The organism is Rufibacter sediminis (genome assembly GCF_014269285.1).
GTDB lineage: Bacteria > Bacteroidota > Bacteroidia > Cytophagales > Hymenobacteraceae > Nibribacter > Nibribacter sediminis.
Map to the genome: position 1 here is coordinate 120,611 of NZ_JACOAF010000058.1, position 57,671 is coordinate 178,281.

General features: G+C 51.4%; 39 protein-coding genes and 1 pseudogene (2 of these 40 running past the window's edge). 21 read left to right on the plus strand and 19 right to left on the minus strand.

The window, feature by feature from the left end; genetic code table 11:
• The 3 genes in view from H7U12_RS21250 to H7U12_RS21260 are tightly spaced (at most 53 nt apart) and all read left to right on the plus strand, a layout consistent with a single transcriptional unit that may run on beyond the window.
• Positions 1-972, plus strand: partial view of a TonB-dependent receptor gene (locus H7U12_RS21250; RefSeq protein ID WP_186641934.1) — the 3' portion only. The gene continues 1,743 nt to the left of window position 1, outside the view; 972 of the gene's 2,715 nt are visible here — the last part of the coding sequence; its start codon lies off the left edge, out of view; its stop codon occupies positions 970-972.
• Between the two features lie 37 nt (positions 973-1,009).
• Positions 1,010-2,044 (plus strand): hypothetical protein, encoded by a 1,035-nt coding sequence (locus H7U12_RS21255; RefSeq protein ID WP_186641935.1) that lies wholly within the window; start codon positions 1,010-1,012, stop codon positions 2,042-2,044.
• Between the two features lie 53 nt (positions 2,045-2,097).
• Positions 2,098-3,201 carry a phytase gene (locus H7U12_RS21260; RefSeq protein ID WP_186641936.1) on the plus strand — a complete coding sequence of 368 codons (1,104 nt, stop codon included), beginning with the start codon at positions 2,098-2,100 and terminating at the stop codon, positions 3,199-3,201.
• A gap of 277 nt (positions 3,202-3,478) precedes the next feature.
• On the opposite strand, the gene H7U12_RS21265 is transcribed toward H7U12_RS21260, so the two are convergent.
• The 5 genes from H7U12_RS21265 to H7U12_RS21285 form a co-directional block, all read right to left on the minus strand.
• Complete coding sequence (locus tag H7U12_RS21265) at positions 3,479-4,741, minus strand: sialidase family protein (RefSeq protein ID WP_186641937.1); 1,263 nt, start codon at positions 4,739-4,741, stop codon at positions 3,479-3,481.
• Between the two features lie 79 nt (positions 4,742-4,820).
• The gene (locus tag H7U12_RS21270) at positions 4,821-7,112 is read right to left on the minus strand and encodes a TonB-dependent receptor (protein WP_186641938.1); all 2,292 of its coding nucleotides are present in this window, start codon (positions 7,110-7,112) and stop codon (positions 4,821-4,823) included.
• A 101-nt stretch (positions 7,113-7,213) separates the two neighbouring features.
• A complete protein-coding gene (locus H7U12_RS21275) occupies positions 7,214-7,600 on the minus strand; it encodes a hypothetical protein (RefSeq protein WP_186641939.1) in 387 nt (128 codons plus the stop codon).
• A gap of 489 nt (positions 7,601-8,089) precedes the next feature.
• A complete protein-coding gene (locus H7U12_RS21280) occupies positions 8,090-10,672 on the minus strand; it encodes a DUF5695 domain-containing protein (RefSeq protein WP_255897466.1) in 2,583 nt (860 codons plus the stop codon).
• A gap of 396 nt (positions 10,673-11,068) precedes the next feature.
• Positions 11,069-14,134, minus strand: coding sequence for a beta-L-arabinofuranosidase domain-containing protein (locus H7U12_RS21285; protein WP_206683970.1), 3,066 nt, complete (start codon positions 14,132-14,134; stop codon positions 11,069-11,071).
• A 1,398-nt stretch (positions 14,135-15,532) separates the two neighbouring features.
• Here H7U12_RS21285 and H7U12_RS21290 point away from each other — a divergent pair.
• From H7U12_RS21290 to H7U12_RS21330, 10 genes are all read left to right on the plus strand, one after another.
• Positions 15,533-15,703: a hypothetical protein gene (locus tag H7U12_RS21290; protein ID WP_186641942.1), complete on the plus strand. Its 171-nt coding sequence runs from the start codon at positions 15,533-15,535 to the stop codon at positions 15,701-15,703.
• A gap of 12 nt (positions 15,704-15,715) precedes the next feature.
• Positions 15,716-15,850 carry a hypothetical protein gene (locus H7U12_RS22825; protein WP_255897462.1) on the plus strand — a complete coding sequence of 45 codons (135 nt, stop codon included), beginning with the start codon at positions 15,716-15,718 and terminating at the stop codon, positions 15,848-15,850.
• 27 nt (positions 15,851-15,877) lie between these two features.
• Positions 15,878-16,333 (plus strand): hypothetical protein, encoded by a 456-nt coding sequence (locus tag H7U12_RS21295; protein ID WP_186641943.1) that lies wholly within the window; start codon positions 15,878-15,880, stop codon positions 16,331-16,333.
• A gap of 177 nt (positions 16,334-16,510) precedes the next feature.
• Entirely contained in the window at positions 16,511-17,011 is a 501-nt protein-coding gene (locus H7U12_RS21300) for a hypothetical protein (RefSeq protein WP_186641944.1), read from the plus strand.
• A 92-nt stretch (positions 17,012-17,103) separates the two neighbouring features.
• A complete protein-coding gene (locus H7U12_RS21305) occupies positions 17,104-17,694 on the plus strand; it encodes a hypothetical protein (RefSeq protein WP_186641945.1) in 591 nt (196 codons plus the stop codon).
• 92 nt (positions 17,695-17,786) lie between these two features.
• The gene (locus H7U12_RS21310; RefSeq protein ID WP_186641946.1) at positions 17,787-18,293 is read left to right on the plus strand and encodes a hypothetical protein; all 507 of its coding nucleotides are present in this window, start codon (positions 17,787-17,789) and stop codon (positions 18,291-18,293) included.
• An 85-nt stretch (positions 18,294-18,378) separates the two neighbouring features.
• Positions 18,379-19,017: a hypothetical protein gene (locus H7U12_RS21315; protein WP_186641947.1), complete on the plus strand. Its 639-nt coding sequence runs from the start codon at positions 18,379-18,381 to the stop codon at positions 19,015-19,017.
• A 424-nt stretch (positions 19,018-19,441) separates the two neighbouring features.
• Positions 19,442-22,033 (plus strand): glycoside hydrolase family protein, encoded by a 2,592-nt coding sequence (locus H7U12_RS21320; RefSeq protein ID WP_206683971.1) that lies wholly within the window; start codon positions 19,442-19,444, stop codon positions 22,031-22,033.
• 539 nt (positions 22,034-22,572) lie between these two features.
• Positions 22,573-24,228 carry a M1 family metallopeptidase gene (locus H7U12_RS21325; RefSeq protein ID WP_186641949.1) on the plus strand — a complete coding sequence of 552 codons (1,656 nt, stop codon included), beginning with the start codon at positions 22,573-22,575 and terminating at the stop codon, positions 24,226-24,228.
• 228 nt (positions 24,229-24,456) lie between these two features.
• The gene (locus H7U12_RS21330; protein ID WP_241749606.1) at positions 24,457-25,371 is read left to right on the plus strand and encodes an alpha/beta fold hydrolase; all 915 of its coding nucleotides are present in this window, start codon (positions 24,457-24,459) and stop codon (positions 25,369-25,371) included.
• Positions 25,372-25,524: 153 nt separating this feature from the next.
• Here H7U12_RS21330 and H7U12_RS21335 read toward each other — a convergent pair whose 3' ends face one another.
• Together H7U12_RS21335 and H7U12_RS21340 are read right to left on the minus strand one after the other, a co-directional pair.
• On the minus strand, positions 25,525-27,117 hold the full coding sequence (locus tag H7U12_RS21335) for a M20/M25/M40 family metallo-hydrolase (RefSeq protein WP_186641951.1): 1,593 nt from the start codon (positions 27,115-27,117) through the stop codon (positions 25,525-25,527).
• 110 nt (positions 27,118-27,227) lie between these two features.
• On the minus strand, positions 27,228-27,659 hold the full coding sequence (locus tag H7U12_RS21340) for an acyl-CoA thioesterase (protein WP_186641952.1): 432 nt from the start codon (positions 27,657-27,659) through the stop codon (positions 27,228-27,230).
• Positions 27,660-28,038: 379 nt separating this feature from the next.
• Between H7U12_RS21340 and H7U12_RS21345 the strand changes: the two genes are divergently transcribed.
• A complete protein-coding gene (locus H7U12_RS21345; RefSeq protein ID WP_186641953.1) occupies positions 28,039-29,835 on the plus strand; it encodes a glycosyltransferase in 1,797 nt (598 codons plus the stop codon).
• A gap of 565 nt (positions 29,836-30,400) precedes the next feature.
• Positions 30,401-31,753: a glycosyltransferase family 4 protein gene (locus tag H7U12_RS21350; protein ID WP_186641954.1), complete on the plus strand. Its 1,353-nt coding sequence runs from the start codon at positions 30,401-30,403 to the stop codon at positions 31,751-31,753.
• Between the two features lie 305 nt (positions 31,754-32,058).
• On the opposite strand, the gene H7U12_RS21355 is transcribed toward H7U12_RS21350, so the two are convergent.
• On the minus strand, positions 32,059-34,080 hold the full coding sequence (locus tag H7U12_RS21355; RefSeq protein ID WP_186641955.1) for an alpha amylase C-terminal domain-containing protein: 2,022 nt from the start codon (positions 34,078-34,080) through the stop codon (positions 32,059-32,061).
• A gap of 194 nt (positions 34,081-34,274) precedes the next feature.
• Here H7U12_RS21355 and H7U12_RS21360 point away from each other — a divergent pair, with 194 nt between their 5' ends.
• On the plus strand, positions 34,275-37,097 hold the full coding sequence (locus H7U12_RS21360) for a DUF4961 domain-containing protein (protein WP_186641956.1): 2,823 nt from the start codon (positions 34,275-34,277) through the stop codon (positions 37,095-37,097).
• Between the two features lie 460 nt (positions 37,098-37,557).
• A complete protein-coding gene (locus H7U12_RS21365) occupies positions 37,558-38,652 on the plus strand; it encodes a helix-turn-helix domain-containing protein (protein ID WP_186641957.1) in 1,095 nt (364 codons plus the stop codon).
• Here H7U12_RS21365 and H7U12_RS21370 read toward each other — a convergent pair.
• The 4 genes and pseudogenes from H7U12_RS21370 to H7U12_RS21380 all read right to left on the minus strand — a co-directional run bounded on the left by H7U12_RS21370 (position 38,627) and on the right by H7U12_RS21380 (position 44,241).
• Positions 38,627-41,476 (minus strand): choice-of-anchor Q domain-containing protein, encoded by a 2,850-nt coding sequence (locus H7U12_RS21370; RefSeq protein ID WP_186641958.1) that lies wholly within the window; start codon positions 41,474-41,476, stop codon positions 38,627-38,629. The genes H7U12_RS21365 and H7U12_RS21370 overlap by 26 nt on opposite strands.
• A gap of 387 nt (positions 41,477-41,863) precedes the next feature.
• A pseudogene (locus H7U12_RS23045) lies at positions 41,864-41,952 on the minus strand (IS982 family transposase); the annotation flags it as partial.
• Positions 41,953-42,335: 383 nt separating this feature from the next.
• A complete protein-coding gene (locus H7U12_RS21375; protein WP_186641959.1) occupies positions 42,336-43,073 on the minus strand; it encodes a ThuA domain-containing protein in 738 nt (245 codons plus the stop codon).
• Positions 43,074-43,368: 295 nt separating this feature from the next.
• On the minus strand, positions 43,369-44,241 hold the full coding sequence (locus H7U12_RS21380) for an arylamine N-acetyltransferase family protein (protein ID WP_186641960.1): 873 nt from the start codon (positions 44,239-44,241) through the stop codon (positions 43,369-43,371).
• A gap of 668 nt (positions 44,242-44,909) precedes the next feature.
• Between H7U12_RS21380 and H7U12_RS21385 the strand changes: the two genes are divergently transcribed.
• Positions 44,910-45,509 (plus strand): porin family protein, encoded by a 600-nt coding sequence (locus tag H7U12_RS21385; protein ID WP_186641961.1) that lies wholly within the window; start codon positions 44,910-44,912, stop codon positions 45,507-45,509.
• Positions 45,510-45,725: 216 nt separating this feature from the next.
• Here H7U12_RS21385 and H7U12_RS21390 read toward each other — a convergent pair whose 3' ends face one another.
• The 3 genes from H7U12_RS21390 to H7U12_RS21400 all read right to left on the minus strand — a co-directional run bounded on the left by H7U12_RS21390 (position 45,726) and on the right by H7U12_RS21400 (position 47,214).
• The gene (locus tag H7U12_RS21390; RefSeq protein ID WP_186641962.1) at positions 45,726-46,196 is read right to left on the minus strand and encodes a VOC family protein; all 471 of its coding nucleotides are present in this window, start codon (positions 46,194-46,196) and stop codon (positions 45,726-45,728) included.
• A gap of 67 nt (positions 46,197-46,263) precedes the next feature.
• On the minus strand, positions 46,264-46,749 hold the full coding sequence (locus tag H7U12_RS21395) for a hypothetical protein (protein WP_186641963.1): 486 nt from the start codon (positions 46,747-46,749) through the stop codon (positions 46,264-46,266).
• 12 nt (positions 46,750-46,761) lie between these two features.
• Entirely contained in the window at positions 46,762-47,214 is a 453-nt protein-coding gene (locus H7U12_RS21400; RefSeq protein WP_186641964.1) for an SRPBCC family protein, read from the minus strand.
• A gap of 236 nt (positions 47,215-47,450) precedes the next feature.
• Between H7U12_RS21400 and H7U12_RS21405 the strand changes: the two genes are divergently transcribed.
• Positions 47,451-48,437: a GlxA family transcriptional regulator gene (locus H7U12_RS21405; RefSeq protein WP_186641965.1), complete on the plus strand. Its 987-nt coding sequence runs from the start codon at positions 47,451-47,453 to the stop codon at positions 48,435-48,437.
• A 166-nt stretch (positions 48,438-48,603) separates the two neighbouring features.
• Here H7U12_RS21405 and H7U12_RS21410 read toward each other — a convergent pair whose 3' ends face one another.
• Positions 48,604-50,550, minus strand: coding sequence for a sialate O-acetylesterase (locus tag H7U12_RS21410; protein ID WP_186641966.1), 1,947 nt, complete (start codon positions 50,548-50,550; stop codon positions 48,604-48,606).
• A 465-nt stretch (positions 50,551-51,015) separates the two neighbouring features.
• On the opposite strand from H7U12_RS21410, the gene H7U12_RS21415 reads away from it, so the two are divergent.
• Positions 51,016-51,699, plus strand: coding sequence for a response regulator transcription factor (locus H7U12_RS21415; RefSeq protein ID WP_186641967.1), 684 nt, complete (start codon positions 51,016-51,018; stop codon positions 51,697-51,699).
• Entirely contained in the window at positions 51,696-53,063 is a 1,368-nt protein-coding gene (locus H7U12_RS23050; protein WP_186641968.1) for a sensor histidine kinase, read from the plus strand. Before H7U12_RS21415 ends, H7U12_RS23050 begins: the two co-directional genes overlap by 4 nt.
• 71 nt (positions 53,064-53,134) lie before the next feature.
• Here H7U12_RS23050 and H7U12_RS21425 read toward each other — a convergent pair whose 3' ends face one another.
• From H7U12_RS21425 to H7U12_RS21435, 3 genes are all read right to left on the minus strand, one after another.
• Positions 53,135-53,818, minus strand: coding sequence for a hypothetical protein (locus H7U12_RS21425; RefSeq protein ID WP_186641969.1), 684 nt, complete (start codon positions 53,816-53,818; stop codon positions 53,135-53,137).
• 250 nt (positions 53,819-54,068) lie between these two features.
• Positions 54,069-57,209, minus strand: a complete 3,141-nt coding sequence (locus tag H7U12_RS21430) for an efflux RND transporter permease subunit (protein ID WP_186641970.1) — start codon at positions 57,207-57,209, stop codon at positions 54,069-54,071.
• A gap of 109 nt (positions 57,210-57,318) precedes the next feature.
• A protein-coding gene (locus H7U12_RS21435; protein WP_186641971.1) for an efflux RND transporter periplasmic adaptor subunit crosses the window boundary here: on the minus strand, positions 57,319-57,671 show its end. The gene runs 757 nt beyond the window's last position; the window shows 353 of its 1,110 coding nt (coding positions 758-1,110); its start codon lies off the right edge, out of view; the stop codon is at positions 57,319-57,321.

Sequence of the window (57,671 nt, forward strand, 5' to 3'; positions counted from 1 at the left end):
ATGGTTCTGGCGGGTCTGCGGTATGAGAAGACCAACGTAAACTACGCTTCAAAAGATGTCCTCATCAACGCCGCCGGTGATCTGGAGGCCATCCGGCCGATAGAAGGTGAGTCTAGCTATGACTTCTTCTTGCCGCAACTGCACCTGAAATACGAGCTGAACAAATTCACCAACCTGCGGGCCGCCGCCACTTACAGCTACGCTCGCCCTAACTTTAGTGAACTGATTCCCTCGCAGGAAATCAACCGCGAAGATAACCAAGCGACGGTGGGAAACGCCAACCTGAAGCCCGTGAGCGCCTTTAACCTAGACGTACTGGCCGAGCGCTACTTCGGGACCGTAGGGGTGCTGTCTGGTGGGTTCTTCTACAAAAAGTTGGATGACTTCATCTACCGCAAAATGATCTTCGCCAGTCCGTACCCGTTGGTTGGTGAGCCCATCATAGACAGAATAAATATTGCGCAGTCGCAGAACGGGAACCAGGCCAACTTGACCGGTTTTGAGATAGCCTACCAGGGCAACCTTACTTTCCTGCCCGGCTTCCTGCGTAACTTCAGCTTGTACACCAACTACACCTACACCCACTCAGACGCGAAGATTCAGAGCCGCTCGGCCAGTAGCAGCAACCCCAATGCCACAGAAAGCCTGCGTTTGCCGGGTCAGGCTAAGAACGTAGGGAACATCTCCCTGAGCTACGAGGGCCAGAAATTCACCGCCCGTACGTCTATGAACTTCAACGGGGAATACCTGAGCGAGATTGGCGGCGTGGCCGAAGAAGACATTTATGTGAAGAACCGCGCGCAGTTAGACTTCAGCGCCAGCTATGCCGTGAATTCCCGCTTCCGGGTATTCACCGAGTTCATGAACCTCACCAACCAGCCGTTCGAGCGCTACATGGGCCACAAGAACCAGCTCATCCAGCGCGAGTTTTACTCCTGGTGGAGCCGCATAGGCGTGAAGTTCGATCTGTAAACCTAGCGCTGTTTTTTACTTAAAATCCGAAAAACACATGAAAAACATACAATTCTGGGCGCTCGCCGGGGCGTTCCTCTGCACCCTGTCGGGGTGTGATGACAAAGACGATAACGTGGTGACGCCGCTGATGGGCCTGGCGTATCCGCAGGTGATCCTGCTCTCTGATGAGGGCGACGGAGACCTGGAAGACGAAGACAAGTTCAGCTTCAAGATCACCCTGGGCGACCGGGTAGATCCCGCGGGCGAAGAACTGGGCGGCAAGGTAGTACCGCTGGAAAAAGATGTAACCGTCCAATTTCAGGTCACCGATACCAAAGGCTTCAGCAAGCTGTCTGATTACCTCAAAGACTGGACGGCCTTCTACGAGATAGATGACTGTACCACCTCAGAAGACCAGAACATTGACCTCAATCTCACCTTTGACCCCGCCACAGGCGTTGGTTCGGTACGCTTCCCGGCCGGAGTAGAAGAGATTGAATTAGAGTTTGAAACCGATGAGGATCTCTTTGACGATGACGTTTTCAATTCTGAAAGCAGAGGGTTGGTACTAAAGCTCATCGGACTCAATGCCAACGGCGAGAACGTGGCGGTGAATACGACCAATGTGTTTGAATACAAGGTACTGGATGATGAAGGCATTTATGGCGAATGGGAACTTGATGTAGAGGATGCTACCGAGTTCCAGAACTTCAAAAAACTGTTCGGGCTCATCAATGAAGGCATCCAAAATCTGCAAGCCGATGACGTGGATGAAATCACGATCTCCTTTGAGTACGGCGAGTGGAAAGCGGAAGTAAAGCTGAAAGAAACCGAAAGGGTAGAAGAGTGCGGCGAAGTAGAGGAAGAAAACAAGGTGATTGAACTAGAGGCCGAGTTTGAAGAAATGGATGATGATAAGCTGGAAGGTGACCTGGAGTTTGCCGAAAGCATAGAGCAGGCAGACGGTTCTGAGGTTGATTTCACCTATGCCGGTTCCTTCCAGGTGCAAGGCAAGCGCCTCACGCTTACCCTCAAAGGCGCGTATGATGACGCCCAAACCAGTACCATCACCCTGCACCTCAAAAAATGACACTCGGTCCGTTCAGGCTTACCGCCTGCAGACCTCAATTTCAATCTACTAAAATGTTCACATCATCCTATTTGAAAGAGGCTAGCTTAGTTTTCCTCTTAGCTGCCTGCTCCGCGCCCAAAGCAGAAACCATCAGTACGCCACCAGTAGAACAAAACACCACAGCCGGCAAAGTGGTGCAGGCGGCGGTGATCACGGATACAGTCCGGTTTGACTCTGATGATCCTGCCATCTGGGTAAACCCGAAGAATCCAGCAAAGAGCCTCATCATTGGCACTGATAAAGATGCCCAGGGCGGCTTGTATGTCTTTGACCTGGAGGGCAGGATTATCCCGGAAAAAACCGTCAAGAATCTGCAACGCCCCAACAACGTGGATGTGGAATACGGCCTCCTGCTAAACGGAAAACCCACGGATATTGCCGTCGCCACTGAGCGGATGACCCACAAACTGCGCATCTTCTCCGTGCCCGACATGAAGCCCATTGACAAAGGCGGTCTGGAGATGTTTGCGGGAGAAACCGCAGAAGGCTACCGTGACCTGATGGGGGTATCTCTGTACAAGAACAAAGCCGGGAGAGTCTATGCCATTGTAGGCCGCAAAGTTGGTCCGCAGGATGGTACGTATCTTTGGCAGTACCTGCTGGAAGATGACGGGACCGGCCACGTGAAAGCTACTCTGGTACGGAAATTTGGAGAGTACAGTGGCATAAAAGAGATTGAAGCCATTGCGGTAGATGATGCTCTGGGGTACGTCTATTATTCAGACGAAGGAATGGGCGTACGCCAATACTTTGCAGATCCGGAGAAGGGCAACAAACAGCTGTCCTTGTTCGCCACGAAAGACTTTACCCGCGACCACGAAGGAATCTCCATCTACGCGTTAACTGACAGCACTGGCTACATTCTGGTGTCTGACCAGGAGGCCAATCGGTTCATGGTGTTCACCCGCGAAGGCACCTCCTCTAACCCGTATGAACACCGCTTTATTAAAAGCGTGAACGTGTCTGCCATCAACAGTGACGGCTCTGAGACAGTAGCCGTACCGCTAGGAAAGAAGTTCAAGCACGGCTTGTTTGTAGCTATGAGCACAGACAAGACCTTCCATCTCTACCGCTGGGAAGATATTGCTGGTGAGAACTTAAAGATGATTCAATAGTAGCAATCTGAGGATCTTTCTTCGCCAAAAATCTTAATTGATAGACCTATAATCACACCTTAAAAGTGGCTCTTCTCTAATTAAAACTTTGAATAGAGTGATAGGCAGTAAAGGAGATACGCCGGAAGAGGAACTTGTTAAGGCAGGGAATAACGGGGAGGCGCACTGCACCTCCCCGTTATTCCCTGCCTTACGTAGTTTTTTTGAAATCACTCTGTTATTCTTGGGAAGGATAATCAGACCTTAACTTATATCTGTATTTCTCCATCCTGGCAGCTTAAGGCTTTCCAACGTTTTTACCTGCTTTTTCTGTAGACACAAGCTGGTAGTGCACTTCACTTGACTTACCTGTTCTTTGTGTATACGCCACAACTACTTGGGAATTATCAACCGGTAAAATCACCGGGTGCGTGGCACTGATGGTATTAGAAGTTAGGTGGGCATGTGACTGAACAGCGCCATCGGCGTTCCGTACCTGGAAACCGATCCAGGACCTCGGCTCACTGGTATTGTCTGCTCGCTCATCCCATACAATGGCGATCTTTCCGTTGCTGAGAGAGGTCATCTGTGGGTGCTTTGCCATAGGCTGCTGGCTGACGGTCTGGCGTAGCCCGAAAGGTTTGCCCTCCAGTTTCTGGGTATAGTAAACGCCGCTGCCTCCGCCCATGGTAAACCAGGCGAAATGCACGCTACCCTGCCCTGAAGCCATGGTGGGGCCGGTATGAGGGCAACCATTAATCACCCAGTTGTCGGCGCTGATCCGCTCGCGGGGGGAGAAGGACAGGCCGTTGTCAGCGGATACCAGGTGCACCATGTCCCTGATGGTGTCTTGGAGGATGGCTCGGTAGGCGGCGTGCAGACGTCCCTGTGAATCCACGAACAGATCGGTGCGGCAGCATTGGCACAGCTGTCGGTCGATGGCTTTTTCCGTGGTAAAGCCCTGCCGGCCCTGGGTAGTGGAGAAGTAGAGGGAAGATCCCTCTTGGGGCGTGTTTTTCCGGGAGTCCAGCCAAATGGCCGCTACCTCACCATTGGGCAGCAAAGCAATGTCAAAGTACCGTTCGTCAATGCTGTTGATGGTGTCCTGGGCGATTTGCCTGGGTTTGGTCCACTTTTTTCCCTGATCAAAAGACTGCGTGTAGAACACCAACCCGGAATAGCTGTTCTCTGGGTTTGGATTGGGCACCGCAAACATGGCCAGCATGTCTCCGTTCTTCTTGAACAGAAGTTTGGAGAGGTTCTCGTCATGCGGCTGAACTCCCCTTGATGTAGGAACGGCCTGGGCCGCGCCAAAGGTCTGACCACCGTCCTTGGAACGGGCGAACATCAACAGGTGGTTTTCACCGGCGGTGTCCTGCGCCTGAACCCAGCAAAGAACCGGGTTCCCTTTCTCGTCTTTTGTTAAAAACGGGCCGGAAGCGCGCAGACCCGGCGAGGAGACCTGGGATGCGGCTCCTTTTTCAGCTGCCTTCGGCTGGCAACCGTCCAGACAGGCGATTAGTATTAGATAATAGAAAGAAGTATAGATTCGAAGTTTCATCAGATATAGATTAAAGCCGATTGCCTCGGCTGTGATAACTTGTTTTGGGCCTGTTTTCCAGAAAACAGGCCCAAAACATCTATGACCGGGCAGCAAAACGATAGCCTACCCCGAAGTGGAAGGTGCAGGGTGCTCCCTTGCGGAAACTCTTCCCGAAAGCAGACTTCTCCACGGTGGTGGCGTACAGACGATCCGTGGCGTTGAGGGCGTTCACCCAGGCCTCAAACCCTTTTAGCGTATAGCCGACTCTTAGATTTAAGACGTCATAGCCCCGGTAGGTGTCAGTATTAGCTTGATCGGTGTAATAGGTGCCCAGGTGCTGCCATTCCAAGCCAAGCCGTAGGCCGGGCACGAAGGCAGGTTTGAAGGTGACCTCCGCATTTCCGATGAACCCGGGAGCCGTGGCCATCTCTTTGCCCGCAAAATCAACGCCTTTTTCCTGGTAGTCTATGAACCAGTGCTTGGCGTTGGTACCGCCCCAGCGTAGGGTCAAACTGCTCAAGGGAGAATAGGAAATGCTGTACTCTATGCCTCGGTGACGCGTTTGTCCGGCATTCTGGTTTTGGTAGGAGCCATCTGCCAGCCTCACCGAAATAATCTCATCCGTTCCATCCATGTGGTAGGCGCTTACATCCAGATACCCTCTCTGATGAGCGAAACTGAGCCAGCCGCCTACTTCATAGTTCCGGTACACCGATGGCCTGAGGGTAGGGACCTGCACTCCGCGGTAGAGCTCCGTAATCTGGGGCGGAGCAAACCCCACGCTGTAGTTGGCATACGTGCCGGCATTGTTGCTCAAGCCATAGGTCAGGCCCAGCTTAGGCGAGAGGTTGCGAAAGCCATTGTTTTCGTCTGGAGCACCGGTGAAGGCATTAGACGGAAGGTGGTTGTCGAAGCGATAGTCCAGGCGGTCATACCGAAGGGCTGCTACCAACTTGAGTCGTTTTAGCGGTGAAATTTCAAATTGAGTATAAAAGGCGGAATTCAGCAATTGTACATCGTAGTCTATGAGCAACGAATCTGAGGGCGTATACCCGGTGTAGACTCCCGTTTCGTCACGGTCCACGGAGATGAACTTGGCATTGTAGGTGGCAGGGCTGTAATCGGCGCTGAGGCCTATAGTGAGGTGAGCATCCAGGAAGGAGAGCGCAAGCCGCTGTTGGGCGTTAAGGCCGTAGCTGTGGAAAGCATCTTCGTTGATTTCGCCTTTCGCCTTGAGCGGATTACCGGCCACGTTGCTGATGGAATAGAAGGGATTCTGCCCGATGGAGCTGTGCCGGAAGAATCCGGTGAGTGCCGTACTGTTGGTGGAGTCCCACGTGTGTTCCAGGGTGCTGCGCAGGCGAAGGGCATTGACTTTCCGGTAACTGAACGTGTGCAGGCTGGCGTATTGCCTTCCATAGAAGCGCGTGCTGTCCAGGCCGCCGGTCTGGTCTGTCTGGTAATCCACGAGGGTGGCGGAGTTCGTCAGCTTGGTGCGGTCATTCATCCTATAGTCGGCTCTCAGCGTGAGTCCCAACTTATCGAAATCGCTGTGGTCCATGATTCCATCCCGCTGCCGGGCATAATAACCACCCACGTAAACCCCCAACTTCCCGATGGTGTTGGAGGCGCTAAACTCCGTGCGCCGGTAACCCCGGTTACTGGCTTCCACCTGCAGGGCGGCCGTGGGTATCTGAGAAGGGGATTGGGTGAGGAAGTTCACGGCGCCACCAATGGCTTCACTGCCGTACAGCGAGGAAGAGGGGCCCCTGATCACCTCTATGGTTTTTAGGGCGGCCATGTTGATTTCGATCAGCGCGTTGTGGTTAAAATCGCCGGAGGTGCGAATGGGGATGCCGTCTTCCAGATACAGGAACAGACTCCTGTACCCGATGGGCTGCCGGATGGCCATGGTGTGTTGCTCGTTGCCCAGGTTCACCATGTACACGCCGCTTACCTTGTTGAGCAGCTGGTCCAGGGAAACAGCTTTCGTGTCTACCATGACCTGCTTGGATATCGTACTGATAGCCACGGGAGCATCGGCGCGCATCTGCGCCTGTCTGCTGGCGGTTACCACTACTTGGTTGATGGCATTAGCCGCGGGCTGCATCAGAATCGTCATCGGCTGACGAGCCGTTGTCACCGCCAGGGGAACGTACCTCAGGTAAGTGACCGTTACGGAGTCTGCCGTTAAGGGAGGTAGGAAGGAGAAGCTGCCGTCCTGCTGGGTGCTGGTAGTCTGACTATGGCCCAAACGGACCGTAGCGCCAACCAGCGCCTCTTTTGTGATTGCGTCCAGTACTTTTCCCTGCACTTTTATTTGGGCATAGGAAAGCGGACCCGTCAGCATCCCCAAGAGGAGAAGGATACTGGAGTATCTTTTTTTCATCTGAATAAAGTATCGTTTAGAAAATACGCACGCGCCAAATGACCGGCCTACGATGCGGGATCAGCATTGCGGGCCGTACTTGGGGAGCCGGAAGTCTGAATCTAAACGATACGCTGGGGAGGGTGGAAAACAGAGCCTGGAGCTCCTCCGATGTACCTGGTGGGGACAAAGACGCAAAAGTCCTGCACCCCGTTCAGCAGATAAGCTTGGGCCGAGAACAGAGGTTGATAAAACAGGGGACTTTCTAACTTGTGTTTCTGGGTTTGGTTTCCAGAAGAGGGAACTTGGCCCTCAGCTGATTCCGCCAGCTTCATCTTTTTCACCAGGTAGCACCGGCCATTACATTTCAGCTCAGGCTTTGCCTTGTTCACGCACAGGAACTCCGCAATATAATTTCGGTTAGCCTGGAAATTAACGACAATGAAGAAACGGCTGAGCGACTGCGCTAGCATCACAATAAGAAGCGCTATGGTAAAGGCTCGTTTCAAAGGCGGTGATTTGACGCAAAGATAGACGAGGATGTTTTCTTTTAACAGTGAATGTTGCTTTGCTTCTACAGATTAGCATGTGTTTTCAAAAAAGAGCCTCAAAAAGCAGGGGAGATGGTTCATCTCTTCATTAGGCGAAGCTGACTAAATGAGGAAATTGTCTTCTCTTATTAAAATCGACTGGCTACGTTCTACTGTTACATTACTATAGATAGGTGTTGAAAAACCTTTACAAGGCTATGACTTAATTAGATTTTCGTTTATAGCCTGTTTTCCGGAAACTGCCCGATTTTGAGTATGAGCTTCAATCTGTGCCGTTGATCTTTACAGAAATTCTTGGAATGACTAACAAAGACAACTCCCGCCTAAGCAATAACAGGTCTTATTGCTTAGGCGGGAGTTGTCTTTGTTGGCCGCAGAATGAAACTGACTTGCCTGGTGCCAGTATTTCCGTTCTGCGGCGTGTTTACTTTCTTCTTAGTGGTTTCTTTACTTTTTCTGACGGTCGATAATCACTTCTGTTTCTTTGTTGGAAAGGTTGACTTCGTAACCACCTCGCTGCTTCGTTGCTTTTGTTTTTAAACTATAGGTAGCTCCTCCTTTTGCTTGGCTCGGTTGCTCAGTGGTGAGAAAAGCTGTCGGGGTAAAGGTGTCGGCTGCATCCAGGGTTATTTTCACCTGACCAGAAGCTGGATGGTAGGCTATCTTTTTCATCTTTCCGGCTTGTAAGGAAACCAACAATCCGGCAGGGGCAATAAACGCTGCTGATCTGCCAGCCGTCGTAGGCTGCACTTCCACCCATTTGTTTTTCTCGCTTACATTGCCGCCAAAAGTCACCCAACCGAAGTCAGGGTGTTGGGTTAAGTAAGTAGCTGAGTTAACCGCATAACCGAAGAAGCCTGGGCCGTAATCTCCGGAATAACTGTCATTGTGTAGGCTGGCTGGGTAGCTGTGGAAGGCGGCGGGGGCAAAACCCTCTTCGGTGATGTTAGACAGTGTTCCTAAAACGCCACCGTAGCCAACGCGTAGTAAATAGAAATTGTCCGGCTGCCGGCGGTACTCGGTCAGCACCGGGATGGCATTCAGGCCGGAGCCATAGTGGTGAATCATCCGCTCCACCCGCGGCAAACCTCCCGCATACAAGAAATCCCAGTAGCGTCTGGCGTTGCCGTTATACGCCCAGTGAGGCACGGTAGGCATGTAGGCCAGAATGGCGTTCAGGGTCACATCGGCTTTCTCCTCGTACCCGAAAAAGAGCGACCAGATATATACTTCCTCCTGACCGGTGGAGTCCCAGGGCATTTCGCTCCCGAAAGGGTAGGGAAGGGAAGCCCAGTGAATGGCCCGCTTTTTCATTTCGGCCTCCAGCAGACCGGCCATTTCACTCTTGCCCTCGGCTTTCAAATCCTTCAGGATCATGTAAAAAATGGTGCCTTCCATTTGCCCGAACTCCGCGTAATGCGGGGCCAGGCGAACCATGGCCATGGCTGTTTCATACGCGTTGCTGAGGTACCAGTTCCAGGATTGCGAAGTGACCAGTCCTTTGTGATGGCGGGCCAACCGGTACAGCACCCAATGCGCCGCTGCTACGTGAGGGTAGTTGTAGGATCGACCTAAGGAATAGGCTTCTTTCTTGGGCCACAAAGACCAGACCTTCAGATTGGCAGGAATCGTATAGGTCCCCGCGGGCAAAGAGTCAGGCGCGTAATAAAACAGGCTTTTGCGAACCCCGAATTTATTTGGACCTTCTGCCACCTGTATGCGGCCCCAAAGCGTTTCCTCCACAAACCGCTGGAGCTTGTCTATTTCTGACTTCTTAGGCAGTACAGATTGCTTCATGATGGCCCCCAACCAACTGCCGGCTCCGGCTTCATCGCTTAGACCAGCTATCCAGACCCTGTTATCCTCCAGCACCTGCTGCTTTTTCTCATTGTCGTAGCTTATGACAGAAGGGCTGCGGCCAAACCGATCGCCTTCTTTTTCAAACCATTGCTTCGTGGTCAGGAAGTTGCCAAAATCCGAAACAGTTTCTTGTTCGGGCTTGATCATCTTGTAATGTACTGTTTGTACTAAGCCATCTTCGTACTGAATGGTGACCCTAGCTCTTCCCCATTTCTGACCTTTAACGGCATAGGCTTTCCAGCCGCTTTTAGTAGAGGGAGCAGCGTTGATGACCAAGGCACCTTCCGGTTCCGTTTTGATGCTCCTGACCTTGCTTTTATAGTTGATAAACAGCTTGCCGTTCACGTCCTGGGGCAAAACATAGCCTGGGATGCCAACGGCAACAGGGCGATTGTTCTGCAGTAATTTCTTTTCAAGGTTCTGCGGAGTGCCTCCCAGCACAAAGCGAACGCCATAGCTTTTTGCTTCTCCCGGTTTCAGGGTAACAGACGTAGGCTGATTCCAGGGTTCTGCTTTCTGCCATTCATTTTCTGCATAGGCTTTGCTGTGCACCATCCATTCATGAAAACCTTCAAAGGCAATTCCTCTTGGCGTAGGATCATCATTCAAGGGATTATATGCCTCAAAAGGAGAATTCCCGTAGGGGAGAACCAGTAAGGAAGAATCTTTTCCGTGCAGACGGGTAACCTGTAAGTAGCCGGCATCCTGACCAATGTAGGGATCATACAAAACGCTCTGCGCATGGGCTTTTACCAGATCTTTCCCTTCCAGAATATTGTTGAAAATCATAGGGATGCCCAGGGCTCCTATTTCCACGGGTGTTGTGGTCCGGTTGGTCAGTTCAAACCGAAGCACCAGTTGCCCTTGCTCTACCTGCCAAAACCGTTTAATCGTGAGGGGTAGGTCAGCAGGCAAGGTATTGGCCAAATCAGCGGCGGCCAGAATAGTACCTTGTGCAGCTAAGGGTTGGACCGGCTTTCGCTGCGAAGCCGTTGAAAAGGACTTCCACGGACCTGATTGCCCCTGCCGGATTCGCAGGTTCAAATCTCCCAGGTGATACATGCCATTGCTGCCGCGCACTTTCAACCGATCGCCTGGGGTATAATCAAACGCTGGTTCAGATTTGGGATGCAACCCCGCTACGGTTTGGGAAGCTTTTACCAATTCCACCTGAAAAGAAGGCGTTTGAAAGGAAATGGTTCCCTGTTCAACATTCAACGTGGAGGGACGTTGGGCAAGGTCTTTCCACGATTGAGCCAAAAGTGGGAGTGGCAAGGAGAGAAGCAGACACCCAAGCATTGTAAGAATGCACAGTCTTTGGGGAGCAGTAATCTTTTTAGAAGCAGACGTCATGATGGAGGATAACTTTGAATTTAGTGAGGAGGTGTCAGGAATGAGTTACACGCGGTACAAACTCGAATGGGTACTTCTCTTTGTGTAAAGAAAAGGTTTAAGCTGATTTGCACACAAAAGTGTCGCAAGTACAATCCGGCAAGAGTTATAGACTGCTGGCGAGACCGCCGCTTCATGTGAAGCGACCGTCTCGCCAGCAGTTGGGTTTTCGGCCTATTTTAGCGAAACATCCAAGTAAACAGAATGACGGCCGTAGGTTTCGTAGAAGGGCTTGAACACGACCCCATCAATCGTGAACTGTAACTGCTGGGGATCTCCTTTGATGGACTTGCTCAGGTCTTCAGCATCCAGGGTTACTTTACGCCATTCTTTTCTGGCTTCGGGTTCCTGAGCGGCAAGTAAAATTGGTCCGTAGAACATACTGGCGATGTTTGGCTGATCCATCACAGGGTCTAAATGGAACTGGAAAGGCATTCTCATTTCAATGACATCGCCATTTTTCCATTTCCGGTTTAGTTTCAGGTAACTACCCGGTTTGGCATCTACCTTTTGTTCTTTGCCGTTGATCTTCACAAAGAACCCTTTGGTGGCCCAGCCGGGCACCCGCACGTTGACATCAAATTTACCCTTTCCCTTGATGGTGAGACGGGTGTTGTCTTCGTTGGGGAAATTGGTGGTCTGCTCCACCTTTACATTGCGCTCCGTCCAATCAAGGGTGGAGGGGACGAACAGATTGACATAGAGCGCCTGGTTGTCTTTGCTCTTGAAGTAAATGGAATTCTGCAGCTTGGTGCTGCTCTCTATGGCGGTACCGTTGCAACACGTGAAGCCGGTCATATTGGGGTTGCCGAATTGTTTTGTAGACCCTGGTCTGAGCGGTACGTGATAGGTATTGGCCGGGCTGTTTTCAGCCACAGAAGCCAGAATATGGTTGTACAGCGCACGCTCGTAGTAGTCCATTAACTCACCACGTTGATCGAAGAGGAACAGGTCACTGGTTAGCTTGAGCATGTTGTAGGTGGCGCAGGTTTCGTTCTGGCCACCGGCAGCGAAGCCGTTTTCATACAGGGTACCCGGCTGAGCAACGAAACATTCGGCGTTGTTTGGGTTACGGGCCCCGGCCACTCCTCCAATGCTGTACATATAGTCATTGACCATCTTGTACCAGAAGTTATCTGCGATCTTGTAATATTCCGGATTGTTGGAGACCCGGTACATTTCCATACTTCCCACAATTTGAGGGATATGCTGGTTGGCATGCAGACCCCGGAAAAGATCTACGTTCTTGGCCAGCCCATGCGAATGGGCTGTATCGCCGTAGAATACTCTGATGTTATCGAATAACTGGGCGGTTTGCAGGTGATTCGGTTTACTGGTAAGCCGGTACAGATGCGCCATGGACTCGTTCATGCCGCCAAACTCCCCGGCGATGTACGTGTTCCACATCTTTATCAGCGTATCAGTGGGCAATTTTGTTAAGCGGGCGTGTACCCAGTCGCCCATGCCAGAAGCTACGGTCAATGCTTTTTTATTGCCGCTCACTTCATACACATCCATTAAGCCGGCCAGTATTTTGTGCAGGGTGTAATACGGGGCCCACACCTGGTTTTTCTGCCCGCCGTACTTGGCGCCGTTTTCCAGCATGATGAACTGATCTGGAGGATAAGCGCTGATGTATCCCACGCCCCAGTTCCAGTAATCGGTCCGGATGCCTTCATCGCTTAGGTCAGAATCGAACGTTGATTCGCCGGGACCGGGCGGCACCGCTGCCGGGTCCGCCACGTGTTTGCCTCCTGTCTGGTTCGGCTTTCCGGAGAGTTGCGATAACTCATACAGGGTATTGACCATGTCTTCCATTTTGCTGGAGAAATTGGCCTGCAGGGCCTTATCATAACCTGTACCCGCATAGGCTTGGGCAATGGCCGTGAGGTAATGCCCAGTGGCATGGCCTCTCAATTTCGTATCCTGACTGTCCCAGACTCCCAGCGGTTTGGCTCCTTCGGGTTGTTTCTGGCCAAAAGCATGGCGGAACATATAGAGAAAGGAGTTGGGGTCGGTTTTCGCTAGGGTGTTTATAAACTTGTCACGGTTTTCGGTAAACTGCGTTTCCTGGCCACGCGCATTGGATTTAAGAGAAACCTGAGCCAAATTGAAGGGCTGCAGCTTGGAGCTTGGTGTTGCCGCTTTCGAGGATTCTTTGACGGTAACAACTGCCTTGGGTTGGAAATTTGTGCCGGCCACCCGCCCGGTAATGGTATAGCGGCCGGGCTTAAGAACAGCACTATTGTCCGTGGCAGCCGGCCACACCACCCGCACTTGCGGAGCCTTGCCTTTCATCTCATTCTTGTACGTGCCGGGTACGTAACTTGGGAGCCGGGGCAGATTGCCCACTTCGGTTTCTACTTCCACATCAGACACCTGAACTAGATACGTATTATAGAGTTTTGCCTCAGTAGGAGAAAAACGGGGAAGATCATCCTCCACCCGCTTACCGGTGGTATTAACCGATCCTTCATTAAGGCCTCGGCCTGTCTGGGCATTGGTATAGATGACGGCCACCTGTCTGGCGCTCAAGGGAACCCGGTAAATACGGAAATCATGGAGCAAGGCATTCAGGTTGGGATCTCCCGTGGTTAGCGATTTCCCGATATACAGCTTGGATTGCTGACCGAAAACCTCACTTAACTCTTGCGGAATATCTTTCGATTGTCCTACAAGTTTACCATTAGCATAGGTACTCATTGATTTAGCAGGAACATCAATCACAATGGCCAGGTGAGTCCATTTATTCGCTTCAATGGCCGGAGAAACCGCTCCTTTTTTGCCAGCTTTATCAGTGGTGATCAACGCCTGAAAGCCTTCCTGCGCGTTTGTGCCTACCGGAGCCGCAAAGAAATGTTTGGTGGCCTCCTTCCCGAAATCAAAAAAGCGCTGGCCGGGCTGCTTTGAACGCAAGTTTACCCAGCCTGAGATACTGATGGATTCTAAATCGGTTAGCGCTTCTCCGGGGATGGTGACAAACGCATTGTTTTCTCCTGAAAGCGACAAGACTTTGCCAAACTGATTGTCACTGACAAAGGTGGCTCCGGTACCTTGTGTTTTGGCGTGCAACGTATTGCGTGACCAATCTTTGAGATCTCCATTCAGCACATAGCGGGCAATCATTCCCGTTTCACCAATTCCATCTAATATCTGGTCTCCATTCTGTGCCTGAGCGGTGTTAACCCCCTGGGCCAGAACTGCAATGAACAGGAGGGCACGCAAGAATACGTTGTACATTTTCATATTGATAAGCTATATTTTAACTGAATACTGTGCTAAGCGGAGATGAATTTGATAGGCATTGGTTTATACCTTTTGCTTCAAAGACTCATCTTAAGAGGTAGTCATTTTGTGGTTGACAGAATTGGCGATAGTTCGCCGAAAATGGCCTGAAAACCCAAAGATTGTGCTTCTGAAAACCGACTTATCCAAAACCAGTTTTCCTGGTTTGATAAGCCAGTATAAAACTATCAAGCCTCTGGATGTATCTATAATCTTATTTTAGCTAATGATCATATAATATTAACATGTGCCCAATCCCGTCAGCGTCGTTAGGCGTGTTGCCTTTCTCCTATGGATTTAAGGTGTTCAAACGCATCATGCAAGCAGTCAGTGTTTTATCTTTATAAAAGTCGTAATTCTAAGGAGCAAGCTGAATGAATTTCAAGTTTTCAGTTAGGTCAAAGGTGTCGTCAGCTTTATAGTTGATTTGCTGGAAAGTGTAGGAATGACCGTACCTCCGTTGTCCTTGAAGAGGCAAATGGAGAGCTTAAGGCCTACAACGGAGTGTACCTTTCGAGGATGTGGATCTAAGGAGGGAGCGGATAAAACGCCATTTATAGCGTCCGCAATGTGCTAATGTAAGGTGGTGGATGTCTCTTTACGTCCTGCCTGCGCCATACACCTACTTGAATGAGTATGACCCTCCGCTACATTCAAGCGCTGTTAGATTACCAATGTAAAAAGATTGCCGACAAACTGAGGAGGAGCATAAGGCTTCTTGAATATTTTTGAAAAACACCTATATTGGAAGTAGACTGTATAAGGGGGGATAATGGGTGAAAGGGTTTGAAATTTTTTAGTAACCTCTATTCAAAGTGCCAATAACCGGATGTACTCTTTATATATAGTAGTTAGCACTCATTTTATAAATTTTTAAATCATAATGATGAAATTACATATAAATTTTAAGCTTGTTTTACTATACATACTAATAGCTTTAGCGCTTTTCCCAATGTTGAGATACTTAATAGTATTTCAACTTTTTGACCTACATTATTTAAAGGATAGATTTATCGTGCCTAGAATTATCTTTAGCGGGCCAGTACTAATAATATCCGGAATCATATTGTTTTCAAATTATAAATCAAGGATAAACAAAAGCCTAGGACTGTTTTCTATATCAACTGGAACTGTTTGGCTAACTTTAATTTTTGAAGCTATCTCTGAAGAAGTTGGATAATCAAAAAAAATAACAAACATATAAAAAACTGTGTGCTAACATTGTGCATAAGCCATGCTACAGCCGACGGCCTTGCACGCCTCATGCACGAGACCGTTGTGCTTAATTAAAAATATTGAAATTTATAAAAATCGTTTAAAGATCGAATCGGAAACTATATTATATAAAATCAGATGATAAAGATTGAAGGTTCATATATACAATATGCAACGGGATATGACAAAGTCGACATTACTAATGCTGACATCGATAAAGCAATAAAGGATTTATCGACAATGGATGATGAACATGGTGGATTCTGGGTCAGTGTTTACGGAGCCGAGACCGATGAATTTGTAATTTAACTTCATAAAAGTTTGACGCTTTTCGGAAATTTTGATGATGAAGAAGATTATAAACTAAAGCTGCCTAGTCTAGAATCATCAAAAGAATATTTTGACTTGCTTCTCGGAGGGATGACTGAAGAATTAAAAGAAAAATTAAAAAAATAACTAAGTACGTTGTGCCAAATTAGAATTATGAATCTAGAATTAATTAGAAGTGATAGAACTGATGAACTAGAGCAGTTCTTGGCAAACATAGTTATAAAGCTAAAAAGCTTCTCTCAAGATTTACACAAACTCAACCCAACTGACTTTCTTCCCAGATACAACAAAGCAAGAATAGAAATTAAGAACAATACTGAAACAACTATTGAGTACCTATTGCTGAGGGTTTTCAGGACAGGCTCTTCAATCGGGAATGACAACTTTGACACTCTGCCGATACGGACTTATAATTTAAAGCCTAAAGAGAAAGCAGAATATGAGCTGATGATATTTGATCCGTTCAACGTAGCATTCACGGAAATGGAAATATCAGTAGCAACTGAAAAGGATTGGAAAGAAAGGCAAAAGGTTGAGAATTGGCTGTCCAAAGCAGGAGAGTTTAGCTATAGAGTGAAAAAAAGCTGGATAAGAAGCCTAATAAAATAACCTACGCCTAATATTGTGTAAAAATCATGCTCGGCCGACCGCCTTGCGCGTCGTTTATACTAGACGTTAGTGGAAATTACTAAAATAGCAGTGCAACACTGACAGGAATTTACGGGTCTCACAGAAGATAGAGTCTTGTAAAAGACTCAACAGGTCTGACAATTAAAACCAATCCATATGAAGATCCTATACCTTGCATTGATATTGACTATATCCACATTGGTTGGCTGTGACGAAAGAGATGACTGCAACCCCGAGACATTGACTACCACCTTCACCCACGGCAAGAATATTGAAAAGAAGTTTAATACAGCCAGTCGCTCCAACTACTATACGGTTGAAGACGGAAGCAACACTGTGTTTAAATATGCGCACTCTAGGGCTGAGTGTGACAATGCTATTGATGATGAACTGGTTACAATATTCACTTTTGAGGTAAATACCGAAGCCTCCCAGTTCCGTTTCTCAGGAAAAGAGGTCAATACAACCAACTGTTATTTCAATGAGGTCGGCGGCTGGGGCAGGGGAATGTATGACATAGAGAGCGGGGTAATAGAGGGCACCAAAACATCGGACGGTAAATGGAGGGTCAAGGTATCTGTTCTGACGATACCTAATCCTAATAGGATAGGGGAGCAGCCTGAAAAAATTGAATTTGACGAAGTATTCACTGAATAACATTACTGCCACAAACCACACCTATACGGCAGAGTAGCTACCGCATTGCCTAGTACATTGTGTCACTTAAAAAAGTATTTTCAATTTGAACGATGAAGAAGCTATACATAATCTTTCTATTTATCTCATTTAACGCACTTGCGCAAGTAGACGAAGCTCGGATTAGTAAAATACGTGGCAACACCAAAATAGACAATCAAGACAAGGCTGTGTTGAATTTAATGGAGGAGTTTTACACCCAAATGCTGCAATCAGATGCAGGAAAGTTAAGCCCAAACACTCCAGAAAAGCTCGATAACTTACTTAGAAACGGAAGAACCAGAAACAGACATTTATTGGTAATGTTCATGGTCTACCAACAACACATAAGTCAAACTGCGGCTTCTGGTAAAAGACCAGATACGAAATTTCAAGTGGAGTTGATGACTGACCTAGCCTTTGAGTTTAAAAATATATACAATGAAGTACCCGCTATAATTTATGTCTATCAATCTGAGGCTCTAAACTCAAGCGGTCAAAATCAAGAGGCCTTAAAAATTATCGAAGAAGGGCTAACAGTATATCCAAATTCTGTTCCTTTGAAGGTCTACAAATATTTAGGCACAAAAGACGATGCGTTAAAGATTGATTTGATTGGCAATCACTCTAATCACTGGATGGTCAAGCAGTTTGCAATAAAATAAAGGCACACGACAATCTATAAACGTCACCCTTCGGCTGCCGACCCCGGCTGTCGTTTATACTAGATGCGGTAGGATAATTCACTAATACTAGAATGACTAAATACCTGTTTTCAATGCTGGCATTCCTATTTGCTTCCACAACAGATGGGTATTGCCAAGATGGTTTTATTGAATGGGATAAACATTACAAGGAGGTTAATCTCAGCGGAGTGCTTCAAAATGAAAAGAAGTACGCGGACAGTATTGAAACGACATTGGGTGTAAACTCATATTACACCCGGACGGATAAATATCGATTCAATGCTACATTCCTGGGGGAGAAAAGAAAAATGAATCCCCAAGTTTTGGGCTCGATGAAAAACGTCTTTAAACTTTTCTCCGGCAGTTCCACACAACTCGATGGACTCGTAGAGAACGAATTCTTATTTCAAACCGGAGATGTCCAGTTTTGGGCACCTGTTCAGAAACAGTTGGAAAAGCCTTTGAACAAAGAGATTAAGAAGGGCCAAGAAGTCTACTTATACTGTTTATTCTTAAATGAACATTCAAGTAAAGGATTGTTCAACACTCTTCTCGTTTCAGAATTCAAGAAAGAATAACTTACCTTAAACTTGTGTAAACAGCAAGATTCGTCTGACGGCCTAGCACGCTGTTAACATGGAGACGGTGGCACAAATGAATAATATGAAAAACGCTGTACTGGTAATCTATGTCTTCACAATCTTGGCCTCATGTAACAGGACAGATGCAGCAAAGGAAGCAGATAACGGCCAGCAAAGTTTCCATCTCTCCGATCTAAGAAGTAAGTTCAAATATGCTAACCTGAAGACATTTGATATAGATACTCTTGATTGGGAAACCAGACCAGCACACTACAACATGCTCGACAGTGCGTTTTTCAATAAAGTTTGGCAGGATAAGAAACGTAAATTCTCTGAACAGGATTTCATGGCAGAATACTTTCACTCATGGCAAGAGAGAGCCCCCGGGCTTATAGAGTTTACCATGTTGACAGAGGATGAAGGCAGCAACTGCGCGCTACTTAATTACTGTATTTATGATAAGCAGGGGAAAATGGTAGATAAGTTCATCGTTGCCGCAGATTGTGGTGACGGAGGCTGGGGCTTACATTCTATTGGAAGATTGATTTCCAAGAATACTTTTGAAGTAGCTACTGTAGAGACAGAAAGTGAGATTATCTCTGACGGTAAAATCAATGAAATTATTACAGGAGACTCTTCTGTGACTCATTTTATTATCGGTAATAACGGGAAAGTGGCCAAGAAAGAAATCTTCAAACTCCAGATAAGGAAAGAACTATAAAAACACTTGTACAAACATTGTACTTAATCCCTGTCTAGGCAAGCGGCCCTCCCCGTTGAGACCATAGTCTGTTTCTGGACTATTTTCTTGAAAACAGGCCGAAAACAAAATCAAATGGAAGGCGCGTAGCCACAGCTAATTAACAACGCCCTACAGCATCCAAACTTCAGCTGATGTTCTTGCCCGCAGCTTAGAAAGGCCTTCGGGCACCAACTTCTTGAAAAGCTTTCTCTCAATTCTCTTCCTGCAAATGGAGTACATGTGCTCGTCAGTACAGGAAACCACACGCCAAATCACAACTTTTCTAATGCCAGTTGAAGGATTTAACCTATTTCGTCTGCCGCTTAGCGGTAATGAACGGACCCATCTGTAATTTTGTGGCTGGCAACCAAGAGTAGATTGCGTTGCGTTTTTAAGCCGTTATATGAAAATCAGATCCAAAACCCCAGGCCTTCTTCTGCTTTTACTTCTTTGGTGGGCTCCGTCTAGCAGGGTTTCCGCCCAGACTTCTCAGGCAAAAGAAGCGGATTTGGTCTATGTAGATCAGAAGGGAATCCTGCGCTGGGAGAAGAACAAGCAAGAGGCGACTTTTTTCGGGGTGAATTATACCGTCCCATTTGCGTATGGGTACCGCTCGGTCAAGGCCAGAAAAATAGACCCCGAGAAAGCCATTGACCAGGATGTGTACCATCTGGCCCGTTTGGGGTTAGACGCGTTCCGGGTGCACATTTGGGACACCGAGATCTCCGATTCGCTGGGCAACCTGCTGGAGAACGAGCACCTTCGGCTGTTTGATTATCTGGTGTATAAACTGAAGCAGCGCAACATTAGAGTTATGCTGACGCCTATTGCCTTCTGGGGAAACGGCTACCCGGAGAAAGACGAGGCAACCCCCGGATTTTCCCGGCGCTACGGCAAACAGAAAGCCTTGGTGGACGAGACAGCTTTCAAGGCGCAGGAAAACTATATCAAACAGTTGCTTCGGCACGTGAACCCCTATACCAAACTTACCTACGGCGATGATGCCAACATCATAGGGGCCGAGGTGAACAACGAGCCGCAGCATTCGGGCCCTAAAGCCAGAACCACCGAGTATGTGAACCGCATGGCCGCCGCGATCCGGGCCACGGGCTGGACCAAACCCATCTTCTACAACATCAGCGAGTCGCCCACGTACGCAGACGCCGTGGCCAAAGCCCAGGTAGATGGATTCAGCTTTCAGTGGTACCCCACCGGGTTGGTCGCCAACCACACGCTGCAAGGCAATTACCTACCCCATGTAGACCGCTACCACATTCCGTTCGATACCATTCCTGAGTTCAGGAACAAAGCCCTGATGGTGTATGAGTTCGATGCCGGCGACGTGCTGGGTTCTTACATGTACCCGGCCATGGCCCGGAGTTTCCGGGGAGCCGGGTTTCAGTGGGCCACGCAGTTCGCCTATGATCCGCTGGCCACCGCCTACGGCAACACCGAGTACCAGACGCACTACCTCAATCTGGCGTACACGCCATCCAAAGCCATCAGCCTCATGATCGCGGCCCAGGTTTTCCACCAGGTTCCGCTCCGCAAAAGCTACGGCACCTATCCGGCAGACAGTGTTTTTGAAAACTTCAGGGTCAGCTACAAAGCCTCCTTGAGTGAGATGAACGCTCCGCAGAGATTCCTGTACTCCAATACCACCACCACTAAACCGGTGAATGCCGCCAAACTGACTCAGGTGGCAGGCGTGGGAAGCTCGCCGGTGGCCAGGTACACCGGTTCCGGGGCTTATTTCCTGGACAAGCTGGAAAAAGGTGTCTGGCGACTGGAGGTCATGCCCGATGCCTTCCACATCCGGGACCCGTTCGCGAAAGCCTCGCCGGACAAAGAAGTGACCCGCCTCCAGTGGCAGACCCAGGCGATGCAACTCCTGCTCGCGGATCTGGGCGAGACCTTTACCATCACCGCCGTCAATGAAGGAAACACGTACCGCGCCACCGCCCAAGCCGGTAGTTTCCAGATTCAGCCCGGCACCTATTTATTGGCCAAAAATGGAAAAAGAGGCTTTAAACCGGATGCTTCGTTCGGCTTCCTGCAGGTGAACGAATTTGCCGCTCCCCAGCCCTTTGACACCAAGCCTTACGTGAACCATCAGCCCCTGCGGGAAGTCTCGGCCGGTAAATCTTTCCCGCTGACGGCGCAGGTGGTGGGCGTTTCCGCCTCGGCGAAGGTTTCAGTGCAGGCCAACAACCAGGCAGGCGTGTATAAAACCATCGGCATGCAGCCGATGGGGAACAACCAGTACCGGGCCGAGGTACCCGCTGAACTCACCTCGCCCGGGCAGATTTCCTACCGGATCATGGTGCAGGACGGAGACCGGCACGTGACCTATCCGGGTGGCTACGAGGGCGATCCCTGGGCCTGGGACTATTACCATTCCGATACCTGGCAAACTTTTGTGGCCGCTGAAAAAGGCAATCTGTCGCTGTTCAACCCCACCACTGATCGGAGCCTGTATGTCTTCCCCAACCTCTGGAAAAGCGATGAACGGCAGCTGGTTTCCTCAGAGAACACCGGGCAGTTGATTCTGAAGCTGACCGCCAAAGAGCTGGCGACGGGCCAGACCATGGGCTTTCAGCAGTACATCGGGGATAAGCTACAGGGCAGAGCGCCCGAACTGGCGAGCTTTGACAAACTGGTGGTCAGAATGAAGGCCACTACAGCCTCGGCTTTGCCGGTGAACGTGCGCCTGATCAGTGGCAACGCGGCGGCCTTCGCGGCTACCGTGAACGTGGGCGCTACCTTCCAGGTACTGGAGATTCCACTGAGTGCCTTGAAACCTGCGCCTTTCCTGTTGTTGCCGCGCCCGTACCCGGGCTTTCATCCGCTTTGGTTTTCATCAAATAAACCGGGTGCTTTCCAGTTGCCGCAGATAGAGAAACTGGAGATATCTGTCACCCAGGACCAGAACGCAAGCAAGCCGGGGCAGCCAATCGGGGTCGAGATAGAGGGAGTCTGGCTCAAAAAGAACTAGCAGCGTACCCGTTCCTGGAAAACCGTTTCGGGAGTGTTTTCACCAAAACACCCCGAAACGGTTTTTTTGTGTCCCATTGTTTCCCTTGTGATGGGACGTTGATATTACCTGAGCCAAGTGGTGACTTTTGGACTGAGCGTGTTAAATGAGAAAGAATCCCGTATCGCTGCAATGAAGGAACTTGCCACTACTTCAGAACTCCATTTCTGGGAATTAGGGCCGTTTAGTTCTATTTCAATGGTTTGATTCAGTTGAGAAGGCATTGTACTTACTGCGTAATTTGAGCCTTACGGCTCACTGAAGTTACAAACTTCGGCTCATTTTAGGTCCAAGTTATAAACTTGAACCAGTTATAGTTTAATAAAGCTTCCGGCCTTGCCTACTCCTCCAAGTAGGCAAGGCCGGAAGCTTTGATAGACTAGTCATAAGTTAAACGCCTGAAATCAGCTTTTGTAAACTCAGGTACAAATTTTGAAATTGCTGCACCTAAGTTTAGAACAGTTCGGCTTTTGTACTACTTTTCAGAAAACAGCTACTAAATGCGACATCGGCTAAAATTATTCATCGGTCTCCTCAGCTTTTTAGGCGTAGGAACGTCTCTTTCTTCGCAGGCCCAGACCACGCCCACGTTCACCCGGCAAGACACCCTGCGAGGTTCCATCACCCCGGAGCGGGCCTGGTGGGATCTGGTGCATTATGACCTAAGTATAAAAGTGAATCCGGCGGACAGCACCATGCGCGGCGTGAACCTGATCCGCTACAAAGTTCTCAAGCCGCAGCAGACCTTACAGATAGATTTGCAGCCGCCCATGCGCATTGAGCAGGTGGTGCAGAACGGCCAGAAGCTTTCAGTGAAACAAGACGGCAACGCGTGGTTTGTTCAACTGGCCGCCAAACAGGTGCCCGGCACCCTGCAGACCGTGGAAGTGACCTACGGAGGCAAGCCGCAGGTGAGTACCAACCCGCCATGGAGTGGGGGAGTGACCTGGAAGAAAGACTCCAACGGCAATCCGTTCATCGCTACCTCGGTGCAGGGAGACGGGGCCAGTCTGTTCTGGCCCTGCAAAGACCACATGTATGATGAACCCGACAGCATGATGATCCGGGTGACGGTGCCCCAGAACCTCACGGATGTCTCCAACGGACGCCTTCGGAAAGTGGAGCAGCACCAGGACGGCACCAAGACATTCCACTGGGCGGTGGTGAACCCCATCAACAACTACGGCGTGAATGTGAACATCGGCGACTACGTGAACTTCTCTGAGACCTATGCCGGCGAGAAAGGCAAACTGGACTGCAACTACTATGTGCTGCGCGAGAACCTGGCCAAAGCCAAAGAGCAGTTCAAGCAAGTCCCTCAGATGCTGAAAGCCTTTGAGCACTGGTTCGGGCCGTACCCGTTCTATGAAGACAGCTACAAACTGGTGGAGGTGCCGTACCTGGGAATGGAGCACCAAAGCTCGGTGACCTACGGAAACAAATACCAGAACGGCTACCTGGGCCGCGACCTGAGCGGTACCGGCTGGGGCCTGAAGTTCGATTTCATCATCATCCATGAATCCGGGCACGAGTGGTTCGCCAACAACATCACCTACAAAGACGTGGCCGATATGTGGATCCACGAAAGCTTCACCAATTACTCTGAAAACCTGTTTGTGGAATACTACCACGGCAAGAAAGCCGGCAGTGAGTACGTGATCGGGACTCGCCGAGGCATCCGGAACGACAAGCCCATCATCGGGAAATATGACGTGAACAACAGCGGCTCCGGCGACATGTACCCCAAAGGCGGCAACATGCTGCACACCCTGCGGCAGGTAGTGAACGATGACGAGAAATGGCGGAAGATTCTGCGCGGCCTCAACAAGGATTTTTACCACCAGACCGTAACCACGCAGCAGATTGAAAATTACCTGAGCAAGCAAACCGGCCATGACCTGAAAGCCTTCTTCAACCAGTACCTGCGCGACGTGCGCATCCCCGAATTGGAGTACAAGCTGGAAGGAAACACCCTGTCGTATCGGTGGGCGAACAGCGTAACCGGCTTCAACCTGCCGGTGAAGGTGCTGGTGAACGGAAAAGAAACCTGGCTGCAGCCGGTCGCTTCCACCTGGAAAAAAACGAAGCTTGCCGCCGGAACCCAGGACATTCAGGTGGATCCCAATTTCTACGTAACCCAGAAGAAGGTGCAGTAAGCCCTTCGCCTCAACTGCGAGTTGAAGAAATTCCAAGAGCGAACAATCACTCCCGGACCCTCCGTTTTGAAGCCGATTTCTCAAAAAAGGCCCCAAAACGGAGGCTCTTCCCTTGGGTAGAGAAAAGAAACGGTTAAGGCCATGAGAAGTCTGAACCAGTACACTTGTAACCCGTACCTCTAAGCAGCCCCATGCCGGTATGGAGCTCTAACCTGATTTCTGATGGACATGCATTTCATCCGCCGCGGCGAAGGAAAACCTTTGCTCCTCATCCATGGCATCGGCGGAAGTTCCCGCTCCTGGGAGTTGATGATAGACGGTCTGGCCGAAGCGGGTCGGCAGGTGGTGGCGGTAGATTTGCCGGGCCACGGGAACACGCCTCCGCTGCCGGGCGAGGTCTCCATCAGCACCTTAGCCGATGCTGTTACCTCATTTCTGGAAAACCACAATTTATTAGGAATAGATGCCGTGGGTAGTTCCATGGGTGCTCGCCTGGTGCTGGAACTGGCGAGGCGCGGCGGAGTGCTTGGCGCGGTAGTAGCCCTGAACCCCGGTGGTTTTTGGAAAGGCTGGGAAAAACCGTTTTTCTATTACTCGGTGGCATCGTCTAAGCGGCTGCTGCAACTGCTGGAACCGGTGTTGCCCGCCCTGACAGAAAGCCCCGTAGGCCGGAGCCTGCTGTTGTCCCAGTTTTCGGCGCATCCCTGGAATTTGTCCTCAAAACTCGTTCTGGAAGAACTGCGCAGCATGGCAACCTCGCCTTCCTTTGATGAACTGCTGTTCAATTTAGCCTACGGCGAGGAACAGAAAGGAACGCCGCGCGGAACGCTCTCGGCGCCGCTGGTGATCGGGTGGGGAAAGCAAGACCGGGTGTGTTTCCCGCCGCAAGCCTCCCGGGCGCAGGCCCTCTTCCCGGATGCCAGCCTGCATTGGTTTGCCCGCTGTGGTCACTTCCCGCAGTGGGACTCGCCGGAGGAAGCCGTTCAGTTGGTGCTCACCGTCACCAGTGGCATCAACTATGAACCGCTGCTTTCCGCGGAAATGAACAAACCCGTCACCACCAGAAACTGGGCCGCTCTCCTGGGCATTGGCTTGGCGGCGGCAGTAGGCGGCTATTTGCTGGTCCGCCCGAAGGTTGGATAGGCTTTTCTGCGTCGGCATTCTGTAAAAAGGAACCAAAAAAGTCCGCTGAAAATGACAGGCAATTACCTGCACCTTCAGCGGACTTTTGTATGCTGCATTACCTACACTTTTTACAAGGATAGGAGATGCCTTAGTTGTATCTCAAATAGAAGATTACTCCACGCCACCTTTACGGGTAGGTTTGTTTTGCGGAGGCCATACGCCCGGTTGGCCGGTTCTCTGGTTCACGGGCAGCACGCTGCGGTCGCGGGAGGTGGTGGTAGGGTCTTCGCTGGCCATGTAGGCTAAGATAGCGGTGAGAATGGCGTTGCTGCGCAGATCGTCAAACACGATTTTGTCATAAGTGTCGCGGTTGGTGTGCCAGGTGTACGTGCCGTACGACCAGCTCAACGAACTCAATGAGAACGCGGGCGCGCCTGCGGCTACAAACGACGAGTGGTCAGAGCCGCCGCCGGCCGGGGAGCCCGGGAACGAGGTCTGGATGTGGGTTCTGATCTCCTCCGGAACCGGAGCCAGCCAGCGGTTCAAGTACGCATACGAATGCAGAAATCCGGAGCCCGACAGGTTGGCCACGCGGCCGGTGCCGTTGTCCTGGTTGAAGACCGCCTGTACTTTGCTTACAATCTCGGGATGGTCCTCCACGAAAGCGCGCGAACCGTTCAGGCCTTGCTCTTCACTGCCCCAGTGGCCTACCAGAATGGTTCTTTTCGGGTTCGGGTAGATTTTCTTCAGGATGCGCATGGCTTCCATCATTACCAGTGTGCCGGTTCCGTTGTCGGTGGCGCCGGTACCGCCATCCCAAGAGTCAAAGTGCGCCGAGAGGATCACGTATTCATCCGGTTTCTCGGAGCCTTTCATCTCCGCGATGGTGTTGAACGTGGGCACCATGCCTTTTTCCTTTGATTCGGCCTGTACATGGAGCTTCGGTTTCTGGCCCGAGGCCGTGAGGCGGTACAGCATGCCGTAATCTTCCAGCGCGATGTCTACGGTAGGGATTTTCTTGGTGTACGCGCTGAAAATCTTGTTCACGCCAAAGCCGCTGGACCAGTTAGACATCACAATACCTGCGGCACCGGCTTTCTCCAGGGCCACCGGCAAGGTGCGGGCGGTATAGCCCATCTTGGTCATTTTGGCGCGCCAGGCGTCGGTCTGAGCGGTGCGCGCGGCCTTCATTTTCTCGAAGGATTCTTTGGTGGCAAATTCCTGCCAGTTGTAATCTGGCCGACCGGTGGGCTGCGGCATGGAGATCAAGACAAACTTGCCTTTCACGCTGGGCAGCCATTTCTGGAACGCCAGGGAATCTGAGACAGTCTCGGGCAGGGTGATGGTTTCGGCGGTTACGCCCTTGCCTTTGGTGGCGGGGCTCCAGGCCAGTTGCATGCCTTCCAGGGATTTTACCCACGGCGCTACCATGTCAATGTGCGAGATGCCTCTTTGCCAGCCGCGCCACTCGCCCCACTTTTCGTTTCGCGCCGAGATGCCCCAGCCTTTGTACTTGGCAACGGCCCAGTCATTGGCCTGCTGCATCTGGGGCGAACCCACCAGGCGGGGGCCAATCACGTCCATCAGTTCATGGGCGAGGGTTTCCAGTTGGGAGTTCTGGGTGGCTTCCTGCACAATGCTTTGCACCACGGGGTTCTTGGTCTGAGCCAGGCCCACCTGTCCGGTAAACAGCAGGGAGAGCAGGAGCAGCTTGGGAGTACTTCGTTTGAAGCCCAAGCGGGGAGGGGTAAAGAGTTGTATCATGCCCCAAATTTAACCAGGCAGACAAGAACTGAAAGCGGTTTCCTGAAATTTGCGCCAGGTTCTCTACTTTGGGGCCGTTTTCCGGAAAACAGCCCCAAAGTAGAGCGGCCCTATTCCAGCACGAAATCCGGGGCCTGGGGCAGGCTCATGAACTTCTGCGAGAGATCATCTGGGAGGGGGGCCAGCTTGCGTTTGGCCAGGTCCATCCAGGCACCTTCCACCAGAATGATGGCCGCTTTCACGCCATCGCCCCGGTACAGTTCATGCCGGATCGACCACCGGGAGCCGTCGGCGCGGGCCCTTGTCAGCACCGATTCTATCTTGATGGTGTCGTTGATGCCCACTTCGCGCAGGTACTGCAGTTCTTCCCGGAACAGGATGGGACCTAACTTGAGGTGCTGGAAAACTTTGAAGTTCAAACCCAGGCTGTCCAGCATGGAGATACGGGCCTGCGCGGCAAAATCGGCGTACGCCGAGTGGCGAAGGTGCATGTTGGCGTCTACCTGCGCCCAGATCACGTGCCCTTCATATACAATGCTCATAGTGTCTTATTTAAGGTGTCAGCAAAGAAACTAGGTACGGCGCACAAAGCAAGCGGTTGGCACAACACCTGAAAGGGGAGGGCCATCTCATTCTCTGGGTGCACCCTTCAGCGAAATGCCGTTTAGATTTTTTCATTTTTCGTTTTCAAACAACCCGCTTCTGTAAAATCCTGCGGCGTTGGGGTGGCCGAAAGTATGAATTCCTTAAAATTGTTTTAGCTTTGGATTACCCGGATTTTACTTCTGTGTTGAGCCAGAAGGACTTACCGGGAATGGCTTTGCGGCACGGCCGGCCGCTTTCCCATAAATGTAAATTTATTGCGTATTCTATATCCCTTTTGGCCTAATTTGAGTAAAATAGCTCTAAAATGACCCTTCCATGCAACATATGTCTTCTGCGTCTCCGCATCTTCTGGAAATAGCCTGGGAAGCGTGTAACCAAGTAGGTGGAATCTACACGGTGATCCGTTCCAAAGTACCCGCCATGATTGAATACTGGGGTGACCAGTATTGCCTGATCGGGCCTTATTTCCCGCAACAGGCCGCCCACGAGTTTGAGCCCACCGATGACTATTCCGATGTGTTTGGGCAGGCCGTGCTGGAGCTGCGGGCGCAGGGCGTGGAGTGTTACTATGGAACCTGGCTGGTGACCGGCCGGCCGCGCATTGTTCTCATCAACCCGTACAGTGCATTCGGGCAACTAAGTGAGATCAAGTATTTCCTGTGGGAAAACCACCGGATACCTACCTCCAACGAAGACCTGCTGCACCAGGTGCTGGCCTTCGGGCAACTGGCCAAGCAGTTCATTACCTTATTGTCTTCCAAGACGCAGGTGGTGGCGCATTTCCACGAGTGGATGGTGGGTTCTGCCATTCCGGACCTGCGGCGTGATCAGGTGCCGGTGAAGATCGTGTTCACCACGCACGCCACGTTGCTGGGCCGCTACCTGGCCATGAACGACCCTAACTTCTATGACCAGCTCACCTCCGTTGACTGGCAGAAAGAGGCGCAGCATTTCAACATTGAACCCGCCGTTTCCATTGAGCGGGCGGCCGCGCACGGCTCGCACGTGTTCACGACGGTGAGCGAGGTGACGGTGCGCGAGTGTATTTACCTCCTGGACCGTATTCCGGACACGGTGTTGCCCAACGGCCTCAACATCCGGCGGTTCACCGCCATGCACGAGTTCCAGAACCTGCACCTGACCTATAAGAAACGAATCCACCGGTTTGTGATGGGGCACTTTTTCCAGAGTTTCCCCTTTGACCTAGACAAGACCATTTACCTGTTCACCTCGGGCCGGTTTGAGTACCGCAACAAAGGCTTCGACCTCACGCTGGAGGCATTGGCCCGCCTGAACCACCGCATGAAGCAAGCCAAAAGCGACATGACCGTGGTGATGTTCTTCGTGACCAAGCAGCCGTTCTACTCTATCAACCCGGGGGTGCTGCACTCCAAGGCGCTGATGGAGGAAATCCAGGAAACCTGCGAGGCCATCAAAGACCAGATTGGCGAACGTCTTTTCTACGATGCCGCCGCCAGCTCAGAGCACAAGCTGCCCGAGTTGAACAACTACGTAGATGATTACTGGAAACTGCGCTACCGCCGCACCATCCAGTCCTGGAAAACGCACCAGTTGCCGCCGGTGGTCACCCACAACCTGGTGAACGACCAGTCAGACGAGATCCTGCATTTCCTCAGGACCTCCAACCTGGTGAACAACGCCGATGACCGCGTGAAGATCGTCTACCACCCAGATTTCATCTCGCCCACCAACCCGCTGTTCGGGATGGAGTACGGCCAGTTTGTGCGCGGTTGCCACCTGGGGGTTTTCCCGAGTTACTACGAGCCGTGGGGCTACACGCCGCTCGAGTGCGTGGCCAGCGGCATTCCGGCTGTGACCAGTGACCTGTCGGGTTTCGGGGATTACGTGAAGAAGAACGTGAAGAAGCACACCGACAAAGGCATCTACGTGATTGACCGCCACGAGCGCAGCTTTGACGAGTCAGCGGAGCAGCTCACCGAGCACCTCTTTGAATACGTGGAGATGAACCGCCGCGAGCGCATTACCCAGCGGAACAAGGTGGAAGGCCTGTCTGAAATGTTTGACTGGAAAAAGCTGCTCGTGCATTATGAGCGCGCCTACCAGCTTGCCTTGAGTACCAATCCAGAATAGAGGCTGATCTTATAAAAGGAGAAGGTCTGTTTTGGGGGTGTTTTCATAAAAACGCCCCCAAAACAGACCTTCTCCTTTTACAGGAATTGAGTTCTCCGTTTCGATCATTACCTTCCGCCGGAGGTTTGCGTCTAGTCTTTTCTGGGGAGGAAGAAAAGTCTCGGGAATAATCCTGGCCTGTCGTATATTTGGATTTTAAGATATGATAGGAGAGTACCTCTATTTCAGGAGAACCGGTTATCTCTTAGAAAAAACACACGTAAGGGTCTTTTGACTCACCTTTCGGGCAGGGTTTCGCGGTGAATTCTTCGGGATTTCCCCGGGGCGGGCGAGCCGAAAATAGGAGTCTTTACTTGTACTATCCGTGAGAAATGGAAAGAGAAATTTTAAAAATTTATCCGTATTTATTCCTGAATTGTAAGGCATAATTACGGATTATTTTGAAGTTTTCATTTATATTGAATAATCCCACTCAAAAAAGTGTTCCGGAGTTCTTGTGCATGAGGGTTCAGTACCTATCTTTACAGGAGACCTCCGCATACTTATCAAGAAGTAAGAAGTTATAATGAAAAAATTGCGTGTACTAATGCTGGGCTGGGAAGATCAGCCTATTTTGAATGGGGGGGTAGGCAAAGCCTGTTTTCATTTAGCCGAGGCTTTGGCCAATCAAGCAGAACTCACCATGATTGTGCCGCAGGCAGATCATCTGGCCCTGGATCAACATGCCGAGATTGTTGGTTTGGATGCCTTGGATTTAGCCGAGGTGAAACAAGCGCCCGTGACCAAGACGTTTGAACGTTTTGCGACCACCCACCGGGTGCCCGCCGCGCTGTTCCCTTATGAAGTGCCCGGTTCCCCCAATGAAGATGTTTTGGAAACCGAAGCGCAGGAAAGTGACCCTTCCTCAGTTTCGGCGGCTACCGTAACAGAAGTGCCTGCGGCGGCGGAAGCCCCCCAGCGCAGTGTCACCGTGGGACAACCCCAGATCAACGTAACCCAGGGCCCAAAAGGAACCCTGAACTTTGAAGTGATTCAGTTTGCCCGCTATGCGGCCCGCCTGGCTTCCCATAAAGAATTTGACGTAGTGTATGCCCACGACTGGATGACGTTTCTGGCGGGCATGGAAATCAAGACCCAACGTAAGGTGCCTCTGATCGTGCACGTGCACAGTCTTTCTTTTGACCGCCAGGTGGGAGAGCCCCTCGGCTGGATCTACGAGTTGGAGACCAAAGCCATGAATGAGGCCGACCTGATCCTGACCGTGAGCCAGAGAACAGCCCGCATGATCACCAAACGCTATGGCATTTCGGCTAAAAAGGTGCAGGTGGTGTACAACGGTGCTGATAAAGCAACGCCATCGCCGGTGACGCCGGTGCAGCGCAAGCAGGTGACGTTCCTGGGAAGATTAGTGGCCCAGAAAGGTCCTCTGCAGTTCCTGAAGGTAGCGAGCCAGGTCTTGAAGAAAGATCCTGAGGTGAACTTTGTGGTGGCTGGCCACGGCCCCCAACTGGAGGAAGCGAAACAGATGGTGCGCCGGCTGGGCATTGAACAATCCGTGACGTTCACCGGATTCTTACCCCCAGCCCAAGCCGAGGCATTGCTGAAGAACTCCAGCGTTTTCTGTCTGCCCGCTCTTTCTGAGCCGTTCGGTCTGGCTGCCATTGAGGCCACGCTCGCCGGACTGCCGGTAGTGATCACCCACCAGACTGGCGCCGCCGAAGTCTTGCCGCAAGCCAGCGTCGCAGACTGCAATGACACCGCCGGACTGGCAAAACTGGTGTTGCAATTGCTGCAGGATACCGAGTTGCGCAAAGAGCAAGTGGAAGCGAACCAGAAGGCGGTGAAGCGTCTTACCTGGACCGGCACCGCCGATCAAGTGCTGGAAAGCCTGCAAACCGTATTGCAGTTGCAGGACTAAGTCAACTGGCTCATTCTGTTTTTAAGCTGTTTTCAGAATTATGCCCCCAAAGCTGATCAAGTAATAAAATTTCTTCCCCATGAAAAAGCCGCTGTGGATTCCCGTAGCGGCTTTTTCATGGGGAAGAAACAAAGGCCGTTTGCTTCTTCCCGAACTTTCCGTTTTACCGCTCTTTTCAGGAAAGAAGCCGCAAAACGAGATCAGCCTGTACTCAAGAGGCTGTAAAAACCAGGAGTGGTTTAGGGGGTGTTTTTTGAAAACGCCCCCTAAACCACTCCTGGTTTTTTATAAGGTATTCCTAAAGATCAGTCTTCCCGGCGGAGAACTAACGCAGTGCGGTTGGGAAGGTAGATGCTCAGCCTTGGGCCGTAGGTAGTAGGGATGGTGAAATACCGGATAGAGGTATCCACGCGGTCATGTCCGCCGGTTTGCGGCGCGTCAGAAGACAGGATGAGGCTGTAGCTGCCCGCCTCCAACACCGGAAACCGGTAATCTGGGATGGAATTCTGGGTATGGAAATTGAACAGGAACACCAATCCCGCCCGCTGAAAGACGAGCACGTTGTTGTGGTTATCCTGGTGCAGTTTCTGCGCCGGACCGTGTTGCAGGAGCCCGTGTTCTTGCGCCATGGCCAGCATCTCCTTCTCAAATTGCCACAGGTGCCGGTACCGAAGGTCTGGGTTGTCTACCAAGGACCATTGCCTACGGGCGTACTGATAGCTCCAGTTATTACCTAGCCGGGGGAAATCGACCCACTCCGGGTGCCCGAACTCATTTCCGATAAAGGTCAGAAAAGCCTCGCCGCCTAAAGACATAGTGAGCAACCGGATCATTTTATGCAGCGCGATGCCTCTGTCTACCACCGGGCTCTGGTCGGTGGTGCGCATGTGGAAATACATGTCTTTGTCCATGAGCCAGAAAGCCAGCGTTTTGTCACCTACCAAAGACTGGTCATGGGACTCGGCGTACGCCACGGTTTTTTCGCCCACGCGCCGGTTGGTGAGCTCGTGCCAGATCTCATCCAGGTTCCATTCTTCGTCGCGTTTGTGTTTGAGGGTCTTGATCCAGTAATCGGGGATGCCCATGCCCAGGCGGTAATCAAAGCCTACGCCGCCTTCATAAACCGGGCGGCACAGACCGGGCATCCCGCTCATGTCCTCGGCAATGAGTAAAGCGCCGGGGGTGAACGCATGGGTCAGTTCTGAGGCGAGTTGCAGGTACAGAATGGCGTCTTCGTCAACGCTTTTGTCAAAGTAGCGGTCATAATGGCCAAAGGTCACGCCTTCGCCGTGGTGGTGGTACAGCATGGAGGTCACCCCATCGTACCGGAACCCGTCAATGTGGAACTCCTCCAGCCAGTACCGGACATTGGACAGCAAGAATCTCCTTACTTCCGGCACGCCGTAGTTGAAGAGTTTAGAGTCCCAGCCAGGGTGATGTCCGCGAGGCCCCTGGTGGAAATACTGGCCGCCAGAACCGTCAAAATCAGCTAACCCTTCGGCCACGTTTTTCACGGCGTGGGCATGAATCAGATCCATGACCACCGCAATGCCCAGCCGGTGGGCTTCATTGATCAGGTACTTCAAATCCTCCGGAGTTCCGAAACGGGAGGTAGGAGCGAAGAAATTGGAGACGTGGTACCCAAATGAGCCATAGTACGGATGTTCCATCAAGGCCATCAGCTGCAGGCAATTGTACCCGGTCTCGGCCACGCGCGGCAGAATCAGATCCGCGAACTCGCGGTACGTGCCCACCCCGTGCTTTTCTTGGGCCATACCTACGTGGCACTCATAAATGAGCGGTTGGGTGAGTTGGGTGGTCTCAAAATCTTCATCCGTCCAGGTGAAGGTTTCAGCCGGAGCCCAGTACTGCCCCGAGAAATCATAGGTCTCTGGGTCCTGCACCGCCCGGAAGGTAAAAGGGGAGATGCGGTCCCGCCCTTCGCCGGTAGCGCCTACCACGTGCACTTTGTAGCGGTGGCCGTGTTGAATCTGCACCTGATCCTCGGGCAGGAAAACCTCCCAGAGGCCGTTCTCTATTTTTTGCAGTGGGTGGGCGCCTCGGTCCCAGAAGTTGAAATCTCCCACCAGGTAAAGTGCCTGCGCAGCAGGAGCCCACTCGCGGTAGCGCCAGCCTTTGTTCTGGGGTTCATAGTGCAAGCCCATCTGGTGGTGCCAGGCGGCGTACTCGGCCAAAGAACCGGCTTCCTGCACCACCGACTGGAGGTTCTCTTCAAAACGGGCCAGTCGCTGCAGGAGCTGCGGGGCGTAAGGTGTCAGCCAGCTGTCAGACTGGAGCAATGGGAGGGTAGGTGTTACCTTAGGCATAGGAGCTGTTTTGGGAATGGGTTAAGTTACACTTCCATACGGAAAGGTGCAACCGGGAGACTAGGTTTGCTAGGTGCTGTGGAAACTTGATAAAACGTTTCGGGTTTTCTAAGTTATTTTTGATAAATTGGCAAGGAAATCGATTTCGTAAACGAGAAAGGTTCACCTTCACTTAAACTAAATCTGCCTATTGCATGAAAACTACGTTCCGTTTGCTTGGCTTGTTACTGCTGGTGCTGCTGGTACAGGTAGCCCAGGCGCAGGTGGTGACCTGGTCACCCGCCTTTCCGGTCCATAATGAGCCGGTCACTATCATCTTTGACGCCTCTAAAGGTACGGGAGGCCTGGCCAACGTGTCTGAGCCGGTGTACGCCCATACGGGCGTATTGACCAACCTGAGCGGCAGCGACTCTGACTGGAAGTACGTGAAAGCGGACTGGACTTCCAATACACCGGCGGCTCTCATGACTTCACTGGGAAACAACCGCTACCAGATCACCCTCACCCCCCGCACGTACTACAATGTACCGGCCACGGAGCAGATTACAGCCCTGATGTTTGTTTTCAGAAACGGGAACGGAACGAAAGAAGGCAAAGACACCGGCGGCAAAGACATCAAAGTACCCATTTACGCCGCCGGCTCCATCAATGTATCGTTTACGCAGCCAACCGTGGGCCTGAACGGATTGTTTGTGAACCAGGGAGCCTCCATCCCGGTGACGGCCACTTCTTCGGCTAACGCCACCCTGCAGCTGTTTGTGAACGGCGAGAAAGTCAAAGAAGTGACCTCGGCTACTACGCTGGAGCACCAGCTGACTGCCTCCACGCCAGGGGCCAACAAAGTGAAACTGATGGCGCAGAGTGGAACGGTGACGGCAGTAGACTCCTTCACCTACGTGGTGCGGGAAACCGTACAAGCGCAGGCGCTGCCCGCCAATGCCAAAGACGGCGTGACCTACCTGAGCGCCACCAGCGTGTTGCTGAACCTGTATGCGCCTAATAAGCAAAACGTGTACGTGGTTGGCGATTTCAACAACTGGCAAGTGGGCGCTACGCCTATGAAGCGCACGCCGGATGGAACGCGGTACTGGGTTCAGATCGATAACCTGACGGCGGGCCGGGAGTACGCCTATCAGTACCTGGTGGATGAGAACCTGCGGGTAGGGGACCCTTACACTCAGAAAACCCTGGACCCAAACGAAGACCAGTACATTTCGGCAGAAACGTACCCCAACCTGAAAGCCTATCCACAGGGAAAAGCCACGGGCATGGTGTCAGTGTTCCAGACAAACCAGACGGCATATACCTGGACCACCACCAACTTCGTGAAACCCAAGAAAACCGATCTGGTGATCTATGAACTCCTGGTGCGGGACTTCATCGCCAAGCATGATTACAAAACCTTAACGGATACCCTCAATTACCTCCAGCGCCTGGGCGTGAACGCCATTCAGCTGATGCCCATCCATGAGTTTGAAGGGAATATGAGCTGGGGCTATAACTCAGTCTATTACTTTGCGCCAGACAAGTACTATGGTTCCAAAGACCAGCTCAAGCGGTTCATTGACGCGGCGCACTCCCGTGGAATGGCCGTGATCCTGGACATCGCGCTGAACCACTCGTTTGGGCAGTCGCCCATGGTGCAGCTGTACTACAACAGTGCCACCGGAAAAACCACCTCCGAAAGTCCCTGGTTTAACCCCGATCCGACGCATGATTTCAATGTGGGCCATGACTTCAACCACGAGAGTCCCGCCACCAAATACTTTGTGGACCGCGTAACCGAGTTCTGGTTGCAGGAATACAAAATAGACGGGTACCGGTTCGATTTATCCAAGGGCTTCACCCAGAAGCAGACGGCGGGCAGCGTGAGTGCCTGGGGCCGATTTGACCAAACGCGCATCGATCTGCTCAAGCGGATGGCCGATCATCTCTGGACCGTGGACAACAGCGCCTATGTGATTTTGGAGCACTTTGCCGATAATGATGAGGAAACGGTTCTGGCGAACCACGGCATGATGCTGTGGGGCAACCTGCACGGCAACTACAAACAGGCCATTCTGGGCTATGCTGATAATTCGAATTTCAACTGGATTTCCTACAAACAACGCGGCTGGACCAGCCCTCATGTGGTAGGCTACATGGAAAGCCACGATGAGGAGCGGCAGATGTACGAGGCTCTGCAGTATGGCAACAGCTCCGGGACTTACAGCGTGAAGAACCCCACCACGGCCTTGCAGCGCATGCAGTTAGCGGCCGCCTTCTTCTTTACCGTGCCGGGTCCTAAAATGGTGTGGCAATTCGGGGAACTGGGTTATGACATCTCCATCAACCAGGAAGGCCGGACTGGCAACAAACCCATCCTCTGGAATTACTACCAAGAAGCCGAGCGGAAGAAACTTTACAACGTCTATGCGGCGCTCATTAAACTGAAGATCAAGGAACCCGCTTTTGAGTCTGGGAATTACACCCTGAATCTGGAAAACGCCCTTAAAACCATCCATATTCAGGACCCAGATATGAACGTGGCGGTGCTGGGTAACTTCGGCGTAACGGCCGCGGCCATTGATCCTAAGTTTCAGAATGCCGGTACCTGGTATGACTATGTCACGGGAGCAGCCTTGACTGTTACCAATGTGAACCAGACCATTTTACTGCAACCCGGAGAGTACCGCGTGTACACCACCAAACGTCTTTCGTCTTCCAGCATTTTGTTAGCCTCTAAGGAAGAAGAGAAATCGTTGGTGAAGAATGTGGTGCTGTACCCTAACCCTACAGGAACCGGAGAGGTGCAGGTGCGGTACCAATTGGTAGCTCCTTCTGAGGTAACTTTGCAGCTCTATGACCAACTGGGGCGTCTGGTTTCCAGCCGTTCGCTGGGCAGACAAACGGCAGGCAGCCATACCATTACCCAAAGTCTTACCACCCAAGGCAATAAACGTTTGTCTGCGGGGATCTACTACTGCAAACTGCTAACAGGCAACACCGCTAAAACCTTGCAGATAATGGTTCAGTAGGAAGAGGCTTTCGCCTGCGGATTGTTGACGATCTTACATGGTTTAAAGCAACTAGTCAGGCTAAGTAAAAGGACCCCACTGAGTAAATATTTTGCTGATCTGCTGCTCGCCCCTTGTTGCAAAGTATAGCAACAGGCGGCGAGCAGTTGCTTTTACCGCGTATGATTTTGTAAAGCGGCATAACTTTAGAACTTTGAAAAGGCACGGTTGTACAGAGGTAAGTAATTGCTAGAAGTGTAAAGTCTTTCTTGTATGGTAGTAAATATTTCAAATATATTTAGCTGTTGATTGTGAATTTTATAAATAGAACCTGTTAGGGGCTTTTCACAGATTGCACCTCTTGAGTGCCCCCTTGCTGATTAGCGGCCGTTTTCACAAAAACGGCCGCTAATCAGCAAGGGGGCACAATTTGCGCCAGACAAACCTAAACGAAAGCATCAGAAAACGTCTGGAAAGGTTCATGCAAAGGCCCACACTGCGGTATTACCTGATCATGACTTATAGCTCTTTAGAAGATATTCCAGCCAAAACCGAAGACGTTGCCCATATCTTAAAGCTGCTTGAGGTGCAACATCCAATTGCCCCGGCTCTAAAAGCAGAATTCTACAAGCTTAGCATCATGGTACAGCTCCAGGCGGGGGAGCATCTACTTTACCAGGGGGAGAGATGTTTCCACATGTACTTTATCCGCAAAGGAGCTTTGATGGCTTACTCCCAGCATAAGCAAAAGCAAATCACTACCTATATCTCGGTAGAGAACGAGTTTGTTAGTTCCCTTTCAGGACTTTATGGTCAGCAACCTTCCCGGGAAGCCATTGTGGCGGTGGAGCCGACCCTGTTGGTGGGGGTGCACACAGACATACTGCAAGGTTGGTATGCCCGCTTTTTTGACTTGAACTTCATTATTCGGCAGGTATATGAGAACTATTACCGTGACGCGCAGGAGCGGTCACATGTGGTGCGCATAGGTAATGCCAAAGAGCGGTACCTGTATTTCATTCATTCCAAGCCGGGCTATATAGATCGCCTACCCCTTAAATGTGTGGCTTCTTTCCTGGATATGAAGCCCGAGACACTTTCCCGCATCAAAAAGCAAAGCCAGAGCCAACCCGCCATGGATGCCCAGGAGGCAGATAGTCTTCTGCGGCAGGCGGCTCAGGTGATGCAAGAGACAGAGTGCTTTAAAGAGAAAACGTTAAAAGTGCATACGCTGGCCGAGCGATTAGGGATTCCGGCTTATAAACTCTCATGGGTGCTAAACTCCTATTCCAAGACAAGTTTCACTGATTTTGTGAACCAGTACCGCATCTCTTACCTGAAAGAACAGCTGGAAAAAGAGGAATCGCTCCAGAACCTTACACTGGAGGCGCTTGCCCTGAAAGCTGGCTTCGCATCCAGGAGCGGATTTTACAAAGCCTTCAACAAAGCCGAGGGCACCAGCCCCAAAGCATACCTTTCGGCTAAAAAATTGTCGGATAATAGTCTCCCCAAAGCCCTCCCAAGGAAGCAGCCGGGCATTGGGGAGACTGTTACCATTTCAGAAGTTTTCCAGTGATAGCACCTTCCTCACTGTAAAGCCTCAGAATATAGGTGCCGGTGGCATAATGGCCTATCTCCAATTCTAAACTTGCTGTATTCATATTGATAGGAATGCTCTGTAGCACACTCCCGTGCAGGTTCAATAGCTCAGCGCGACTGTATTTTCCTGCCTTGAAGCGTGCCTTTACCTTGTCCTTCTCACTGGTTGGGTTAGGGAAGAGGGTAAGACGGTCTTCGTCCTTAGAAAGATAAACCGCTCTGACGTTGAACTGCTCCTGGTTTCCGTCTATATCTTCCTGCCCCAGTCTGTAGTAATTAGTCCCAAGGGCAGGTGCCTCATCCCAGAAAGTATACTCTTGCCGGATGTAAGAAAACCCTGCTGCTGGTATTCTGGCTATCTCTGTGAAATGATGGGTATTGGTGGCGCGATATACTATAAACTCCTTGCTGTTCTGCTCAGAAGCGGTCTGCCAGGTGAGTTTTGTCTGGTTACCCTTAAGCTTGGCCGTAAAATGAATTAAGGTTACCGGAAGCGGGATTTCATTCTGCCACTCATAGGCGCCCATGTCCACGGTGCCGTTAAGGAGGCGCTCATTGCCTGCCAGGTCAGTGGTTAGGCCCGTGGGCAGGTGTTCATTAGAGCCTGCGTTTAGTACGGGGCTGCCAACGATAGGTACAAAATTGTTGTTAGCAGGATCGGTGAACAGCGGGTCCCGGGCCAGTAAATTTCCTCCCAGATCTTGGCTTCCAGACGGTAATGTTGCATCTTGCACTAAGCTGTGAGCAATGTTGAATTGCCCGCTTCCGTCAAGGTTGATGCCCTTGCCCTCGTTGCCATAGACAATGCTATTGAGCAGGGTGAGGCTGTTATTGAGGAAGTTGAGCGTGCCCTTGGCGGTGTTAGCAGTTGTGTTACCGTAGAAAGTGCTGTTGATGATGACCGGGTGGCCTGTATCTGCTGTGAGCGCCCCACCGTTGGAGGAAGCAGAGTTACCATAAAAGAGGCAATTGACCAACTGCGGGTTAGCCCCAGAGTCATAGTTGAACCAGCCAGCCCCAATGCCGTTGCTTCCATTGCCAATGGCTTTGTTGGCGGTGAAAATACAGTTACGCACAATTGGGCTGGCTGTGTTATAAACGCCAGCCCCGGTACGTTCAATCACCGTACTTGGGCCGCTGGCGTAGCCGTCTCGGATGGTGAAGCCGTCTACTTCGGCGTTAGCCGTAATATGAAGGACTGTGAAGCTGTTGTCAGTCTCAGAGTTGGGGTTGCCAATGTTGCCGCTTAGTACGGTAGGGTTGGCGGCGGGGTCACGCAGACCGGTGGCTGCATCATAGCCACCCTTGATCTTGATGGCTTTATTTAAAAGGAAGGCCTGGGTTCGGGTAGTGCCACTCTGGGTTTGTGTAGGGTAATATGTGCCCTTAGCCACCAATACTTCGCCTCCTGTGTTAGAGATGTTGATCATGGCCTGTAGGTCGCCAGAGGCGCTTTCCCAGGAGATGCCCTCGCCCGTGCCGCCCGCCTTCACATAGCGGGGACCGTTGTAAGGGAGGGTAGTGAAGGGAGCTGACACCAGCCACGCTCCTGGGTTGGTGTTGGAACAGAGGCCACGTACCCACAGATAGTAAGTGGTGCTGGGGGAAAGACCAGTGAGAGTAGCTGTTGTGTTCTCTGTATAGGTGAGGGTGCTTACCGCCGGCGGAAGTGCAGATGAGGTACTGAGGCCATATTGGTAACCGTTTGCCACTCCTTCCGCAGGGGCCAGCCAGAGAGCCTCTGCACCCGAAATAGTAATGCTCTGGGGCAATATGGTTAAAGATTGAGGAAGAACCTGGCAGCTCGTTTCCTGGTTTTCATATGCTCCCATGTCCACTGCGGCGTAGGCGGTGCGAGGGTTACCGGCTAAGTCAGTGAGTAGGCCCTGGGGCAAATACGTGTCGTTGCCTGCGTCCACGGCTGGGCTGTTTGAGAGCAGTGAATAATCTCCGGCTGTGCTCAAGCCTGGCGAAATAGCATTCCTGAAGAGCGGATTTGAGGAGCCACTGATATTGCCATTCTCGGTATCCGTTCTGCCCTGTATTAAGCTGTGCGATATTACTAAGTTGGGGTCATAGCTAATATACAAGCCGCTGCTGTTGCCATGGATAACGGTATTGTGGATGGTAAGCGTACCTCCAGACTGATAGATACCTCCTCCATCATAAGTGGCTTTGTTCCCCGCAATGGTGGTGTTGATCAAGGTAGGGCTGGACTCATTGGAATAAATGCCCCCTCCGCTGCCGGTAGAAAGGTTACCGCTTATGAGCACATTGGTCAACTTAGGCGAAGATTGAGTCAATTCAAGTCCCGCTCCTGTGCCTGCCTCATTGCCAGAGATGGTGACATTGGTTAGGGTAGAGTTAGATCCAAGAAGTGAGATGCCCCCGCCGTACCCACTTGACTTGTTGCCTTTAATGGTGAGGTTGGCAAGGGTAGGCGAAGCGAAGTAATTATAAACCCCAGCCCCTCTTGCTGATTCCCCCCCCGTAATGGAAAAGCCGTCCAGCACAGCCTGGGAGGTAAGACCGTTTCTGTCATTTTGTATTACCCTGTAGCCAATTCCTTTTAAAATAGTAAGGTTTTCTCTATGATTTCTTTCTGTCAGATGTTGCTCATTGCCGTTGAACCCACCGTAGATCTTCACACCTTCTTTCATATAGAAGAAACCACTCCCCGGTTGGTATTCCCCGGCGGCCACCCAGACCTGGTCACCGGCCGCGGAGGCGTTAATCATGTTCTGCAGCGCACCTGAGGCATTCTGCCAAGAACTGCCGTTGCCCGTACCTCCAGCCTTCACATACCTAATGGTCTGTGCCGAACTTTGTTCTGCCAGTAGAAGTAAAAAGGCAAAGATGAATAAGCATTGCAGAAACTTGGCTGTGCGGAAATGGGTGAGAGGTAGTATTTGTCGCATGATTCAAAGTAAAGACCGTAATAAGTCAGGTGTATTGTAAATAGAGTAATGGTATTCTGTATGTAGAAAATGATAGGAGGTAAGCCTCAGTTTGATTGCCGGCCAAAGCTATTTCTTGCATCTATTGATGCTGGATTTGTATTAAGAAGATTGTTTTGGTACAAAACTAGCCCTCTATGGTTTTCGGCAAGAACAATGCCTGCGCTTATTTGTCTCCGTTTTTAAAACGAGACAAAGTTTATATGTCAATCTCTATAACTAAAGCTGAGATTATATGCATCTGTTAAGGGTGTAGACGAAAAGAAATAGGACAATCTTCAAGAGGAACCCTGTGGGGTTACGGCATGTATAGAGCATGGGCAATAAACGCCATTGCCGTTCGGTAATGAAATTTTTTCACGAGGACAAAAAATAGCACCACCTTTCTGATGGTCCCCGGCGAGTCTGGAGACTCGCTTCATCCCAAGCCATGAGACGGGAGTCTCGCACCAGTATTTTTAAACCTGTGAGGTCTTGAAGACCTCACAGGTTTTCGCGTTTTATGCCTGTTTTCTGCAATACCGCCTGCTCCAAAGACCTCGTAGTGCGCGCAGCTCCTACGAGTGTCTGCGCCTATGCGTTTAGAGCTAGTTTTCTGCAAAACAGCCCATAAACGCATCAGCGGGTCTACCTTCTCCAATGAGGAAGATAGACCCGCTGCTGCGTTTGGCTTGTGACCTAAAGAAAACTTAATGGATTTACATTAATCTTGCAGTACATATTGAATGCCGCCCAGCAGATGCCGCAGGAAAAGTGGCTCCTGGAAGCTTTCATCTGTGTGGCCGCCGGCGGTGTAGAAGGCTTTTCCGCCGTCAAAGGTGTGGTACCAGGCAATGGGGTGAGTGGCTCCGTTTTTTCCGCCTTTGTAGGTAGACTCGTCCAGAGTAGCCAGTACCTTGATATTCGGGTTGATGTTTTTGAAGTTGTACCATTCGTCTTTTCTCTCCCACCGGTCGGGTAGGAAAGAAGTGGAGATATGTTTTTTATCCACTACCTGAACGGTGGCGTTCTGAACCTCGGGGTGACTGACAAAATACGCGCCCACCAGTTGATTGTACCAAGGCCAGTTGTACTCCGTGTCTGTGGCGGCGTGCACGCCAACGAATCCTCCGCCGGCCTTGATGAATTGCTCAAACGCACCTTGTTGCGCGTCTGTGAGCACATCCTGGGTGGTGCTCAGGAAGAGGACCGCTTTGTAGTGGCGCAGGGAATCCGGCACGAAGAAAGCGGCATTGTTAGTGGTGTCAACCTGAAATCCGTTCTCCTTTCCCAGTTTTTGGATGGCTGTTAGGCCCGCCGGAATGGACTTGTGGTAAAACCCGGCGGTTTTATAGAAAACCAGAACCGCAGGAGACGACGCACTGGCTCTCTTTCCATTTTCCGGGGAGCAGTTAGCGAAAAGACAGACACAGGCAATCAGTAAAAAGTAAAGTGGTTTCATAGATGGGAGCCAAATACGGTGATTCCTTACGTGGGCCATGTGCGCCAGGCAAGGAGAGTTGGTAAGTCTACGCTTTTTCGGCTTGATTTTCAAAAAATGGCCCTAAAACAACTAGCCCCCGATGAGCTGAGGAAGAAGCAGGTACCCGTCTGAATATCGTAAACTTGGCCTTATATTTCTGGCTTTCCGGAGAAGCACGGCAATGCCTTGATGGAGTAAACTTCTGGTGACACAGTGCTGCGTTCCAGGTCAAGGCTTAGTACTTAATTGAAACTTCCAGCAAGTACTAACGGTGCTAATCCAGGGGCTGCATGATGAGGTGCAGGGCCTGGTCCAGCTCTCTGGTGGTAGGAAGCGAAATCTGGAATACTTCCTCCATCACGGTTTTTACCTGGGCAGGCGTGGTGAGCACTTCTTTCTCGGTGATGCCGTTGGCATAGTGAATGTTGAGTTCGAAGTTGCGCATCCCGTAGCGAGCCTCGGGGGTGGTTTTCGCGAACATCAGCCCGTTCACAAACGGCGAGCGCGGGTGCGTGGAGGTAAACCAGTTGGCCATGTCATAATCCGGAGCAAACTGTTCCTGAAGGCTGAATCGGTACAAAGGTTTCCAGTTGCCTTGCAGGTGGGCCTTCAGCACAAACTCGTCCTCCAGGGCCTCTACCTTGAAGGTCTCATGCGGTGTTTTTTGCTCACCCGAATCACGGAGGCGCACCGGCGAGGTTAGCGTCAGGCCCCCAAACCCGACATCAGCCAGATAATCTTCCCCGTCCAGATGCACCAGGAGCAACATGTGGCCACGGGCGGTGGTCACTCCCGCCGGAACATTCCACAGAACCCGGGCCGCCAATCCCTTTACCTGAAAGCCCAGGCTCCGGAGCACTTCCCCAAACAAGGTGTTTTGCTCAAAGCAATAGCCTCCGCGGTTTTCTTCCACCAGTTTCCGCTGTAAAGACTCCAAATCCAGCAGCACGGGTTGCTTCAGAAAAGGAGTCAGGTTTTCGAAAGGAATGGCGAGGGCATGGTGGTAGTGCAGCTGCCGAAGCGTTTCCAAAGTAGGCGATAAGGCTCCGGTATAGTTGATTCTCGCCAGGTATCTTTCCAGGTCAATACCGTCTTTCTTGATTTTGAAATAGGTTTTCTCCGGTATGGTTTCAGCGTTTGTTTTCATATTTAGGTCATAAAGGGTAGATAGGGGTGTAGGGCTTCTCGCTTGTCAAGCAGATGGACCGGGTTCATCCTACTGGTGAAACCGGTGATCAAAGCAGGATGCTTGGCAGAAACAGTATCCCTTGGAAATAAGGAATCAGATAGGTGGTTTTCTGTAGGATTGGTTTATATATACAATCAGTTTGAAACAGCTCTAATAAGGAAAGCACAGGAACAGACAACGTCATAAGATCCTGTACTTTCCTTTAGATCTATCAATTTGCTTCATAATATAGTCATTTTATTTGAAATAATATCATTATAGATGAAAATTTGCAGAAGCAGCGACTGTCTGTTCTAGGTGTACTTCTGTGAAAGAAGCCTTAAACGGCTCTAAAGTACTCTTAAGAGGATGTTACACGCCGAAGATAAAACCAGTGAAGCCGCTTTGATAAATACAGTTTAGAGTAGAAATTTTAATCGAAGCTAGTTGCCATGTTCCTCTGGTAATTTCTCCACAATTTAAACCTGGGGAGATAAATACTTTAGGCCTGGAGCTGTTCTGGAGGGCAGAATGCCTTCTACGGGCGGTTTTGGAAAACACCTTGTAATTAAGTAACGTACCCGTATATCTATACATAGTCTGCTCACGTTTTTATGCTTTAAACCAATTGTTCCAATTCTACTACTATGAAAAAAATCATTTTACTGATGACGGTTTTACTGACCTCGGGGCTGATGGCTCACGCGCAGATTTTTACCCTGGGGGTGAAAGCGGGAGTCAGTTCTTCCAAGGTTGATTTCAAGAACGCCAGTGCCAATTTCTCGCAGTTCAAGGAAGATGAGAGCATCACCGGATTCCATGCCGGGGTATTTACCAGGTTTAACCTGGCGGGTTTCTTGCTGCAGCCGGAGTTGTTGCTGTCTTCCTCGGGTGGTAAGTTTCAGCGGCCCGATGTAAACGGAGGAACCAAAATTGAGGAAATGGGCTTCACGAACCTGGATGTGCCTATTCTGGTGGGCTACAAACTGTCCTTTCTGCGGGCGTACGCCGGCCCCGTGGCCTCAGTACTGATAGACAGTGATTCAGAGATCGAGGATGTGAAGGAGTCCCTGAATTCAGCCGATTGGGGCTACCAGGTAGGAGCCGGGTTAGACATTTCCCGACTAACCGCCGATGTGCGCTATGAACGCCTGAAGCGCTCTTACACCAACAGCAACACCGGTAGAGTAGACTTCAGAAACGAACAGGTGATCCTTAGTTTAGGGTATAAGTTGTTCGGGAATTAAGCGTCAGCAGTATTTACAAGTCGGTCCTCTGTTTTGAGGCTGTTTTCAGATAAACAGCCTCAAAACAGAGGACCGACTTTTTTTTCAGGTAAAGCAGTAGCAGCAATTTAAGACCAGCGTTTTCGGCTTGTTTTTAGAATTTTGGTGCTAAAACGATGGGTGGGGATTGGCATCCTTTTTAACGTTTCTTCCTCCGGATGAAGAAGGTGCACTGTTTTAATTTTGAGCGAATTCCGTAGCTGCTTCTCTGGCCGGGGTTGAAGGGTTCGGAACGTCATAATTCACCATCCACTGAACCCCGAACCTATCGGTCAGCATCCCGAAGTAGGCTCCCCAGAACGTTTTCACCGGAGGCATATAGGAGTGACCTCCGGCGGAAAGCGCCCCGTAAAGTTGGTCGGTTTCCGCTTCGCTCTCCGTGCAGATGGTGAGGTGGAAATTGTTGCCCGGCGTCAAGGTCTGGCCCATGGACTCCAGCGCATCGGTGGCCATGAGCACGGTGCCCTTCCCAATTCGCAGCCCGATGTGCATGATCTTGTCCAGCTCGTGCGCCGGAAGTTTACTTGCCTCCGGAGTGTCTCTGAAACGGGTGACAGTTTCAAATTCTCCCCCGAAAATGGATTGATAGAAAAGGAAGGCTTCCTCGGTTTTGCCGTTGAAATTGAGGTAAGGATTTACAGTAAGCATGGTTTTATTTTTTAGCAGTGAAAGATTAAGGGTATAAGAGTATCTGTAAGATTGTCAATAACTTAAGCTAGTTGATCAGCAGTTGATCCACGAGGAAGTTCAGGACGTTGAAAGGGTAGGGGTTGGTTTCCGCCGTTCCCCATTGAATCTTGGTAAGAGGTGCTGCGCGCCCGGTTGTCACCACCGGCGGATGGGCCGATCTGTCTTGCAAAGGAATGACCCTAACCTCCACTTCCAGTTTCTCCCCAGGCTTGAGGCTTTTCATTTCCTGACCGTTCGTTCTACGATTCTCTTTTTCGCCCTGAGTAGAAGCAGGCCTGCCCGAGCCATCTGTGCTCCGGAAGGCAATTTTCAAAGCTGATTCTGCGCTCACCGGTTGGCTGTTCTGGGCCTGGGTGTTGCCGTTACTGGCCGCATCAGCCCCCTGGGGCGGGGGGTGGTAGATGACCAGTTCGGCCCCTACGCGGTGCTGCCTGGAGACAAACAGGCCTCCCGCCAGGAATGAGACCACGCAGAGCGCCAGGCCCACCAGCAGTTTCCTCAAATAACTCATGTCTGGAAACGCTTAGTTAAGTGACACCTCAGACAGCTCCTTTATCTTCAGCAATGCCACGTCCCACGCCGCCGACATCATGTCGAAATACTCGGGACTCATGTCGCTTTCAATGAGGAGTTGGGTGCCGCTGGCCATGGGAAGTAATTGGTAGGTCTCCAGGCCGCCCTGCACGGCTTTGGCGTCGTCGCTCTGGGTGTCCTCTTCCCCGTTCACCAGCAGGCCCTCGTATTCCACAGACAAAACTTCAGGGGGCGTGTGCTGCACAATCATGCCCACCATGCCGCACGCAGACGCGTCCTGGTAGATGACTTTGCTGCCCAGCTTCCAATCCGTAACGGCGTGCGATCCCTCGCTGAAGGCGGCTAACCAGACACGATTAAACTCGTCGTTCAGCAGTACTTCCCAAACTCTTGCGCGGGGAGCTTTAATGGCAATTTCCTTTTTGATGGTGGTGTTTTCCATGGTTTCTAGTTTATTTAGTGAAAGCGGATACTTCAACTGGCATTTCCGTTTAGGGCCTGTTTTCAGGAAAACAGGCGTAAATCAAACCCGCGCCAGATCCCCTCTAAAGAAACCTGCGGCGGATGCTGGTGATGATCTATGGGCCAAACGTACAGAGATTTAGTTACTTGCCGGGTGGGCGATTGCGACATTCTAAGGGGTTGATTACGACAACAATCCGTGGTAGATTTGGTAGCATGAAGCACATCTCAATCCTTATCCCAGAAGGTGACATCAGCTTTAGCAACATAGAGGCTACCTACAAGATGTTCACGAAGGTCAACGAAGCCTTGGAGCGGACGGGCAAGGCGCCTTTGTTCAAGGTGCAGCTGGTTGGCCTCTCCCCAGACGCCCGCATCACCAACGGCTTGTTCAGCATCACCCCCGAGCTGGTGGTGCAGGATACCGTCAAGACCGATCTGATCATCATTCCGGCGGTACACGGTGACATGCGCCGGGTGGTAGAGGCGAACCAAGGCTTTGTGCCCTGGATTGTGCGGCAGTATGAGAAAGGGGCCGAGGTGGTGTCTTTGTGCATCGGGGCGTTTCTGCTGGCCTCCACCGGCTTGCTGAACGGGCGCAGCTGTACCACGCACTGGCTCGCCGCCGATGAGTTCCGGCAGATGTTCCCCCAGGTTCAGCTGCTGCCCTACAAGATCATCACCGATGAAGGTGGGATTTACACCAGCGGCGGCGCGTATTCTTCCCTGAACCTGATTTTGTACCTCGTGGAGAAATTCGCGGGAAGAACGATGGCGGTGCGCTCATCCAAGATCTTTGAGATAGACATTGATCGGAACAGCCAGTCGCCGTTCATCATCTTCCAGGGGCAGAAAGAGCACCAGGACGAGCCCATCAAAAAAGCCCAGGAGTTCATTGAGCTGAATTTCCAGAACAAGATTACGGTGGAAGAACTCGCCGATCGGTCTTTCCTGGGAAGGCGAAACTTTGAGCGCCGCTTTAAGAAAGCCACCTCCAACACAGTGGTAGAATACATCCAGCGCGTGAAGATTGAGGCGGCCAAGATAGGGCTGGAAACCTCGCGGGAAAATGTGAACGAAGTCATGTACTCCGTGGGCTACTCAGACACCAAAGCCTTCCGGACGACCTTCAAGAAAATCACCGGCATTTCGCCGCTGGAGTACCGCAACAAATACCACAAGGCCGCGGCGGAATTGGCGTGAAAAGAGATTCCCGTAAAAACAGAAAGGCTCACTTCTCCTGGAAGTGAGCCTTTCTGTTTTTGAGCCCGTTTCTCAAATCTACCTATAAAGGAGAAATGCCACGTTGTATCGTTTTCGGGTTCGTTTCGCCAAAATGGTGCTAAAACAGCCGCCAGTGGAAACTGGATTAGTAAGTATCGGTTCTGAAAGGGGCGGCGGGCAAGCCTTCTTTGTTGTAGAGGTTAGCGCCCTCGGGGTTGTCTGCCCAGGCGTAGCGCACGGCCTCCGGCGAGGAAATCTCCTCGTTCCAGACTACCACGGTATTTCCTTTGATCTGCGCCTTGGCCCACTTGAATTTCTTGTCTTTGCCGGCCACCGCGAAATACTTCAGCTCTCCGCCGCCTTTGCTCACCAGGCCGCTGCCGGTATTGGTGAACGTCAGAATAATCTTGTTGCCTTCCTTCCGCATGGACTTGAACGTAGGGCCAGAAGACACCAGGTTCTTAGCGCCGTACGCCAACGGTTGAACCGCCAAGGCCACGCGGTGAGCCACATCTTTTTTATTCAGCGGGTGAATGTCGTTCCATTCGCCTAAGTCAATGGCCACCGCCATGGCCGTTTGCGGCAGGGCCAGGGCACCGGCCTGGGCTTCGCGGGTCATGGCCCAGCCACTCTCGCTGGGTTGCGGTTGGGCTTTCATGAAGTTAGGCAGCTGCACAAACACGAAGGGGAAAGTGCCCTGGTTCCAGAAGTTTCTCCAGTCCTTGATGAGGGTAGGGAACAAGGTGCGGTATTCCTCGGGCCGGCCGGCGTTTGACTCGCCCTGGTACCAGATCACGCCTTTGATTTGGTAGTTATGCAGAGGGGCGATCATGGCGTTGAACAAGCCGGTGGGCTTCATGCGGACGTTTACCTGGCTGCCCATCGGCTCCATGCGGGCGCCCAGTTTGTATTTCCAGTCGCCCTTCAGGTCAATGGTGGTGCCGCCGGCGGCCAGGGAATACGGCTTGTCTTCCACAAATCCTCCGCGGCCTCCGTTGCTGATGACGCGCACCACCAGCGTGTTCTTGCCTTCTTTCAGGACATTGGCCGGCACGTCATACCTTCTGGGCGGATATTGGTACCCCGTGGTGCCCACAAGCACGCCGTTGATAAACGTGGAATCGGCGTCCACAATGGTTCCCAGCAGCAGATACGCGGGTTTGCCCGCCATGGCGGCCGGTACCTCAATGTCTTTTCTGAACCAAACCACGCCATTTACCGGCCCCAGAGGCTGGTCGGCCCAATAACCGGGTATTTTCATGGTGCTCCAGTCAGCGGTAGACACGTCTGGGCTGGTCCAGGGACGGTCTTTCTGCTTGAAGCCTTCGTCGGATTGCCGGAGCTGGGTGTACCAGGCCCGGTTCATCTCGCTGTTCGTTTTCTCAATTTGCGCGATGAGGTTTTTGTCTTTGAAACGTTGCGCTTCCTGGTAGTGGGTAGGGAAAGCTTTGATGGATTCTTCGCTGATCCAGGCCTCCGCCGGCGAGCCGCCCAGGCTGGCGTTGATCAATCCAATCGGAACCTTGTACTTCTCCTGCAGTTCTTTGGCGAAGAAATAAGCCAGAGCCGAGAAACTGGGGATGGTCTTGGGCGTCACGGTTTGCCAGGTGCCTTTTTCCAGGTCCTGCTGAGGACCGGTATAGACCGGCGTTTTAGGAACCTCGAAATACCGGATCTGCGGGTTGGAGGCCGTCGCGATCTCCTCTTTGTACAAAGGGGCCACCCGGCTCATGGGCGTTTCCATGTTGGACTGGCCCGAGCACACCCACACATCGCCCACCAGAATATCGGTTAAGGTGATGGTGTTGCTGCCCTGAACCGTCATGGTGTACGGACCGCCCGCTTTCTGGGCAGGAACGGTTACTTTCCAGTTTCCGGCGGTATCGGCGGTGGTTTTATAATCCTTTTGGTTGAAAGAAACTTTGACGCTCTCCTGTTTACCGGCCCAGCCCCAGATCTGCAGGTCTTTCCCGCGCTGCAGCACCATGCCGTTACTGACCAGTTTAGGAAGCCTTACCTGGCTGAAGGCCGGGAGGGAGGCGAACAAGATAAGCCCGATGATAAGTAATCTTAGGGTGGGGAGTAACCGCATAGGGAGTTAGTCTAATTTGAAGTATGTTTTTGTATGGCAAAAGGAGTGCCAACGATGGCATTAAATTTACGAGTTTCCGCTTACATACTCTAGGGTAGAAAGAACATTCTTTTGCTTCTCCCCAAAGAAATCGATGGCGGAGCCCGTTTTACAGGTGTTTTTAGAAAATCAGCCTTAAAACAGAATCTGGTATTTAGAAGGCCTGAAGCAGATGCCTCTACTGAAGAATTACTTCATGGAGACTCACAACAACTAAGAAATAGGCCGCTTTTCTGATGTCTGAATGAACCAGCGCCAATCTGATTCCTGTATTGCCACAACTGTGCTGCTGCAGGTTTTCAATGAGCATAGGCGAGGTGTTGAAGGAAGCTCTCAAGTGCAGAAAGGCTTTTATTTAGGCCGATATTCCTGTACCTTTAAATCACCGCGCAGTTCAAGAAGTACGCCCGGATTATGAATTTTTAGATGAAAGTACTGGTCATTGAAGATGAGCCCAATGTGGCGGCGTTCATCAAAAGAGGTCTTCAGGAACAGACGTTTGAGGTGGAAGTTGCCTATGACGGCCTTACCGGCAAACGGCTGGCCCTGCAGAACGAATACAAGGTTATTGTGCTGGACATCATTATGCCGCACCTGAGCGGCCTGGATCTCTGCCGTCAATTACGCCAGGAGCAAATCAAAACGCCGCTGCTGTTGCTGACTGCCTTGGGCGCCACCGATGACATTGTGGACGGGCTGGAAGCCGGTGCCGATGATTACTTAACGAAGCCCTTCAAATTCAAGGAACTGGTGGCGCGGGTCAGGGCGCTAGCCCGCCGGGCCGAAACGTCGCATACCAGCAACCTGCTGCAGGTAAGCGATCTGCAGCTGAACCTAGATACCAAAGAAGTCACCCGAGACGGCAAACTCATCAACCTGACTGCCCGCGAATTCGCCTTGCTGGAGTACTTCCTGAAACGGCAGGGAAAAGTTTTGTCCCGGATCGATTTACTTGAAAACGTATGGGACCTGAACTTTGATTTGGGCTCCAACGTGGTGGACGTGTACGTGAACTATCTCCGCAACAAGATCGACAAGGAATTCCCCACCAAGTTGATTCATACGGTGGTGGGGATGGGGTACATCCTTAAGAAGCCGGAGGACGCGTGAATTTCCGGAATCAACTCACCCTTCTCTTTACCGGGCTTACCACGGTGGTGCTCATCTTCATGGGCATCATCATTTACTTTTTTGCGGAGCAGTACACCCGGCGGCAGTTCTTCCAGCGGCTGATGGACCGAGGCGTCATTTCGGCGCAGATGTACCTGGAACGCGACGAACTCAGCGCCGCCAGCATGCAGAACGTGCAGCGGAAGTACTTTCAAAGTCTGGCCCACGAAACGCTTACCATCTATGACCGCAACCGCGTGCCCAAAGTGGCCCCGGGCAGCAGCGTGTTAACTGTTCCGGCGCGGGTTTTTGACGAAATAGACCGGAAAAAACAGGCCGAGTTCTGGCAGGAGGAAAGGCAGGTGGTAGGGCTCTGGTATGAAGACAACCAGGGAAATTTCTACATTCTGGTGTCGGCGGTAGATGTGACCGGCACCAGCAAACTCCGCAATTTGCAGGAAATCCTGCTCACCACGGTCTTGGTTGGGATGGCGGTGATGGCGGCGGCGGGCCATTTCTTCGCCCGTAAAGTGTTGCAGCCCATCGTTTCCATTGTGCAGGAGGTGAATAAAATACGCGCCTCCAACCTTCACCTGCGGGTACAGGAACGGGAAAGCCGTGATGAGATCGGCAACCTGATCTCTACGTTCAATCAGATGCTGGAGCGCCTGGAGACTTCCTTTTACATGCAGAAAAGCTTTATCTCCAACGCCTCGCACGAGTTGCGCAACCCCTTGACGGCCATCAGAGGAGAACTGGAAGTGACCTTGATGAAAGACCGCTCGCCGGAGGAGTACAAACAATCGCTGGAGACCTTGCAGAAGGAGACGGGCCGCTTGGAAAAGCTTACCTCAGACCTGATTCTGCTGGCCCAAACCGGGTTTGATGAGCAGGCCGTGCGTCAGGACCAGGTCCGGATTGATGAAGTGTTGCTGGAAGTGAAGACCGACCTGAACCACCAGCTTCCGCAGAATCAACTTCACCTGGATTTCTCAGATTTGCCGGCGCAAGCAGAACTGGTCATCGTTTCGGGGAACCGCAACCTCTTGCAGATTGCCGTGAGAAACGTGCTGGAGAACGCCTCTAAATTCTCTGAGCATCAGCGGGTAGACGTGAAGCTCACCTGCCAGGACAGGCAAGTGGCAGTGCAGGTGCAGGACAGCGGAATTGGCATCCCGGCGCAGGAAATTACCCGGGTGTTGGAGCCGTTTTACCGGGCCCAGAACGCCCGTTCCCGCTCAGGCACCGGCATTGGTTTGGCCATGACCGAGAAGATCATGCGCCTCCATGGCAGCACGATCAAAATCGATTCCTCTCTCCAAAAAGGAACCACCGTCACACTCCTTTTGCCCATAGCCAAATAGTAGCCTGTTTTGAAGGCAATTTTGCAAAATGAGGCTTAAAACAGTGGGGTATACAATTGATTAGGTATTTATTAATTTTTAGTTGATCTCGCATCACCTTCTTTCTGGAGCGTTACATACAGCTCATATAACTCGCCTTGATTTTTGTAAGCTTTCTTGAGTAATTCCGCCAGCATATAAGACAAGGTGAGTTCCGCTTTTTTGTCAAAGTAGATCAAGTCATCCAGTAAATCGAAACTCTCAAACTCGTATTTCTTAATTAATTGCCGGGTATTCTTAGCCTCTAAGGCGGCCCGGGAGAGATCGTACTTCTTGTACGGATGCTCAGATACGGAGGGATTGCTTCTGAAATGGGTGGCGTGCGCGCCTAATTGGTTGCACAGGTTGATGATCTCAGAACTATTTAAACCAGACGAGATTTTCTCCTTTTCTTCGATCTCATAAATCTCCAGCAGGTTTTCAATGGCCAGCTTCTGCTGATACACGGCACTCAGAAGCCCGAACAGCCGCAGGTAACGCCTACCCATCTCCGGAAGCCCCGAGGTACCCTCGGGCCCAAATTTCAGGAAGTTCTTTTTCGCCAGTTCCCCCACCTCAATCACGTAAATAGAGTGGTGGAGCATGTTCCAATGGATTTCTTTTACAAAGGTTTTTAAGGCGGAAGTAGAGCTGCCTTCTTCTACTTTTTGCTCCTCCGTTAATTCGCTTACAATTTGCTTCTGAAGGGTATTGTACTTCTCTATAAGCGTTTCCATAGAAGATCCTTTAAGTATAGAAAAAAGAGTTTTTATAAGTGAGAATAGGAGGGAATTGAACTTGTGTATTGTGCCAGGATACCGCACAAATTCAGGGGATTAAACCTCGAAACTATGGGTGCGTTTTAGGCTTTTTTTCCGTAAAACACCTCCAAAACCCGTCCACTTAAATAACCGGGGTGGCAACTGGCCACCCCGGTCCACTCAAGCCCGAACCGTTACACAAACAATTTAACCTGTCAAAACTAAACTATGCGGGCACGGCCTCTCGGTTCTGAGCAACGCGACCTTTGGTTCGTTTCTTGAGTGTTCTCTTGTAAACACTGTCAAACAGCAGCGGGAAAATGAGCAGGGTGAGGATGGTGGCGCTGATGAGGCCGCCAATGACCACAATCGCCAGCGGTTTCTGAGTCTCGGAGCCGATGCCGGTAGAGAGCGCCGCGGGAAGCAAGCCGATGGCGGCCATCATGGCGGTCATCACTACCGGCCGGGTGCGCTCCTTCACGCCTTCCTGGATGGCTTGTGCCAGCGGCATTTCCTCCAGCAGGTTGTTCTTGAACACCGAGATCAGGATTACTCCGTTTTGGACGCATATTCCGAAAAGAGCGATAAAACCAACTCCGGCGGAGATACTGAAATTGGTATGCGTGATGAGGAGGGCCAGAATACCGCCAATCAAGGCAAACGGCACGTTCAAAATCACCAGCGCCGCATCGCGTCCGTTCCCGAACAAAGCAAACAGAATCAGGAAGATCAGGACGATACTTACCGGCACCACTTCCGTGAGGCGGTCGGTGGCCCGGATCTGGTTTTCAAACTCGCCTTTCCACTCCAGGTGCATGCCTTTGTCCAGTTTCACCGCTTGGTTCACCTTCTCCTGCGCCTCTTTGATGGTGCTGCCTAGGTCACGGCCGCGCACCGAGAACTTCACGGCAATGAAGCGGGCGTTGTCTTCGCGGTAGACAAAGGCCGGGCCGGTCACGCTGCTGATTTGGGCAATTTCCTTCAGCGAGATGTTGCCGCCGTGGCTCGTGGGCACCCGCAGATTGGCCAGCTGCTCCTCGTTGTTCCGGAACTCCTGCTGATACCGGATTCTGATGGCAAACTTACGCTCGCCTTCGTAGAGGCTGCTGGCCCCTTTCCCCCCAATGGCCATCTCAATCACCGCCTGTGCATCGGCGGTGGAGACGCCGTAGGAGGCCATGCGCTGCTGGTTCAGTTCAATCTGCATCTCGGGCTGCCCGATGAGGTTGATCACGCCCAGGTCATCGATCCCTTCAATCTGTCGGAGTACGTTGTAGACACTGTCCCCCACAACTTCCAGTTGTTGCAGATTATCCCCGAACACCTTCACCGCCATGGAGCCTTTCACCCCGGAGACCGCTTCCTCCACGTTGTCCATGATGGGCTGCGAGAAGTTAAAGCTGATGCCCTGGTACGCCGCCAGTTGGGTCTGCATCTCCTGGATGAGGGCTTCTTTGCTGATTTTGCGCTGCCAGTCGTCTTTGGGTTTGAGGTCCACGTGCAGCTCAATGTTGAAGAAACCGGTAGGATCGGTGCCGTCGTTGGGGCGGCCCGTCTGCGACATCACTTGCTTCACCTCGTCAAAGGACCGGATGGTTTTCCTGATCTTTTCTGACATCTCCACCGATTGTTTCAGGGAAGTGCTCATGGGCATGCTGGCCCGCACGTACACTGCACCCTCATTCAACTGCGGCAGGAACTCCGAGCCCAGGAACCTGAAGGTGAAAAGCCCCGCGGCCATAATGACCAACGCCACTACTAAACTCGCCCGCTTGTGTTTATAAGTAAAGCTGAAGCCCTTGTAGACGTACTTGTTCAGGAAGTTCACAAACGGATTGTTTTTCTCCCGCACGTTCTTGTTTAAAAGTATGCTGGAAAGCACCGGCACCAGCGTGAGGGTGAAGAACAAAGCGCCCAGCAGGGCAAAGCCCAGCGTGTAGGCCAGCGGCGAGAACATTTTGCCTTCCACCTTCTGAAAGGCGAAGATGGGCAGTAGCGCCGTGATGATGATGAGTTTGGAGAAGAAAATGGATTTACCCAGATCGATGGCCGTTTTCTTGATGATGCCGCGCTTGGAAAGCAGGTTGTAGCGGGTCATACCCACTTCGTGCGCTTTCTTGTCCAGCACCACAAACAAGCCTTCCACCATCACCACGGCACCGTCAATGATAATCCCGAAGTCAATCGCGCCCATAGACAGCAGGTTCGCCGACATGCCTTTGAGGCGCATACACACAAAAGCGAAGAGCAAGGCCAGCGGAATGATGATGGCAACCGTCACAGTGGTGCGCCAATCGGCCATGAAGAGGAACACAATGACCGTAACCAGAATAATACCTTCCAGCAGGTTATGCGAGACTGTTTTGGTGGTAAACCCGATCAGGTCAGAACGGTCATAGAACGGTTTAATCTGCACGTCATCGGGCAGCACTTGCTCGTTCAGTTCGGTGATCTTGTTTTTGAGCGAGGCCAGCACCTCGCTGGGGTTCTCGTTTTTGCGCATCACTACAATGCCTTCTACCAGATTGGTTTTCTCGTCGCGGCCCACGTAGCCCAGATTAGGCAAATGCGATTCTGTGACCGTAGCCACGTTGCGGATGAGCACGGGTACGCCGTTACGGTCGGTGACCATCACGTTCTCAATCTCTTCTATGTTGTTGAGCTGCCCGATGCCGCGCACCACATACGCCTGCCCGTTCTTCTCAATCACATCGCCGCCCACGTTGAGGTTGCTCTTTGCAATGGCCTCGTACACGTCGGGCGCGGTGATGTTATATTTCCCAATCAGGCTGGGGTCTACGCTTACCTCGTAGGTCTTCACTTCTCCCCCAAAGCTCACTACGTCGGCGATCCCGGGCACGCCTTTCAGCTTGCGATCGATCACCCAGTCCTGAATGGTTTTCAGTTCGCGTACATCCCTGGTATTGCTTTCCAGGGTGTAGCGGAAAATTTCGCCGGTGGGCCCCGCGGAGGGCTGCATCTCGGCATCAATGCCCTCGGGCAGGCTCACAGTGGCGAGTTGGTTGGCCACCAATTGCCGGGCGTGGAAATCGTCTACCTCGTCTTCAAAGATCATGGTCACCACCGATAGTCCGAAGAGCGAGATGGACCGCAGACTGGTCTTTTTAGGCACCACGTTCATCTCCACCTCAATGGGTATGGTTACGAACTTCTCCACCTCCTCGGCGCTGCGGCCGGGCCATTGCGTGATGATCTGCACCCGCGTGTTGGTCACGTCCGGGAACGCCTCAATGGGTGTGTGCAGGAAACTGAAGATACCCGCCAGCACAATGCCAGCGGTAATGAAAAAGACCAGAAACCGGTTCTTGAGCGAAAACCCGATTATATTTTTAATGAATGAATTCATGAGAAAAGGAATAACTGAGACGTTGGCTACCGTAGGCCAGGCACAGAGGGCCTGATGCTGTCCGTTTTGAGGCTTCTTTTAGGAAAAGGGGGCCCAAACGCGAAGTAGTTTATTTCGCTTTGGAGGCGTTGTAGACCAACAGCGGGTACTTACTGATGACACTTTCGCCATCTTTCAAGCCGCCTTTGAGATAAGCCGTCTGGCCTACGGTTTGGGAAATCTGCACCTCCCGACGCTCCACATCGCAGCGTTTGCGGTACACCATGACAAAATTTTTGCCCTGGTCAAAGATCACTGACTGAGCGGGAATGGCCAGCTGCTCGTTTCCATCTTGGTACTGCAGCCGAATGTTGGCGAACATCTCGGGTTTCAGGGAGAAATCTGGGTTGTCCAGGCGTACCCGTACTTTCATGGTGCGGGTCTCGGGGTCCAGCACGTTGAAGATGCGGTCTATCTTGCCCT

Excerpts from the sequence above, each read along its gene's own strand:
- H7U12_RS21255 (WP_186641935.1), top strand. The coding sequence starts at position 1,010 with ATGAAAAACATACAATTCTGGGCGCTCGCCGGGGCGTTCCTCTGCACC.
- H7U12_RS21260 (WP_186641936.1), top strand. The coding sequence starts at position 2,098 with ATGTTCACATCATCCTATTTGAAAGAGGCTAGCTTAGTTTTCCTCTTA.
- H7U12_RS21265 (WP_186641937.1), bottom strand. The coding sequence starts at position 4,741 with ATGAAACTTCGAATCTATACTTCTTTCTATTATCTAATACTAATCGCC.
- H7U12_RS21270 (WP_186641938.1), bottom strand. The coding sequence starts at position 7,112 with ATGAAAAAAAGATACTCCAGTATCCTTCTCCTCTTGGGGATGCTGACG.
- H7U12_RS21285 (WP_206683970.1), bottom strand. The coding sequence starts at position 14,134 with ATGTACAACGTATTCTTGCGTGCCCTCCTGTTCATTGCAGTTCTGGCC.
- H7U12_RS21290 (WP_186641942.1), top strand. The coding sequence starts at position 15,533 with ATGATAAAGATTGAAGGTTCATATATACAATATGCAACGGGATATGAC.
- H7U12_RS21295 (WP_186641943.1), top strand. The coding sequence starts at position 15,878 with ATGAATCTAGAATTAATTAGAAGTGATAGAACTGATGAACTAGAGCAG.
- H7U12_RS21300 (WP_186641944.1), top strand. The coding sequence starts at position 16,511 with ATGAAGATCCTATACCTTGCATTGATATTGACTATATCCACATTGGTT.
- H7U12_RS21305 (WP_186641945.1), top strand. The coding sequence starts at position 17,104 with ATGAAGAAGCTATACATAATCTTTCTATTTATCTCATTTAACGCACTT.
- H7U12_RS21310 (WP_186641946.1), top strand. The coding sequence starts at position 17,787 with ATGACTAAATACCTGTTTTCAATGCTGGCATTCCTATTTGCTTCCACA.
- H7U12_RS21315 (WP_186641947.1), top strand. The coding sequence starts at position 18,379 with ATGAAAAACGCTGTACTGGTAATCTATGTCTTCACAATCTTGGCCTCA.
- H7U12_RS21320 (WP_206683971.1), top strand. The coding sequence starts at position 19,442 with ATGAAAATCAGATCCAAAACCCCAGGCCTTCTTCTGCTTTTACTTCTT.
- H7U12_RS21325 (WP_186641949.1), top strand. The coding sequence starts at position 22,573 with ATGCGACATCGGCTAAAATTATTCATCGGTCTCCTCAGCTTTTTAGGC.
- H7U12_RS21330 (WP_241749606.1), top strand. The coding sequence starts at position 24,457 with ATGCATTTCATCCGCCGCGGCGAAGGAAAACCTTTGCTCCTCATCCAT.
- H7U12_RS21335 (WP_186641951.1), bottom strand. The coding sequence starts at position 27,117 with ATGATACAACTCTTTACCCCTCCCCGCTTGGGCTTCAAACGAAGTACT.
- H7U12_RS21340 (WP_186641952.1), bottom strand. The coding sequence starts at position 27,659 with ATGAGCATTGTATATGAAGGGCACGTGATCTGGGCGCAGGTAGACGCC.
- H7U12_RS21345 (WP_186641953.1), top strand. The coding sequence starts at position 28,039 with ATGCAACATATGTCTTCTGCGTCTCCGCATCTTCTGGAAATAGCCTGG.
- H7U12_RS21350 (WP_186641954.1), top strand. The coding sequence starts at position 30,401 with ATGAAAAAATTGCGTGTACTAATGCTGGGCTGGGAAGATCAGCCTATT.
- H7U12_RS21355 (WP_186641955.1), bottom strand. The coding sequence starts at position 34,080 with ATGCCTAAGGTAACACCTACCCTCCCATTGCTCCAGTCTGACAGCTGG.
- H7U12_RS21360 (WP_186641956.1), top strand. The coding sequence starts at position 34,275 with ATGAAAACTACGTTCCGTTTGCTTGGCTTGTTACTGCTGGTGCTGCTG.
- H7U12_RS21365 (WP_186641957.1), top strand. The coding sequence starts at position 37,558 with ATGCAAAGGCCCACACTGCGGTATTACCTGATCATGACTTATAGCTCT.
- H7U12_RS21375 (WP_186641959.1), bottom strand. The coding sequence starts at position 43,073 with ATGAAACCACTTTACTTTTTACTGATTGCCTGTGTCTGTCTTTTCGCT.
- H7U12_RS21380 (WP_186641960.1), bottom strand. The coding sequence starts at position 44,241 with ATGAAAACAAACGCTGAAACCATACCGGAGAAAACCTATTTCAAAATC.
- H7U12_RS21385 (WP_186641961.1), top strand. The coding sequence starts at position 44,910 with ATGAAAAAAATCATTTTACTGATGACGGTTTTACTGACCTCGGGGCTG.
- H7U12_RS21390 (WP_186641962.1), bottom strand. The coding sequence starts at position 46,196 with ATGCTTACTGTAAATCCTTACCTCAATTTCAACGGCAAAACCGAGGAA.
- H7U12_RS21395 (WP_186641963.1), bottom strand. The coding sequence starts at position 46,749 with ATGAGTTATTTGAGGAAACTGCTGGTGGGCCTGGCGCTCTGCGTGGTC.
- H7U12_RS21400 (WP_186641964.1), bottom strand. The coding sequence starts at position 47,214 with ATGGAAAACACCACCATCAAAAAGGAAATTGCCATTAAAGCTCCCCGC.
- H7U12_RS21405 (WP_186641965.1), top strand. The coding sequence starts at position 47,451 with ATGAAGCACATCTCAATCCTTATCCCAGAAGGTGACATCAGCTTTAGC.
- H7U12_RS21410 (WP_186641966.1), bottom strand. The coding sequence starts at position 50,550 with ATGCGGTTACTCCCCACCCTAAGATTACTTATCATCGGGCTTATCTTG.
- H7U12_RS21415 (WP_186641967.1), top strand. The coding sequence starts at position 51,016 with ATGAAAGTACTGGTCATTGAAGATGAGCCCAATGTGGCGGCGTTCATC.
- H7U12_RS21425 (WP_186641969.1), bottom strand. The coding sequence starts at position 53,818 with ATGGAAACGCTTATAGAGAAGTACAATACCCTTCAGAAGCAAATTGTA.
- H7U12_RS21430 (WP_186641970.1), bottom strand. The coding sequence starts at position 57,209 with ATGAATTCATTCATTAAAAATATAATCGGGTTTTCGCTCAAGAACCGG.